This is a genomic window from Aeromonas sp. Marseille-Q7275 (genome assembly GCF_965119515.1).
In genome coordinates, this window is record NZ_CBCPLW010000002.1 from 56,068 (window position 1) to 109,913 (window position 53,846).

Sequence of the window (53,846 nt, forward strand, 5' to 3'; positions counted from 1 at the left end):
CGACAGTTTAACCGTCTCCCATCTGACACACCACCGGGGGGCGGTGTTTATTTGCACAAATCATTTGACAATATGTGGTTGGGAAGGCATATTTCCGGGCCTTTTCAATACACTCGCTAAGACAGTTTTAGGAGTTTTACCTTGGCTAACATCAAATCTGCTAAGAAGCGTGCTCTTCAGTCAGAGAAACGTCGTCAGCACAACGCCAGCCGTCGTTCCATGACCCGTACCTACCTGAAGAAAGTGATCGCTGCCATCGCCTCTGGCGACAAGGCTGCAGCCACTGCCGCTTTCGCTGTTGCTCAGCCGATCATGGATCGTATGGCGACCAAAGGCCTGATCCACAAGAACAAAGCTGCTCGTCACAAGAGCCGCCTGTCTTCCCAGATCAAAGCCATGGCTTAATCAGCTTCGGCTGAACAAAGCTAAAAAAACCGGCCTTAGTGCCGGTTTTTTATTTGGGTTCGCTGCAATACAACTTATGCAACAATCCAATCATCTCGCGTACCTCATGGCTGCGCAGCGAATAGTAGACCGTCTGGGCCTCTTTTCGCGTCGCCACCAGCTCATCGCGCCGCAACACCGCCAGATGCTGTGACAGGGCCGATTGACTCAGTCCAAGCACCCCGTTGAGTTCCCCTACCGATAGCTCTCTGTCCAATAACTGGCACAGAATGAACAAGCGCCGTTCATTGGCCAGCGCCTTGAGCAGGGTCACCGCACGTCCGGCATTCGCCTCCATCTCTTCCAACTGCATCGCATTCCCTCCCCTGCAAGACAGGAATCATACCCCCTGCCCCGTCGATTTAAAATGACAGGGTCGCCGGCTGAATGGTGGTGAAGTCCTCCTGACCGGCAAAGAGGAAGGAGAAATCACTCTCGCACACCCGCTTCACTGCCGGATGCTGGATCATCCGCTCGGCGAAGATGACGTAGTACTCCTCCATCAGATCCTGGGTCTCCCCGATCAGCATCACCTCCTCCCCCTCCAGGATCTCCTCCCGATAGATGGTCGGCGCCATGAAGATACCCTGATTGAAGAAGCCAAACGCCTTCATCAGGGCCGCATCGTCGAATTCCCCCAGGATGCTGGGAGAGATGCCCTGCTGCTCGAACCACTGGGTCAGCTGGCGCCCCATGGCGGTTCGACGGCCAGGGATGAGCAGCTTGCGCTCCTCCAGGCAGGCGGGAAACGGCTTTTCGGGCAGCGGCGCCTTGCAGAAGAAGCTGACGCCGCAGCCACCCAGCCGCTTGGAGAGCAGACCGGCATGCTGGCTGGAGTCCACCGGACAATCGGAGAGGATCATGTCTAGCTTGTGCTCGCTCAGCTGCTCCAGCAGCAGCTCGTGGGTCGATTCGAAACAGCGCAGGTGGATGGAGCCGTCGTTGGGGATGACGGAGAGCAGCACCCGGCTGGCGAGGCGCTTGGAGAGAGCATCGGCGATGCCGACGTCGAACAGGATCTGACTCTCCTTGCGGTAGTTGACGATATCCAGCATCTCGTAGGAGAGGCTGAACATCTTGTCGGCATAGCGAAACACCAGCTGGCCCAGCTCGGTGGCCTCGAGGGAGCGCCCCTTGCGGATCAACAGCTTGCCGCCGAGACGCTGCTCCAGCAACTTGATCTGACCGGTGACGGTCTGCGGGGTCAAGAAAAGGGCTTCCGCCGCCTGGGTGACGGAGCCCTTCTTCTGAGTCATCCAAAAATAGTAAAGGTGGTTGTAATTAAGGTGTGACATCCGATGGGGTTCCCGCGCTGCGCGGGCTCCGGTAGCAGCTGAGTTCAACCGCCAGAATGTCATACATGTCGCTGATCGAGTCAACCTTGTTCGCGCCGAACTGCTCTTGCAGGGTCAGCTTGAGGTGGGCCGGATCCGGCATCCGCTCCCCGCAGTAGCGCTTGTTCGACTGCTTGACTCGCTCGCCGGCCCGGCTGCTCAGGGCCCGCTCGGTGAAGGTTTCACCGAATCGGGCCTTGGCCTGCTTGTCTCCCAGCATGAGGGCGCTGTCCACCACCCCGTTGAGATAGGCCGAACAACTGGCAGACGCCGCATCCTGCTGGCACTCAGCCAGGCTATTCGCCCAGACTGCCGGGCTCGCCAGCAAGACTAACCATCCGAGTCTTCTCATAACCCCTCCGTGCTTTGATTCGCCTCCCGATTGGGCAGCGATATCCGCAGGGCGATAAAACCGATCACGGCCGCCAGGGTGGATCCCACCAGGATCCCGAGGCGTGAGTAGCTGCCGTAGTCCAGTCCGCCATGCTCGAATGCCAGCGATGCGATGAACATCGACATGGTAAAGCCGATGCCACACAGGATGCTGACGGCAAAGATCTGCCTGAAGTTGACGCCACTCGGCAGCTGGGCAATGCCGAGTTTCACCGACAGCCAGCTGATGGTGAAGATGCCGAGGGGCTTGCCGATGAAGAGCCCCAGAATGATACCCATGGGCACCGGGCTGAGCAGATCCGACAGCTGGATGCCGTCGAGGGAGACCCCGGCGTTGGCAAAGGCAAACAACGGCAGTATCAGGTACGCGCTCCAGGGATGCAGCACATGCTCCAGGTGCTTGAGCGGCGAGGCATAGCGCTTGCCGTTGAGCGGGATCATGAAACCAACGATGACGCCGGCCAGGGTCGCATGGACGCCCGACTTGAGCACGGCCACCCAGAGCACCAGACCCACCAGCATGTAGAGGCCGATCCTGTCCTCACCGCGGCGGTTCATCCAGAGCAGAGTGAGGGTCGCCACTATGCCGACCGCCAGTGCAGTCAGCGACAGCTGCTGGGTATAGAAGAGGGCGATGATGATGATGACCCCTAAGTCATCCATGATGGCCAGGGCCAGCAGGAATACCTTGAGGCTGGTCGGCACCCGCTTGCCGAGCAGCGCCATCACCCCGAGGGCGAAGGCGATGTCGGTTGCGGCCGGAATGGCCCAGCCGGCCCGAGTGATTTCATCCTCGTAGTTGAAGAAGGCATAGATGAGCGCAGGGGCCAGCATGCCGCCCACGGCGGCGATGGCCGGGAAGGTGGCCTGCACCCGTGATGAGAGCGCCCCCTCCAGCATCTCACGCTTTACTTCCAGCCCGACCAGCAGGAAGAAGATCGCCATGAAGCCATCGTTGATCCAGAGCAGCAGCGGCTTGTTGATGTCGAGGGCGGCAATGCGCACCTGCACCTGGGTATTGAGGAAGCTCTGATAGTGCTCCGCCAGGGCAGAGTTGGCCAGACCGATGGCCAACAGGGCGGCCAGGATCAGAATTATTCCGGAGGCTGACTCCAGTTTGAGAAATCGCTTGAACACATCGCTCATGGTCTAACTATCCATAAAATTGTACTTTTTCAGTCTAGGGGGCGAGTGAACTAATGAAAAATCGTTTCTAACTGCCAATAACAACGGAAAAACCGAAGGCAAAGCAAATCATGTCTGCTATAAGCACGTTTTCCCCCGCCTTCCCTCGCCTGTGGAACATTCATTTCTTTGCATATTCATTCTTGTCAGGCATGAAAAAGGCGCCCGCAGGCGCCTTTCGAACAGATGGAATAGCATAGCGGGAGATCCCGCCGAGCACCGCTCGCCATCACGGCGGATGCGGGATCAGATGGCGACAGGGGCCTTGATCCCCGGATGGGGATCATAGCCCTGGATCTCGAAGTCCTCGAACCGGTAGTCGAAGATGGAGTCCGGCTTGCGCTTGATCACCAGCTGCGGCAAGGAACGCGGCTCGCGGGAGAGCTGCAGCGCCGTCTGCTCCATGTGGTTGGAGTAGAGGTGCACGTCGCCACCGGTCCAGACGAAGTCGCCCACGGCCAGATCGCACTGCTGGGCCATCATGTGGGTCAGCAGGGCGTAGCTCGCGATGTTGAACGGCAGACCGAGGAAGACGTCGCAGCTGCGCTGATAGAGCTGGCAGGAGAGCTTGCCGTCCGCCACATAGAACTGGAAGAAGGCGTGACAAGGGGCGAGCGCCATCTTGTCCAGCTCACCCACGTTCCAGGCGGAGACTATGATGCGGCGGGAATCCGGGTTGTGCTTGATGTCATCCACCGCCTTCTGGATCTGGTCGATGACGGTGCCATCGGTCGCCGGCCATGAGCGCCATTGGGCACCATAGACAGGGCCCAGATCGCCGTGCTCGTCAGCCCACTCGTCCCAGATGCTGACGCCGTGCTCTTTCAGGTAGGCAGTGTTGGTGTCGCCATTGAGGAACCACAGCAGCTCGTGAATGATGGAGCGCAGGTGGCACTTCTTGGTGGTAACCAGCGGGAAGCCTTCCGCCAGATTGAAGCGCATCTGATGACCGAACAGGGAGATAGTCCCCGTGCCGGTGCGATCGGATTTGACGGTGCCTTCATCCAGGATCTTCTGCATAAGGTCGAGATAGGCCCTCATTGCTTTGCCTCCTTCGCCGCGTTGCCGAACAGCTTAGGACGCTTGTAGGCCACCCAGATCATCAGGGCGCCGATGATGATCATCGGGGTAGAGAGGATCTGGCCCATGCTGATCTCCTGGAAGTAGAGGCCCAGCTGGCTGTCAGGCTGGCGTACGAACTCCACCAGGAAGCGGAACAGGCCGTAGAACAGCAGGAACATGCCGGAAATGGCGCCCCGTGGCGGGTTCTTGCGCCAGAACAGGTTCAGGATGATGAAGAGCACCACCCCTTCCAGGGCGAACTGGTAGAGCTGGGAGGGGTGACGCGGCTCTGGGCCGGCCTCCGGGAAGATGATGGCCCAGGGCACGTCCGTGACCCGGCCCCACAGCTCGCCGTTCATGAAGTTGCCGATGCGGCCGACGCCGAGGCCGAACGGAATGAGCGGTGCCACAAAGTCTGCCACGGTGAAGAAGTGACGCTTGGTCTTGTGGGCAAACCAGATCATGGCGGTGATGACCCCGATCAGGCCGCCGTGGAACGACATGCCGCCGGTCCAGATCTTGAACAGGTAGGTGGGATCGGCCAGGAAGAGATCGAAGTTGTAGAACAGCACATAGCCGATGCGACCGCCCAGGATCACCCCGAGGAAGCCATAGAACAGCAGGTCAGAGACCTCGTTGCGGGTCCAGCCACTGTTGGGCGCGTCGGCGCGGCGGCCCGCAAGCCACATGGCAAAGGCGAAACCAAACAAATACATGAGACCATACCAGCGTACCGATAGTGGTCCCAAACTGAATGCTACGGGATCAATCTGCGAGAAAACCCAATATCCGTCGTGCTGCATGGCGCGGCCCCAGTCATAAGAAAAGCCGCATTCTCCGATCATTCGTCAGCAGGAACAAGACTGAATATCAATCGGGCAGCTTGGTCTTGTGGCCTGCGCGCAGCAAACCGCCCAGACCGTGCTCTTCCAGGTAGCGGGCAAACAGGCCACGGAGCACGTGGGGATTGTCGTGCTTGAGGCCATCCGCCATCAGCGCCTTCAACTCGCCGAGATCGGATTGACGCAGCACGTACTTGATGCGGGAAATGTTGTGGGTGTTCATGCTGAAACGGCGATAGCCCATGGCCAGCAGCAGCAGCACGCCGACCGGATCCCCGGCCAGTTCGCCACATACCGAGACCGGCTTCTGGTAGTGATGGGAGGCATCGACCAGCAGTTGCAGGGCGCGGATCACCGCGGGATGGAAGGCGTCATAGATGCTGGCGACCCGGGCGTTGTTGCGATCCACCGCCAGCAGATACTGGGTCAGGTCATTGCTGCCCACCGACCAGAAGTCGATGAGGGGGGCCATCTCCGGCAGGATGTAGAGGGCGGAGGGCACCTCTATCATCACCCCCAGGCTGGGGTAGCGGATCACCGCCTCGCGGCTCGCCGCCTCTTCCGACACTTCACGCCAGGCCTGATCCAGCAGCCGGCGGGAAGCCTTGATTTCACTGACGCTGCTGATCATCGGCAGCATGATGGCCAGATTGTCCAGCCCTTCGCTGGCGCGCAGCATGGCCTTGAGCTGCACCAGGAACAACTCGGGGTGATCCAGGGTGAGCCGGATCCCCCGCCAGCCAAGGAAGGGATTTTCCTCCACTATGGGGAAATAGGGCAATTGCTTGTCCCCCCCCACGTCCAGGGTGCGCATGCAGACCGGGCGATCCCGATAGGTCTCCAGGATCCCGCGATAGCGCGCCGTCTGCTCCCATTCGGAGGGGAAGCTGTCCTGCAGCATGAAGGGGATCTCGGTGCGATAGAGCCCGACCCCGTCCGCCAGATGGTTGAGGGAGATCTCGGTGTCGGCGCTGAGGCCGGCGTTGAGCAGCAAGGAGACAGAGGTGCCGTCCGCCGTCTCCGAGGGTTGGTTGTCGACGCTGCGCACCAGGGTATCGAGCGCCCGCTCCTCGTTGAGCAGTTGCCGGTACTCGGTCAGGATCACCTGATTGGGTTCGATGAAGAGATCGCCGCTGTAACCGTCGATGACCAGAGTGCGCCCGCCTATGTCACCCAGGGGCAGATCCACCCCCATGATGGCCGCGACCCCCATGGCGCGGGCCAGGATGGCGGCATGGGAGTTGGTCCCCCCCTTGAGGGAGACCACGCCGCTCAGAAACTCCCGCGGGATCTCGGCGAGTATGGTGGCGGTCACCTCGTCGGCGACCAGCACCACCGGCTCCCCTATGGTGAGCTGCTCGGGTTCGTCCTGCACCAGCCGGCTGATGAGCCGCTGGGCGATGTCTTTCACATCGGTGGAGCGCTCCCGCAGGTAGGGATCCTTCATCCCCTTGAACTGCTCGATCAGCCGATCGCTGATGATCTTGACCGCAGAGATGGCAGTCCAGTGCTCCTTGCTGACCTTGTTGCGGATGGGCTTGATGTAGCCGGGATCGTTCAGCAGGTGCAGATAGATGTCGAAGATGGCGACCGAATCCTGGCTGTAGCTCTCGCGAAAGCGCAGCGCCAGGCTCTCCAGATCGTGGCGCACCTCTTCCACCGCAAGCTCCAGCCGGGCCAGCTGCTTGCCGTGCTCCTCGTCCTTGCGCGGGGTGATGCTGTTGAGCGCCTTGCGCGGGCGCCACACCCAGGCCTTGGCGATGGCGATGCCGCTGGCACCGGCGATGCCGCGCAGCGGCTTGCTCCAGTCGGTCTTCTGCAACCAGCCCTTGGCCTGGGCCTGGGCGATGCGGGCCGCCAGCTGTGCCGCCAGGGTGACCATGAAGGACTCTTCTCCTTCATCGAACAGCCGGCTCTCTTTCTGCTGCACCACCAGAATGCCGACCACCTGGCGCTGGTGCATGATGGGGGCGCCGAGGAAGGAGCGAAACGCCTCTTCCGCGACATCGGGCAGGAACTTGAAACTGGGGTGAGAAGGCGCATCGGCCAGGTTGATCAGCTCTTCCCGCTGACCCACCAGACCGACTATGCCCTGCTCGAACGGCAAGGTGGCCTTGCCCACCGCCGACTCGGCCAGACCATCGGTCGCCGCCAGTCGATAGCGGCGCATGTCCGGTTCGGCGACATAAACGGAGCAGCAGTCCACCGTCATGGCGAGCCGGGTCTGGCTCACCAATGCTTGCAAGGCCTGTTCGAGGGTGTTGGCCTCGGCCATGCTCTCGACGATGCGTCTGAGTTCCGTCAGCAACTAATTGTGCTCCTTAGCGCGAGCGGTTGCGCCGCCCATCCTTTCGATTAACCTGCACCACCGGCACCGGCATGGCCAGCGGGGCAAACTCCTTCATCACCCGGCGGTAAACTTCCCGCTTGAAGGAGACGACCTGACGAACCGGGTACCAGAAGCTGACCCAACGCCAATCATCAAATTCCGGGTGACCATGACAACCGAACTGGATCCTGGACTCTTTGCCAGGATCGAGCTGCAGCAAAAACCATTTCTGCTTCTGGCCAATACAGACCGGTGAACTGTCCCAGCGAACGAGTCGTTTGGGTAAGCGATACTTCAGCCAGTTGCGACTGGTCGCCAGTATGGTCACATCGTCGGGCTTGAGGCCTATCTCCTCATACAGCTCACGATACATGGCCTGCTCCGGCGATTCACCATCATCAACTCCCCCCTGCGGAAACTGCCAGGAGTGCTGCCCATAGCGCTTAGCCCACAATACTTGCCCGTCACGGTTACAGATCACGATGCCGACATTGGGACGAAATCCGTCGCCATCTATCACGTGATCACCTTATAAAGGCTGAATCTATAAAGAGATTGTTCCACATTCACCCCGTGGCGGCAAACAGGGACTGTCATCTTCCACTCATGAATAACTTGGCATTTCAAGCAAAGTTATAAACAAACCTGAAGGACAAGCTCCGCAAGTTGCCCACCCAGACTGTGCATAAGCCTGTGATCAAGCGGGTATATACAGTAGTTTTATACTACGACTTCAAATCATGCCGTATCATACCCGATTCATATAAAAACAAAATATTCATTTAAATACATATAGTTAATATTTAAAGACTGGATCAAGATCCATGTCTTTTGCGCCCGAGGATCCTGGCTGTCAATTGTGAACAAGTTCGACTGTTCAAAGATCAACCAAGGCTAGTTTATCCACAAGGATGGCGCATTATCTGCACCGATATGGCGAGAAAAATCGGCGTGCTCTCACATTTATTTCTGATGCCGGGCCCTGTATCACCACTTTATGTCAGTTATCCAAGATTTCTGTGGATAACTATGTGCAACAGCCAGGCCAAACCCTTGGACAACTCGTTGCAACCGGGATCCTCCCGTTCTCCAGGCTGGAGAAAAAAGTCAAATTCCTTTAAAATCATTGCCATAGATGATAATTCACAATCTTGCCCCCCCTGTGTATAGCCGGGCAAGGATCGGTTACAAAAACAGCGATCCTCTGTCAGGATCACACTTGTCCACCCCCTTCTCGCCAACAGGAGCCCCTCATGCCCGCTAATCCACAGTCAGAGCAGGAATTGATGGCGCGCGCCTACGCCATGGCGGGCTTCACCCTGGCCCAGCTCGCCGCGACGGCCGGCATCCCGGTGCCACGGGATCTCAGGCGGGACAAGGGCTGGATCGGCCAGTTGATCGAGTGGCAGCTGGGCGCCAGCGCGGGCAGCCGGCCGGAGCAGGACTTCCCCGATCTCGGCATCGAGCTCAAGACGATCCCGATCGATCCTCAGGGCAAACCGCTGGAAACCACCTTCGTCTGCGTGGCTCCCCTCATCGGGATCAGTGGCCAGCGCTGGGAGGAGTCCAATGTGCGCAACAAGCTGTCGCGGGTACTCTGGATCCCAGTGGAGGGCAGTCGCACCATCCCCGTCGGCGAACGCCGGGTCGGCATGCCGTTGCTGTGGAGCCCGAGCGAAGAAGAAGACAGGTTGCTGCGTCAGGATTGGGAGGAGCTGATGGACATGATAGTGCTGGGGGAGGTGGAGCAGATCAGCGCCCGCCACGGTCAGGTCATGCAACTGCGCCCCAAGGCGGCCAACAGCAAGGCGCTGACTCGCGCCATCGGCCGCAATGGCCAGCCAATCCAGACACTGCCAAGGGGCTTCTACCTCAAGATTGAGTTCACTCACCAGCTGCTTCGGCGTCATTTCGCCCTGCCTGCCTGACGATTGCTATCAACTTCTTTGTCATAAGGTGATATAAAAATGAACAGATCTACTTTCTTCGCAGTCAGTGACAAGGAGTCGATATGCCGATCAACAAGCAATTTCTCAAGTCCCGCCCCGAGGTCAAGGTGACCTTCGCAGTGGAAAAAGAGGCCGCAGGCGAGGCCGAACAGGTCTTGCTGCTGGGGGAGTTCAGCCAGTGGCAACCCATTGAATTGAAAAGAATGAAGAGCGGGGAGTTCAAGGCGACCCTCAACCTTCCCACCGATGGCCCCAGTCATTTCGAGTATTGCTATCAACTGGTGCAGCCAGACGGGGAGACCCGTTATGACAACGACTGGGAAGCGGACGACTATGTGCCCGGCCCCTTTGGGCGCGACAACTCTGTGGTGCGGGTCAGCCAGCCTGGCTGAAGCCAGCCTGCGCGAAATCCGCATACAAAAAAGGCTCGCCATTGGCGAGCCTTTTCACTACCTGTCGAGCTATTCGTCGACATACCGACACCAATTCGAATCGAATTAGTTGAGCTTCTCTTTGATACGAGCAGCTTTGCCGGACAGGTTGCGCAGGTAGTACAGCTTGGCGCGGCGAACATCACCACGACGCTTCAGTTCTACACTGTGGATCAGCGGAGAGTGAGTCTGGAATACACGCTCAACACCTTCGCCGTTGGAGATCTTGCGAACGGTGAAAGCAGAGTGCAGACCGCGGTTACGCTTGGCAATGACGATGCCTTCGAAAGCCTGCAGACGCTCTTTACCACCTTCTTTAACACGAACTTGAACACGTACGGTGTCGCCCTGGGCAAAAGCCGGGATGTCGGTACGCAGTTGCTCTTGTTCAAGCTGCTGAATAATCTTGCTCATTGTCTTTCCTTACCTAGGATAAACTGAAAACTCTACTTAACGCTGTCACGCACTTCGCGGACATACTCGGCAAGAAGTGATTCTTGCTCGTCAGTCAGAGCTAGGTTGTTAATAAGTTCCGGCCTTCTCTGCCAGGTTCGTCCGAGCGACTGCTTGAGACGCCAGCGCCGAATCACTTCGTGATTGCCGCTTGTCAGCGCCTCGGGCACCGCCAATCCATCCAACAACTCCGGCCGAGTGTAGTGGGGATGATCCAGCAGGCCATCCGTGAAGGAGTCCTGCTCGGCACTGGCCTGATCACCCAAGACCCCGGGGACCAGACGCGAAACCGCATCGATCAGGGTCATGGCAGGCAACTCGCCACCACTTAACACGTAATCCCCGATAGACCACTCTTCGTCGACTTCGGTTTGTATCACGCGTTCATCGATACCTTCGTATCGACCGGCGACCAGAATCAGTGTCTGATTCGTCGCCAACTCGGTTACGCCCGCTTGAGTCAGCTTGCGCCCCTGAGGAGAGAGATAGATGACTTTCGCCCCGTCTCCCGCCGCTTGCTTGGCTGCATGAATCGCATCACGCAGCGGCTGAACCATCATCAGCATCCCAGGCCCACCACCATAAGGACGATCATCGACCGTACGGTGTTTGTCGTGGGTGAAATCCCGAGGGTTCCAGCACTCAATCTGCAGCAGGCCACTCTTGACGGCCCGACCCGTTACCCCGTGCTCGGTAATGGCTCGGAACATTTCCGGGAAGAGGCTAATCACCCCAATCCACATAAGAAACCTCCGGCACCCGTGTTAGCGCGGGAAACTAGAAACCAGGATCCCAATCAACTTCGATTGTTCGAGCAGTCAGATCAATGTTCTTGATCACCTGCTCTTCCAGGAACGGGATCAGCCGCTCCTTTGCACCAAAGGCATCTTTTACATTGGCCTCAACCACCAACACATCGTTGGAGCCGGTTTCCATCAATTCGGTCACCTTGCCCAAGTCGTATCCCTTGGTGGTCATCACGGAGCAACCAATCAGGTCACGCCAGTAGAACTCACCTTCAGGCAACGCAGGCAACAGATCGGCGGCTACGCCAATCTCGACATTGGTCAATGCCAGGGCATCCTCGCGCACATCGATACCATCGAGCTTGCAGATCAGACCCTTGTTGTGACGCTTCCAGGCCGAGACCTGAATCTCACGCCACACCCCGTTCTGATTGATCAGCCAGGGGTTGTAATCGAAAATCGCTTCGGCAACATCGGTGAAGGAGTTCACTTTAAGCCAGCCCTTGATGCCGTAGACGGTACCCAGGGTGCCCAGAACTATAGGTTTTTCCACCTTAACTCCTTACCGCTTGGCTGATTAAGCAGCTTTTTTAGCGTCTTTGATCAGCTTGGCAACACGGTCAGAAACAGTGGCACCAGTAGCAACCCAATGCTCGATACGAGCCAGGTCCAGGTTCAGCTTCTCAGCGTTACCAGCAGCAACCGGGTTGAAGAAACCAACGCGCTCGATGAAGCGACCGTCACGGGCGCAACGGCTGTCAGAAACTACTACCTGGTAGAACGGACGCTTTTTCGCGCCACCACGTTGTAAACGAATGGTTACCATATCGTCCTCATGAACATCTAATGAACAAGGCCTGCAAATACGCAGACCCTAGCTTAAAATAAGCCGCGTAATTCTACTTGGATTCGTAATAATTGCAACCAAGCCTGCTATTTTTTGCGCAGGAGTTGGCATGAAAAAGGCTCACCGCGGTGAGCCTTTTTGCCTGACAAGCAGGAAAATCAGAACGGACCGCGTCCGCCACCACCGAATCCGGGGGGCAGCATGTTCTTCATCTGGCCCATCATCTTGCGCATGCCACCCTTGCCGGACATCTTCTTCATCATGCGCTGCATCTCGGTGAACTGCTTGAGCAGCTTGTTCACGTCCTGCACCTGCATGCCGGAACCCGCGGCGATGCGACGCTTGCGGGAGCCCTTGATGAGATCGGGATGAGCACGCTCCTTGGGCGTCATGGAGCTGATGATGGCCTCCATCCGCACGGTGATCTTGTCATCCATCTGATCTTTCACGTTATCCGGCAGACCGGACATGCCGGGCAGCTTGTCGAGCATGCCCATCATGCCGCCCATGTTGCGCATCTGGGCCAGCTGCTCGCGAAAATCTTCCAGATCGAAGCCCTTGCCGCTCTTGACCTTGCTGGCCAGCTTGGCGGCTTTCTCCTTGTCGACCGTGCGTTCCACTTCCTCGATGAGCGACAGCACGTCCCCCATGCCGAGGATGCGGGATGCAAGACGGTCCGGGTGGAAGGGCTCGAGGGCATCGGTCTTCTCGCCCATACCGATGAACTTGACCGGCTTGCCGGTGATGTGGCGCACCGACAGGGCGGCACCGCCGCGGGCGTCGCCGTCCGCCTTGGTGAGGATGACGCCGGTGAGCGGCAGCGCTTCGTTGAACGCCTTGGCGGTATTGGCAGCATCCTGACCTGTCATGGCATCCACCACGAACAGGGTCTCGACCGGCTTGATAGTGGCGTGAAGATCCTGGATCTCCGCCATCATCTCGGTGTCCACGTGCAGACGACCGGCGGTATCGACGATCACCACGTCATAGAATTTCTTGCGCGCCTGATCGATGGCGGCGGTGGCGATCGCCACCGGCTTCTGGGTCACATCGCTCGGGAAGAAATCGACCGAGATGTCATTGGCCAGGGTCTCGAGCTGCTTGATCGCCGCCGGGCGGTAGACGTCGGCACTGACCACCAGCACCTTCTTCTTGTGGCGCTCCTTGAGCAGCTTGGCGAGCTTGCCCACAGTCGTGGTCTTACCGGCACCCTGCAGGCCCGCCATCAGGATGATGGCCGGCGGCTGGGCGGCCAGATTGAGCTGCTCGTTCGCCTCTCCCATGACAGAGACCAGCTCGCCATGCACTATCTTGATGAAGGCCTGGCCTGGGCTCAGGGACTTGGCCACTTCCTGGCCGACGGCACGCTCTTTCACGCGGGCAACGAAGTCACGCACCACCGGCAGGGCCACGTCCGCCTCGAGCAGCGCCATGCGCACTTCACGCAAGGTATCCTTGATGTTCTCTTCGGTCAGCCGGCCACGGCCACTGACATTGCGCAGGGTGCGCGAGAGTCGTTCAGTCAAATTCTCAAACATGACGCATTCCGATTCTTGGCGTAACTAGTGGGGCATTATACCCCAGTCAGCACTGTGAGGACGATTACTCACCGCTTGCGGCGGTGACCCGCCATCGAATGAGCGGGTGTAACAAATGGAGGGCATTATACCCCAGTCAACGCCGGAGGACGATTATTCGCCGCACGGGGCTGTCAGCTGCTACTTATATATGGGCAGTTAGCCCCTGGCACAACTGGCGAGCATATCTTGTGCAAGGTATACTGCCCCTCTTATCCATAAAAGCTTGTTCGACAACGACCTGGTTATGATCGTGATCTCTGTTCTGGCCCTGGCGTTTTACCTGCTGGCCATCATCGCCTCTCTGCACCTGCTGCTCAGCGCCAAGCCCGTCGGGCAGGTGTCGCTGTTTGCCTGTGTCGGCCTGGCCCTGACCGCCCATGGCGTGGCGGTGGGCAGCGAGGTGCTGGCCACCCATTCCGGCCAGAATCTCAGCATGTTGAACGTCGCCTCCCTGGTCAGCCTCATCATCAGCTGCTTCATGACCTGCGTTACCCGCCGTTTCAACGGCTGGATCCTGCTGCCCGTGGTCTACAGTTTCTCGGCCTTGTTGCTCGCCGCCAGCGCCCTCATACCGGGTCGCTACATCACCCATCTGGAAGCGCATCCCCAACTGCTGCTGCACATCGGGCTCGCCTTGATGGCCTATTCGGTACTGATGATCGCCTGCCTGTTTGCGCTCCAGCTTGCCTGTCTGGATCGGCAGCTGAAGTCCAGAAAGATAAGCCATCTGCCGGCCATGCCGCCCCTGATGACGGTGGAGAAGCGCCTGTTCCAGCTCATCTCAGCGGGCCTCTTGCTGCTGACGCTCTCCATCGCCTCGGGTCTGTTCTTCCTCGAAGACATGTTCGCCCAGGGCAAGTCCCACAAGGCCATCCTCTCGATCCTGGCCTGGTGCGTCTACGCCTTGCTGCTGTGGGGTCACCACACCCGTGGCTGGCGTGGTCGCAAGGTCATCATGCTGAGCCTCATCGGCAGCGTCATCCTGACCCTGGCCTACTTTGGCAGCCGCTTCGTCAAGGAAGTCTTGCTGAGCTGACGGTTCAGCCACCCAAACACCACCCCAACAGGAGCCCTTCTTGGACAGTATCTCAACGAGCACATTACTGATTGTTCTCGTTATCTTGATTGTGTTGTCAGCCTTCTTCTCCAGTTCCGAAACCGGTCTGATGTCCCTCAACCGCTACAAGTTGCGGCATCTGGCCCAAACCAAGCACAAGGCAGCCCGTCGGGTCGAAAAGCTGCTGGCCCGACCGGATCGCCTGCTTGGCCTCATCCTCATCGGCAACAACTTGGTCAACATCCTGGCCTCCGCCATCGCCACCATAGTCTGCATCCGGCTGTTCGGGGATCTCGGCGTCGCCATCGCCACCTTCGGCCTCACCCTGGTGGTGCTGGTGTTCGGGGAAGTCACCCCCAAGACACTGGCGGCCATGTTTCCCGAGCGCATCGCCTACCCCGCCTCCTGGGTTCTCAAGGGGCTGATGGTGCCCTTCGCCCCCCTGGTCTGGCTCATCAACAGCATCACCAACCTCTTGCTCAAGCTGCTGCGACTGGAACATCGCAAGGATGACTCCCTCAACACCGAAGAGCTGCGCACCATAGTCAACGAGGCGGGCAGCCTCATTCCCCAGCGCCATCAGGAGATGCTGATCAGCATTCTGGATCTGGACAAGATGACGGTGGAAAACATCATGGTGCCGCGCAGCGAGATCTCTGCCATCGACATCAACGACGACTGGAAGAGCATATTGCGCCAGCTGGCTCACTGTGCTCACACCAAGATCCTGCTCTATCGCGACAATATTGACGACGTTGTCGGATTTTTACACTCTCGTGATGCCCTCAGACTGGTCGCCAAGGACCAGTTCAGCAAGTCCAGCCTGCTGCGGGAAGTCGATCCCATCTACTTCATTCCACAGGGCACCCCCCTCAACGTGCAGCTGGCCAAGTTCCAGCGCAATAAGGAGAGGATCGGGCTGATTGTCGATGAGTATGGGGATATTCAGGGGCTGATCACCCTGGATGACATCCTGGAAGAGATAGTGGGCGACTTCACCACCTCCATGGCCCCGGCGCCGAGCGACGAGATCCACCCCCAGCCGGATGGCTCCTTCCTGGTGGAAGGCTCCGCCAGCATCCGCGAGCTGAACAAGGAGATGCACTGGCACCTGCCCATCGACGGCCCGCGCACCCTCAACGGGGTGATCCTGGAGTACCTGGAAGAGATCCCCCAGCCCAACATCAGCGTCAGGCTGGCGGGTTATCCCATCGAGATCCTCGAAGTGGAGAACAACATGGTGAAGATGGCGAGGATCATGCCACACCTCTACCGTAACGAGTCAGGTTACGAGGATTGAAAAAAGGCTGCCGATGGCAGCCTTTTTCGTCTCACTCGCTCTCGTCATCCGGCTCCAGCACCAGGGTCGGGATCAACTCGCCGAACACCTGCTGCAGCTCGTCGCGGTTGGCCAGCAGATCTTGCAGCGTATAGCCGTCCATCACCGCAAGGAAGGCGTTCATCGCCTCCTTCAGGGCACTCTTGAGCAGACAGACGGAAACGATGTGGCACACCGGCGAGCTGCAGTCGATGCCGTCCAGATTGCCCTCCAGCGCCCGGATCACCTGGCCTATGTTCACGCTCTCAGGGGAACAGGCCATGCGGATCCCGCCATTCTTGCCACGCTGGGATTGCAGATAACCCAGCTTCACCAGCTGATTCACCACCTTCACCATGTGATTGCGAGAGACGTCATACAAGGCAGACACCTTGGCCACGCTCGACAATTCCCCCTCCGGCAACGTGGCCAGATAGAGCAGGGCTCTCAATCCAAAATCGGTATAGCTTGTTAGTCTCATAGTGCCTGTGGCGCATAGCGCAAAGAATTGATGATTGATCCAGATCAATTAAACATTTAGGATGCAACTTATTAAGTGACATTCCAGATGTTCAATTAGAAAGGACCTCCTATGTTAGACCAAGCCACCATCGCCGTCATCAAGAGCACCATTCCTTTGCTCGAATCGGCGGGGCCTGCCCTCACCCAGCACTTCTACCAGCGCATGTTCAACCACAACCCCGAGTTGAAGGATGTGTTCAACCTGGCCCATCAGCGCAGTGGCGGTCAGCCCCTGGCCCTGTTCAGTGCCGTGGCGGCCTACGCCAGGAACATCGACAACCTGGGGGCCCTGGCCGGAGCCGTGGAACGCATCGCCCACAAGCACACGGGTTTCCTGATCCAGCCGGAACAATATCACATTGTGGGTAGTCATCTCTTGGCCACGCTCAAAGAAATGGGTGGCAACGCGGTGACGGACGAGGTAGTGGAAGCCTGGGGCAAGGCCTATGGCGTGCTGGCCGACATCTTCATCGGTCGGGAGGGCGAGCTCTACCGGGAGAAGGCGAGCGAGCTCGGTGGCTGGCAGGGGGCCCGCCCCTTCCTCATCAAGGAGAAGCGCCAGGAGAGCGAGCTTATCACCTCCTTCGTGCTGGCCCCCGTCGACGGCAAACCCGTGCTGCGCTTCAAGCCGGGGCAATATATCAGCATCAGGCTCAATCACCCGTCGCTGGAGCATCAGGAGATCCGTCAATACTCCCTCTCCGATGCCCCCAATGGCCGCGACTACCGCATCAGCGTCAAGCGCGAGCCCCATGGCCAGGCCTCCAACATGCTGCATGACCAGCTTCACGTCGGTGACGAGGTGGCGTTGATGCCACCGGCAGGGGACTTCTTCCTGAAGACCGAGACGACCACACCAGTGGTGCTGCTCTCCGCCGGAGTGGGCCTGACCCCCATGCTGAGCATGCTCAACCAGTTGCTGGCCGAGCAACCAGAAACTGAAATCCGCTGGCTCCATGCCTGCGAGCATGGCGCCCACCATGCCTTCAAGGAAGAGATCCAGGCCAAGAGCCGCCAGCATGCCAGCTTGCAGAGCCGGGTCTGGTACAGGGTGCCTGCCGAGCAGGACGTGCAGGGGATGGACTACGACTTCAGCGGCACCCTGGTGCTGGAACAGGTCACGGGCCTCATCCCGGCCAACGCCCACTACTACTTCTGCGGCCCCCTGGGCTTCATGAAGGCGGTGAAAGATCAGCTGAGCAGTTTGGGCGTGCCTGCCGACCGGATGCACTACGAGGTATTCGGCCCCCATCAGGATCTCTGATCCCTCCCTCTGACCGGAGAAATGCACAAGGCCCACGAACTCAGGTTCGCGGGCCTTGTTGTATCGAGTGGCCTGGCTTGCCGGGCTTAATGCATCGCCTTGGCGCGGGCGATGGCATTGGCGGGCATGCGATTGCCGAGCCGGCTCAGCAGGCTAGCCGCCTTCTGGTGGGTCGCCTTGTCGCCGATGACGGCGCCGTGCAGCCAGTGGTAGGCCTCCTCGTAGTCCAGCGGACTGCCCATGCCCTGCAGCAGCATCTCGACCCACTCTATCTGGGCCCGCTGGAAACCCAGGCTGGCGGCCTCCCGCATCAGGGTCTCGGCCCGCACCAGATCCTTCTGGACCAAAATGCCTTTCCAGTAATAGCGCCCGAGCTGCTCCAGTGCGGGAGCCAGACCCTGATTGGCCGCCTCCCACATGTATTGCACCCCGATCTGGGCGTCCGGCTTGATGCAGACGCCCCAGGCCAGCATGTCCCCCCACAGAAACTGATAGGCCGGGATCTTCATCACGGAGGCGCGCGCCTCTATGTCCTGGGTCAGCTGGCACCTGTCCTGCTTCACCCGGGCCAGATGACGTCCCTGCTCTATCCAGTTGAGCAGCTCGTCCTGCCGATAGAGCGGCACCGCCTGCAGCTCTCCGGTGGCCAGGGAGCCAGGGTTCACCGCCCTGGGCAGCGGCGCTGCCGCCGGGGCTGATGCCACTGGGGCGGGTGCATCAACACTCGACAGCACAGGGGCCGGATCAGCGACAGCCGTAGGCAACGCAGCCGACGCCACCGGCGCTGGGGCAACGGCAGCCGCCGGCACTGCGGCTGACGGTACAGGTGCGGTGGCCGGCTGGGTCGCTGATGCAGCCTGTGCTGGTGCCGGGGCGATCGATGGCAAGGCCGCCGAGGGCGTCGGGACTGTGGCGGCCGCCACCGACTGGGTTTGCGCGGCCGCCGAGATCGGCTCGGCCCCCTGCAAGGGGAGGCTGCACAGACCGACGAGGCCGATGAGGGTACTGGGTTTCATCATAGGGATCTCCTGCTGCCCTCTTTATCGGCAGACAGGTCCATCTCCTTAGCTCGCCATGGCAAACCCCGGAAATGACAAAGGGGAGCCTGGGCTCCCCTCATGATCGACGCTGCGGCTTACTTGACGAAGTCGACACCCAGCTGGATATCGGCCTTCAGGGTAGCCAGCATGCTGTCCATGGACTCTTGCTCGAAGGCGCTCAGCTTGCCGTAGTCCAGCACGCTCTCGACGCCATTCTTGCCCAGCAGCACCGGCTGCGCGAAGAAGGTGGCGTGCTCGCCGTTGCCTTCCACATAGGCGCACTCGATGACATTGGCTTCGCCCTGCAGACCCTTGATGAGGGACAGACCGAAACGGCAGGCTGCCTGACCCATGGAGAGGGTGGCAGAACCGCCACCGGCCTTGGCTTCCACCACTTCGGTACCGGCATTCTGGATGCGCTTGGTCATGGCAGCCGCTTCTTCCGCGGTGAAGCTGGCCCCTTCGATCTGGGAGAGCAGCGGCAGTATGGTCACGCCACTGTGGCCACCGATCACGTTGACGCGGATCTTGTCGATGTTCAGGCCCTTGGCCTCGGCCACGAAGGTCTCGCCACGGATGACGTCCAGGGTGGTCACGCCGAACAGGCGACGCTTGTCATAGACACCGGCCTTCTTCAGCACTTCGGCGGCGATGGCGACCGTGGTGTTGACCGGGTTGGTGATGATGCCGATCAGTGCCTTCGGGCAGGAGGCGGCACACTTCTCCACCAGGTTCTTGACGATACCGGCGTTGATGTTGAACAGATCGGAACGATCCATGCCGGGCTTGCGCGCCACGCCGGCAGAGATCAGCACGACATCGGCGCCGACCAGAGCCGGGCTCGGATCTTCACCGCAGAAACCTTTTACTTTCACGTCAGTCGGGATATGGCTCAGGTCCGCCGCCACGCCCGGGGTGACCGGGGCAATGTCATACAGGCTCAACTCGGAACCGGCAGGCAGGCGATTTTTCAACAGCAGAGCAAGGGCTTGGCCGATGCCACCGGCGGCACCCAGAACGGCAACTTTCATGATCAACTCCATGTCTAAGCGTAGGTTTAAGGTTGTTTCTAGTTGGGTTAACGCTGTTTCTTATTGTGCGCCTCACCTTAAAGGATCCCCTGCTAAAAAACAATCTGATAACAGTTGTAATCACGGGTTCTGTGAGCCAGGGAGCAAGCGGCGACGAAAGCGGAGAGGAATATGCGATAAATGAGAGGAAAGACACAGATTTCCTGTGTCTCCCTCACCATTAAGAGGTAAATACGACTGCTTCAGGACTGGAATGCCAGTGCCCGCTTCTCGCACCAGCGGAAACCAATTGTTAACAATCCATTCATGGTCAGGTAGAGGCCCCCGGCCACGGTAAACACCGCCAGGGTGTCATAGGTCTGGGCGTTGAGACGCTGGGCCAGCCCCATGATGTCCATGATGGTGATGGTGCTGGCGAGGGAGCTGCCCTTGAGCACCAGGATCACTTCGTTGGAGTAGGCGGGTACCAACCGACGGGCCGCGTGGCGGGTCTTCATCCACAGAGTCTGGCCGGCGGAGAAGCCGAGCGCCCGGCAGGCTTCCACCTCGCCTGCGGGGATTGCGTCGAGCGCCCCCTTGAACAGCCGGGTGGAGTAGGCCGCGGTGTTGAACCCGAGCGCCAGCACGGCGCAGAACCAGGGTTGCTTGAGCAACGGCCAGAGCGGCCCCGCCTTGAGCCATTCAAACTGGCCAGGCCCGTAGTAGATGAGGAAGATCTGGATGAGCAGAGGCGTGCCGGTGAAGACCAGCACCCACAGCTGCACCAGCTGGGTCACCACCGGAATGCGGCGCTCCAGCACCCAGGTCATACCCGCCGCCATCAGCACGCCAAGCAGCAGGCTGAACGCGGTGAGCTGCAGGGTAATCGCCAGCCCCCCCAGCAGGGTCATCAGGTAATCCTGCATGGTCAGCCTCCGTAACGGCGGGTGTAGCGGGCAGCCTGCTTCAAGCCAAACTCACTCACCAGGCTGATGGCCAGGTAGATGAGGGCGGCCGCGGCGTACCAGGTGAAGGGTTCATAGGTGCTGGCCGAGGCCATCTGGGCCTGGCGCATCATCTCGTTCACCCCGATAAGCGACACCAGGGCCGTGTCTTTGAGCAGCACCAGCCACTGGTTGCCCAGCCCCGGCAAGGCGTGACGCCAGGCCTGGGGCAGCACGATGCGAAAGAAGATGTGGCCCTTGCCCAGGCCCAGTGCCAGCGCCGCCAGCCGCTGCCCGGCGGGTACCGCATTGAGCGCCGCCCGCAGGGTCTGGGTGGCGTAGCTCGCGAACAGCAGGGAGAGCGCCAGCACGCCGCAGGCGAAGGGGCTGAACTCCACGTACTCGCCGGTGATGAGGAACAACACCTGGGTCGAGCCGAAGTAGATGAACAGCACCACCAACAGCTCGGGCAAACCACGAATGAGCGTGGTCAGCGTGGCCACAGGCCACACCAGCCAACTGCGCTTGCTGAGCTCGGCGGCGCTGAACGCCAGCGCCAGCGCCATGCCCCCGACCAGTGATGCCAAGGCCAGCCCCAGGGTCATCCAGGCTGCATCCAACAACAGGCTCAGCATGGCTTACTGCGCGAAGTACTTGTCGAAGATCTTCTGATAGGTGCCATTGGCCTTGATCTCGGCCAGCCCCTTGTTCAGCTGGGTCAGCAGCTCCTGGTTGCCCTTGGCCACCGCGATGCCAAAGCCGGTACCGAAGTACTTGGCGTCGGTCACCGGCGTGCCGATGACGCCGTACTCCTTGTGCTGCTTGAGCCAGTCGGCGGCAACGGCGGTGTCGGCGAAGACGCCGTCGGTGCGACCGTTCATCATGTCGAGGAAGGCGCTCTGGTAGCTGGCGTAGGGCACGGTCAGCAGACCCTTGCTCACCCAGTTGTCCACCAGGTAGGACTGGTGGGAGGTGCCGTTCTGCACGCCGACCGTCTTGTCCACCAGCTCTTCAGGCCCCTTGAAGGCGCCCTTCTTGGCCACGAAGACCGCCGAGTTCTCGTAATAGATGTCGGAGAAGTCGACCTGGGCGGCCCGCTCCGGGGTCACGTCCATGGCGGCGATGACGGCGTCATAGCGACGGAACTTGAGACTGGGGATCAGGCTGTCGAAGGCCTGGTTGTGGAAGCTGCACTCCAGCTTGGCCTGCTCGCAGACGGCGCGGGCCAGATCGATGTCAAAGCCCTGGAACTCGTTCTTGTCATCCAGGTATTCGAACGGCGCATAGGTGGCCTCGGTGGCGAACTTGATCTCCTTGGCCAGCACCGAGGTGCTCAGCAGGCCCATGGCAGCAACCAGCAACAGACTCTTTTTCATGACAGCTTCCTTATCGATTCAGTATCAATGCATCAAGAATTCGGCAAACCGGCTGGTTTGCGGGGATTGGAAGATGGCGGCGGTGCCGGATTCGATGATCCGCCCCTTCTCCAGATAAATCACCTGACTGGCCACCTTGCGGGCGAACTCCACCTCGTGGGTCACCACCACCTGGGTGATGCCGGTCTGGCTCAGGGTGCGGATGATCTCCGCCACCTCTTTGGTTATTTCAGGATCGAGCGCCGCGGTGGGCTCGTCAAACAGCAGCACCTGGGGATCCATCATCAGGGTCCTGGCGATGGCCACCCGCTGCTGCTGGCCGCCGGAGAGGCGCGCCGGCCAGGCATCCCGCTTGTCGGCCAGCTGCAACTGGGCCAGCAGGTAGGCGCCCTTCTCGATGGCAGCCTCGCGGCTCATGCCCAGCACCTTGATGGGGGCTTCGATGAGATTCTCCATCACGGTGAGATGGGGCCACAGATTGTACTGCTGGAACACCATGCCCACCTTGCGGCGCAAGGCCTGGGCCTGGCGGTTGAATTCCGCGGGAGAGAGGCTGGACGGGAAAGAAAATTCACTGTCGGCGATGCGCAGCACCCCCGCATCCGGGGTGTCCAGCAGGTTCATCATCCGCAGCAGCGAGCTCTTGCCCGCACCGCTCGGGCCCAGCAATACCAAGGTCTCGCCGGGTGCAGTCCGGAAGCTGACCTGTTGCAGTACCGGCACCTTGTGCCAGGATTTTTCGATGCCGATTAATTCGATACCCATACAGCCCAATTGAATAAGTTTTCAAAATTTCGTCCTGATTCTAGCGCCAGCATAAGTTGATGCAAGCTATATTTGAATCAATATGCAGAACAAGCGCCGCTTCCTTGCCAAAACAGGCATATGAATGCAAAATAGCAGCGCTGTTCGTATCTGCCGCCTGAGCGTGACAGGCGGTCACCTCCCTCATTCGTGAGTCCAAGATGAAACATAACGACAAGCAAGAAAAACTGGCCAAGGCCTTTAAAGCCTTGCTGAAAGAGGAGCGTTTCGGCTCCCAGGCAGAGATAGTGACTGCCCTGCAAGAGATGGGCTTTGAGAACATCAACCAGTCCAAGGTTTCGCGCATGCTGAGCCGCTTCGGCGCCGTCCGCACCCGCAATGCCAAGATGGAGATGGTCTACTGCCTGCCGGTGGAGCTGGGTGTGCCCACCACCTCCAGCCCGCTCAAGAACCTGGTACTGGATGTCGACCACAACGGCGCCTTGGTGGTGATCCACACCAGCCCGGGTGCGGCCCAGCTCATCGCCCGCCTGCTCGACTCCCTCGGCAAGGCCGAAGGTATCCTCGGCACCATAGCCGGTGATGACACCATCTTCATCACCCCGACCAGCGACACCGACATCGAAGAGCTCTACCTCTCCGCCCTCGAGCTGTTCGAACAGACCCCCTGATCCGGTCGCGCTCGCGCCACCTGAACGAAAAATCCCGGCCAAGGCCGGGATTTTTCGTTTCCGCGCACTCGGCAAGCGGTTACTTGCCTTGAGCGACCAGAAAATCGATGGAGGGGGCGAAGAAGGCGGCCCCTGTCACCGCCCTGGTGAAGCGCAGCAGGTGATCGAAGTGGCTCCCCTCCCCCTTGTACATGCTGGCCAGCATGGCATTGAAGTGCTGCGGGGTGCGGCAGCAGGAGATGAAGTAGAGCCCCTGCTCGCGCATGGTGCCCCAGGGCATGCTCTGGCGCAGTATCTCCATGGACTCTCCCTTCGGGGTCTTGAGGTTGACCCGCTTGATGTGGGAGGTCAGCGGCTTGTCGGCCGACTCGTACTCGATGTTGTCCACCTTGGTACGGCCAATGATGTCCTCCTGCTCCTTCAGCGCCAGCTTCTCCCAGTCGCTTATGGCATGCACCCAGCGCTGGACATGGACATAGGAGCCACCGGCGAACTCGCCCCCGTCGATCAGCGCCACGTCGGCCCTGTGCTCACCCTGGGGGTTCTCGGTGCCGTCGACGAAACCGGTCAGATCCCGGCAATCCTGGTTGCGAAAACCGCGGACTTCCTCGGTCAGCTCCACCAGGCCGGCCAGCAGGGCCATGACACGATGGCCGGCATGATGGAGCACGTCCACCCGATCGGCGCGCAGCTGCACGAAGAGATCGAACGGGGTATTCGGGGCCTCCTGGCCGTTGGCAGACTGCGCCATGAAGCCACGGAACTGGGGCGGACGGGCGGCCGGGTAGATGGCATCCCAGCCCTCGGCGCCGACGGCGACCAGACCGCTGAAACCAGCGTCGGGGAAATCGGCGCTCACCGCATCCCACAGAACCGGCAGCCTGGCCAGACGGGTGGCCAGCTCGACACCGTCACCGGTGCGATTGAACATCAGATAGAGGGCATGCAGATTCGGCTCTGCGCAGATCCCGGCTTGGGCTTTCATTTCTCTCTCCAAAGACATTGGCTATGGGCGTGGCGCGATTATAAACCGGAACGGGGTCAATTCCTTGATTTCACATCACTATCAAGGCATCTGTTCGAACAGCACCAGGGCATGGGGGGCCACGGTCACCCGCGCCCTCTCCCCTTCGAGAGGCTCCCCTATGCTGGCCTCCAGTACCTGGCCGGCGCACTCCACCAACACCCGGCAGTGATGGCCGAGGAACTGCTGCTCCCGCACCAGCAAGTCGCCGTCGGCGGCGGCCGCCAATGCCAGCTGCTGGGGCCTGAGCATCAGCTGCAGCCGCTCTCCCGGGGCGCGACCGTGCGGCTCATGGCCACAGATGACCCCGAGCGCTGTCTGCACGCAGTGGCTGTCCACCACCTCGGCCGCCAGATAGTTGACCCCGCCGAGAAACTCCGCCACGAAGCGGTTCTCGGGGCGGCGATAGAGTTGCTCCGGCTGGCCCACCTGCTCGATGCGACCGGCCCGGAACAACGCCAGCCGATCGGCGAAGGCAAACGCCTCCTCCTTGCTGTGACTGACGAAGATGGCGCCTATCCCCTGACGCTTGAGCAGGGTGCGGATCTCCAGGATCAGCTTCATCCTCACCTGGGTATCGATGTTGGAGAAGGGCTCGTCCAGCAGCATCAATCTGGGCTTGCAGACCAGGGCGCGGGCAATGGCGACCCGCTGCTGCTGACCACCGGAGAGCTGATGGGGATAGCGATCCCCCAGCCCCTGCAGATTGACCAGGGTCAACGCCTCGTCGATCTGCTGCTGGCGGGTGTCGCGAGGCGCCCGGGTCAGCCCGAAGCCGATGTTCTCGGCCACCGTCAGGTGGGGAAAGAGGGCGTAATCCTGAAAGATCATGCCGATATGGCGACGCTCAGGCGACACCGTCACGCCGGGCCCGTCCAGCAGGGTCTCACCGAGATGAATCCGGCCTTCCGCCAGCGGCAGCAGGCCGGCGACCGCCTTGAGCAGCGTGGTCTTGCCACAGCCACTCGCCCCCAGCAGGCAGACGATCTCGTTGTCGGCCACCGTCAGGGAGAGCTGCTCCAGCACGTTCTGGCCGTTGTAACGGCAGCTAACCTTCTCTACTTGCAAGCAAGACACGACTGACTTCCTCTCGTTTCTGGCGGTGCCCTGCCTTTCGGTCAAGCACACCGTATGCAATTTCATTGGCCGGCGTGGCGACTCAGTGCCCCGGGCTGTCCAGGCTGCGGTTGACCCAGATAAGCGGCACCAGCCCCACCAGCACGATGACGATGGCGCCGAGCGCGCCGCGCTCCAGCATCTCGTCCGAGACGAACTGATAGACATGGGTCGCCAGGGTCTCGAAGTTGAACGGCCGCAGCAGCAGGGCCGCAGGCAACTCCTTCATGGATTCGATGAACACCAGCATGGCACCGGCAAAGAGGCCCCGTCGCACCAGGGGCAGATGCACCCGGCGCAGCATGCCCCCCGTCCCCTGCCCCAGGGAGCGGGCCGCCATGTCGAGGCTGGGGGAGATCTTGCCCATGCTGCTCTCCACCGAGCCGATGGCGATGGCCACGAAGCGCACCAGGTAGCCAAACACGATGGCGGTGAGGGTGCCGGTCAGCAGCAGACCTGGCCCCTGCATCCCGAGCCACTCGGCCAGATCGTTGAGACCAAAATCCAGCGCCGTCAGCGGCACCAGCACCCCGATGGCGAGCACAGTGCCCGGCATGGCATAGCCGGTGGCGGCGATACGCAGGGGCAGCAGGCTGCGGGTGCCGCCATCGAGGCGGCGGAAGAAGCCGAGCAGCAGGGCGATGGCCATGGCGAGCAGGGCGGTCAGGGCCGAGATGAGCAGACTGTTGCCGGCGAAGCGCACGAACTCCGGCGTCCACGAGAGTTCGAAATAGCGCACCCCGTAATCCAGCAGGATGACGAACGGCAGGCCAAAACCGGCCAGCACCAGTCCCCAGCACCAGAGCCCGGCCAGCAGACGGCTCGCCCCCTTGAGGGGGTAGCGCAGGGGCTGCTCATGGCCCATGGATTTCTGGAATACCTGCTGGCGCTGGCGGGAGCGGCGCTCCAGGGCGATGAGCAGCACCACCGCCAGCAGCATCAGGCAGGAGAGCCGGGCGGCGGTGGCCAGGCTGCCGTAACCGAGCCAGGTGTCGTAAATGGCCGTCGTCAGGGTGTTGATGGCAAAGAAATGGACGGTGGCGAAGTCCGCCAGTGTCTCCATCGCCACCAGCGACGCCCCCACCATGATGGCGGGGCGGGCCAGGGGCAGGCTGAGGCGACGAAAGCTCTGCCAGGGGGTGCAGCCGAGCAACCGGCTGGAGTGGATCAGGCTGACCGACTGCTCCAGGAAGGAGGCGCGCGCCAGCAGATAGACGTAGGGGAAGAGCACCAGCGCCAGCACCCAGGCGGCACCGCCGAGGGAGCGGATGGCCGGGAACCAGTAATCGGCCGGGCCTTGCCAGTCAAACAGGGATCTCAGCCCCGCCTGCAGCGGGCCCGAGTAGTCGAGCAGGTCGGTATAGACGTAAGCCACTATGTAGGAGGGCATGGCCATGGGCAGCATCAGTGCCCACTGCAGGGCGCGGCGCCCCGGCACCTGGCACATGGCGACCAGCCAGGCGGTGGGCACCCCGAACAGCAGGCTGAGCAGCACTACCCCCAGCACCAGCCCTGAGGTGTTGCCAAGGTAGTCGAGCAGCACCGTATCTGCGAGGTGGCGAAACAGCTCCCCGTCTGCCGAGAAGGCAGAGAAGATGAGGGCAAGCACCGGCAAACCCAGCAGCAGGGCGGTGGCCCAGCTGCCGGCAATCCATCCAAAATTTTTCATGAGTCCACAGCGATTGATGGGGCCTTAGGCCCCATCTGATTACAAGTCGAATTTCACTTCATCCAGCAGCTGCAAGGCGTCCTTGCGGTGCTTGGCATAGTCGCTGACCGGCATGGGGTCAGACTTGAAACTGCCCCAGGACTTGACCATGGCGGAAGGCTCGACTCCGGCCTTGACCGGATACTCGGCATTCACGTCCGCGTACATGTGCTGGGCGGTGTCGCCAGAGAGGAACTCCATCAGCTTCTGGGCGGCTTCCTTGTTCTTGGCATACTTGGTCATGGCCACGCCGCTCACGTTGACGTGGGCACCGCGATCAGCCTGGTTCGGGAAGTTGATCTCGACCGCGTCGGCCCAGGACTTCTGCGCCGGGTCTTTCAACATGGCGCCCAGGTAGTAGCTGTTGCCGAGGGAGACGTCACAGATACCGTCCTTGATCGCCTTGACCTGATCCCGGTCGTTGCCTTGCGGCTTGCGCGCCAGGTTGGCCTTGACCCCTTCCAGCCAGGTCTTGGTGTCCGCCATGCCGTGATGGGCAATCATGGACGAAACCAGCGCCACATTGTACTCGTGCTTGCCGCTGCGGGTACAAATTTTTCCTTTGAATTCAGGCTTGACCAGATCTTCGTAGCGGATGGTGTCGAGCTTGCCGAGGCGATCCTTGCTGGAGTAGATGGCGCGCACCCGGGTAGTCAGGGCGAACCAGCGGTTGTCCGGATCACGATAGATGGAGGGGATGTTCTCCTGCAATGTCTTGCTGTCCACCGGCTGCACCAGATCCTTGTCCACCAGGTCGGTCAGACGGCTGATGTCGACGGTCAGCATCAGATCCGCGGGGGAGAGCTTGCCTTCGCGCTCCAGGCGCTCGTTCAGCCCCTCTTTGGCAAACACCACGTTAACCTTGATCCCGGTCTCTTTCTCGAACTGCTGGATGATGGGCTTGATCAGCTCATCCTGCCGATTGGAGTAGACATTCACTTCTGCGGCGGCAAAAGCCGACTGGGCGATCAGCGAGGAGAACACCAGCGCCAGCATCTTCATTTTCATCATCCATTCCTTGTCTGTGCATATAGTGATAACTATTTTCGTTTGCATTCTGCATGAATCAGGATGAGAGGATCAAGGCGGTTTGCAGAGGTAAGGCCAGATATTTAATCGTCGCTAAAACAAAAAGACCGGATGGAATCCCACCCAGTCTCTTCATGACCATGCATTCTCTTTTTCTATCGACCCGGCAGGGCCTGAGCGCTCAACCCGACCGGCTCAGTAGCCGGGGTCCTGGCGCGGCATCACAGCGCCTCGTCGTCGCTCTCGCCGGTACGGATGCGCACTGCCTGCAGCAGGTCATAGACGAAGATCTTGCCGTCCCCTATCTTGCCGGTATAAGCCGCCTTGCAGATGGCCTCGATCACCCCTTCCACGTTCTCGTCGGCGGTGGCGATCTCCAGCTTTACCTTCGGCAGGAAGTCGACCTGGTACTCTGCCCCCCGGTATAATTCGGTGTGCCCCTTCTGGCGACCGAAGCCCTTGACCTCGGACACGGTCAGACCCTCGACCCCCAGGTTGGCGATGGCCTCGCGCACGTCGTCCAACTTGAAAGGTTTGATAATCGCAGTAATCAGCTTCATCTGGTTGCTCCCAATCCATGGTATGTCATGAAGAGGTCATCAATTCTTGTGCCAAGTATTTTTATTGTTTATTTTCATAAAGATAGCCATTAACCCTTGAGCCATTTCGGCTCAGGATCACCAAGGAAGCGCATCTCGCCCCATAATGAGGCACCAAGCTGCACCAGACTCCCTTGATGCACCAAATGAGAGCATCACCCCATGTTAGTCATCTCCAACAGCGTGATCATTCCCTGGCATGAGCTGCAGTTTCAGACCATGCGCGCCCAGGGGGCCGGGGGTCAGCACGTCAACAAGACGGACTCCGCCGTCTGGCTGCGCTTCGATTACCGCGACTCCCCCAGCCTGCCGGATCTCTACAAGGAGGGGCTGGAGAAGCTCAGCGACAGCCGGGTTCACGATGGCTTCATCCAGATCAGGGTCGAGACCCACCGCAGCCAGGACATGAACCGCAAGGAGGCCATGAGCCGCCTGACCGAGTTGCTGAAAAAGGCGGCGTGGCGCCCCAAGGCCCGCCACGCCACCAAGCCGACCCGCAGCTCCCAGCGCAAGCGGGTTGACGCCAAGAAGCGCAAGGGCGAGATCAAGTCGGCCCGTGGCAAGCCCGGGATGGAGTGAGCCGTTCAGGCCGAGGAAGAGAGATCCATGAAATACAGTTTTTGTGACAGCGCCCAGGGCCCCCTGCTGGTCGCCATCGATCAGGATGGCCTGCGCTTCGTGGAGTTCCTGCGGGGGGAGCAGCCGGTCACCCCGACAGCGGAATGGCAGCGGGACGATGTGGCCCTGGCCCCCTACCTCGAGCAGTTCGAGGCCTATTTTGCCGGTCGGCTGCGGCACTTCACGCTGCCGCTCGCCGCCCGGGGAACCCCTTTTCAGCAGTCGGTGTGGCGCGCCCTGTGCGACATCCCCTACGGCGAGACCGTCAGCTACCTCGAGATAGCCCAGGCCATCGGCAACCCCAAGGCGGTGCGGGCCGTCGGGGCGGCCAACGGCCGCAACCCCCTGAGCATCATAGTGCCCTGCCACCGGGTGATAGGCAGCAGCGGCGCACTGACGGGGTACGCCGGCGGCATTCCCATCAAACGCTGGTTGCTGGCACTGGAACAGCAGACTGTCGACAACTTTGCGCTGACTCCCTGAGCCCCTGATTAGCCAGCGGCATCCCCTTCATACGCTGGTTGCCGGCACAGGAGCTGCAGGCTGCCGACAACTTCGCGCTGACTCCCTGAGCCCCTGACTAGCCAGCGGCATCCCCTTCATACGCTGGTTGCCGGCACTGGAGCAGCAGACTGTCGACACCTTCGCGCTGACTCCCTGACCCCTGGTTAGCCGGCGGCATCCCGTTCACAACGCTGGCTGCCGGCACTGGAGCAACAGGCTGTCGACACCTTCACGCTGACTCCCTGACCCCTGGTTAGCCGGCGGCATCCCGTTCACAACGCTGGTTGCTGGCATTGGAGCTGAGGAAAAGAGGCTTCGAACCGACGCTACCGGGCGTTTAGCAAAATGAACATAGTATGAAGAATCGCCTCAGAAGGGCTTCAGACTGGGAAAGGCATGATGCACTCACACTTGGATGGCACGGCTCATCCCTCATTCAAGTGGCACCCATGTGACGCTTCCAATCTGTCTTTTTCCCCGCGCCTCCTCTGAGGCGCTTTTTTTTTTTCCCGACAACGGCCACAACAAAGCCCGCCGAAGCGGGCTTTGATTTGAAGGCACGAGCTCCGAGGCCACTCAGAGGGCGAGGAACAGGCCCGCGAGCGAGGCGCTCATCAGGTTTGCCAGCACCCCCGCCAGGATGGCCCGCAGGCCGTAGCCGGCGATGAAGGACTTGCGCTCCGGCACCATAGCCCCCAGGCCGCCGATCAGGATCGCCATGGAGGAGATGTTGGCGAAACCGCACAGGGCGAAGGTGACTATGGCCTTGCTCGACTCGTTCAGGGTCTGATCCTGCACCAGGGCGATGAAGGCGACGAACTCGTTGATGACGATCTTGGTACCGATCAGGGCGCCGGCCGCCTGGGCCTGATCCCAGGGCACGCCGATGAGCCAGGAGACGGGGGCGAACAGCCAGCCCAGGATGATCTGGAAGCTCAGATCCAGCCCCACCAGATCGCCGGCCCAGCCCAGCAGGCCGTTGAGCATGGCAATCACACCGACGAAGGCCAGCAGGGTCGCGCCCACCGCCACAGCGATATTGAGACCGGACATGGCGCCATCGGCCGCCGCTTCAATGACGTTGGTGGCGCGAGGGATCTCCACATCTTCATGATGATCTTCCTCATCGGCACCGGGCGGCACCAGGATCTTGGCCATGGCCAGACCGGCAGGCGCCGACATGAAGGCGGCGGCGATCAGGTATTTCAGCTCGACCCCGATGCTGGCATAGCCCACCAGGGTGCCACCGGCCACCGAGGCCAACCCGCAGCTCATCACCGCGAAGAACTGGGAGTCAGACATCCTGGAGAGATAGGGCTTGACCACCAGGGGAGCCTCCACCATGCCGACGAAGATGTTGGCGGTGGCGGAGAGGCTCTCGGCACGGCCGGTGCCCAGCAGCTTCTGCAGGCCGCCGCCCAGCAGGGCGATGACTTTCGGCATCAGGCCGATGTGGTAGAGGATGGCGATCACCGCGGAGAAAAAGATGATGACCGGCAGCACGTTGAACGCGAAGATGAAGCCCAGCTTGAACTTGGCCAGATCACCGAACAGGAAGGCGATCCCCTCCTGGCCGTAGCCGATCACGCTGCTGACGCTCTCGCTGACGCCGTTGAGCACCTGCTGACCCGCTGGCAGCCAGAGCACCAGGGCGGCGAAGAGGACTTGCAAACAGAGGGCGAAGCCCACTGTTCTCAACGGGATACGACGACGATTATCAGAGCAGAGTGCGGCTAGCGCCAGGATACTCAAGATGCCGAGCAGGGCGATCATAGGGATTCCATCTATTGGGGCTGAAGATGGGCGCGGATTCTGCTCCCCTGCCCCCATCACTGCAAGTCCACCTGGTTACAACCCTGTTAGCAAAAACGTTTGCACGATATCGGTTGCGTCAACTTGCTGATTTGGCTCGTTTTTGGTATCAGGCGAAAGTCAGTGTTCCTGTATGGAAACGATTATTCCTCCACGCCGGACAATCTGCCCCCCAGCCAGGGGGCCAGCCGCTGCGCCCAGTAGGGTTCGGGGCCGAAGCTCTCCTTGAGGAAGTCGATGAATAGGCGGATCTTGGGATCCAGGTGCTCCCGCCTGGCGTAGACGGCGTGCACCGCCATCTTCTGGTTCGGGCGCCACTGGGGCAGCAGGGGGATAAGCTGGCCGGATTGCAGCTCCTTGTCCAGCAGATAGTTGGCAACATAGGCGATGCCGAGCCCGGCCAGGGCGGCATCCCGCACCGCCTCAGCCAGATCCACCCGGTAGTTGCCGGCCACCTGCACCGTCTGGCGCTCCTTGCCCTGGCGAAACGACCACTCGTGGTAGCGCCGCTCCCGGCTCTGATAGGTGATGCAGTTGTGCCTGGCCAGATCCCTGGGGTGCAGCGGGGTGCCGTGGCTCAGCAGATAGTCCGGCGAGGCCACCAGCACGAAGCCGATGTCCGCCAGCCGCTGCCCCACCAGGGCCTCGGGCTTGTCCTCGTAGGTGGTGATCCAGAGATCCAGCCCCTCATCCACCAGATTGGTGCGGTGATCGAACAGGGATACTTCCAGCTCCAGATCCGGGTAGCGCGCCTGGAATGCCTTGAGCCGCGGGATCACGTGCAAGCGGCCGAAGGACTGGCCCACCCCCAGGTGCAGCACGCCGCTCACCTTGCCGCGCCGCTCCGCCACCATGGAGTCCGCCTCCAGCGCCACCGCCACCAGGGCGCGGCAGTGGCGGGCATACTCCTGGCCGAGTTCGGTGAGGGAGAAACGGCGGGTGGTGCGCTGCACCAGCTGGGCGCCGAGCTCGGTCTCAAGCTGGGCCAGCTGCTTGCTGATGTGGGACTTGGAGACCCCGAGCCGCCGCGCGGCCGCCGAGATGCCCTGCTCGCGAACCAGGGCATCGAAGATCACCATTTGGGGAAGACGTTGCAGCACGGGATAACCAGAGTGAGTGGCGGGCCCCCATTATTCCAGAGCCGCCCGCCAGGGGGTAGGGTCAGCGTCCCAGCGCCTGGATCAGCTGTTCCTTGAGGGGATCATCGGCCGGATTCTGATTGGCACCATAGCTCGCAATCAGCTTGCCATCGCGGCCCACCAGGTATTTGTGGAAGTTCCAGTTCGGTGCATCCCCGTCGGCGGCGGCCGCCAGCCCCTTGAACAATGGCACCGCATCGGCGCCACGCACCGAGACCCGGTTGAACATGGGGAAGGTCACACCGTAATCCCGGCGGCACACCTCGGCAGTCTTGTTCTCGTTGCCCGCCTCCTGCCAGAAGTCGTTGGAGGGGAACCCCAGCACCATCAGCCCCTTCTCCTTGTAGCTCTGGTAGAGCGCCTCCAGATCCCGGAACTGGCCGCTGTAACCACAATAAGAGGCGGTGTTGACCACCAGCACCACCTTGCCCTCGGTCAGCTGGCAGAGGTTGTGGCGTTGGGTGTTGTTGAGCTCCCGCATCTCCACATTGAAGTAGTCGGGACAGGCGGCAGATGCCGCGCCAGATCCGAGCAACAGCAGCAGGGTGAACCATTTCATCGACGTGACTCCTCGGGTTTTCTCCATCATACGCGAGATCCCCGAACAAGGTTCAGGGATCAGTGCAGCGGGATCCCGGTCAACCAGCCGTGCCCCCAGAAGATGAGCAGGGCCGTGAGTACCAGACCGGCGCCCACGCTGATCCCCGTCCCCTGCCAGTTGGCCGCCGGCCTCGGCTTGGTGCGCCAGTCCCGCACCGATATCCAGACGATGCTGACCAGCGCCCAGAGCCCCAGGCCACCAAACAGCACCAGGGAGCGCGCCTCGCTGTTGACCGCCAGATGGGCGCAGGCCCAGAGCAGGGTACCGAGCAGCTGGGGGTGTACCAGCCAACGCCTCAGGTGGTTGGGCCCCAGGCCTGCGCAGAGCAGGATCAGCGCGACCGGCATGGCCGCCATCACCAGCATGGGCCCCCAGGCGGGCAGGAAGTAGAGCGGCATGGGGCTAGCGCTGCGCCAGCCGGCGAGGATGCAGCCGATGGCGACGAACACCAGCAGCGAGAAGAGTCCCTTGTAACGGTTCTCCCCCAGCCGATCCCGCAGGCGGGCACGGTGCGCTGCGGCGTAGCAGGGATAGAGATGGATCAGGGTAAACAGCAGTACCCCCAGGGTCAGCAAGATCATGGGTTGCTCCTTGTACTATGGGGGATCACTATGCCGCAAAGGCCCCTGGCAGAATACAAAAACCATAGAGAAGACAGCAGGATAATAAAAAAGCCGATCCTGGGATCGGCAAGGTGCGTCAGAGGGTCCGCCCTCAGGGGAGCAACCACATCCGCTACACGGGGCGGGGTGCGGCCGGTGACGGGCACCGGCCAGAAGAGGATTAACGACGCAGCAGATAGAGGGCGGCGACGTTGCGGGCCGTGAGCTGCAGGTTGGTGGTGGCGGTTGCGATCGCCTCCGGCAGGGACATGGCCCGGTTGACCACGGCAAACACGGCGTCGATGCCATGGTCATGGACCACGCCGCAATCGTCGGTCAGGCAGCCGGCGATGCCGATCACCGGCTTGCCGAACTGCTTGGCGCAGCGTGCGACACCGATTGGCGTCTTGCCGTGGATGGTCTGGCTGTCGATGCGCCCTTCCCCGGTGATGACCAGATCCGCATCGGCCACTTCATCGGCCAGCTTCAAGGCTTCGATGACGATCTGGATGCCGGGCTTGAGCTCGGCGCCGAGCAGGCCGACCAGAGCGGCGCCCATGCCACCGGCGGCGCCCGCCCCCGGAATATCCTTCACTCGGCAGCCGAGGGCCTGCTCGATGCAGTCGGCGTAGCGGGCCAGATTGGCATCGAGCTGCGCCACCATCTCCGGGGTCGCCCCCTTCTGCGGGCCGAACACGGCGGAGGCGCCTTTCGGGCCGCAGAGCGGGTTGTTCACATCGCAGGCCACCTCGATGACCAGCTCGCTCAGGCGGGGATCCAGCTCGCTCAGGTCGATGGACGCGAGTTCGGCCAGACCCGCGCCACCCAGCTCGATGGTAGAGCCATCCGCTTTGAGCAGCTTGCCGCCGAGCGCCTGGATCATGCCGGCACCGCCGTCGTTGGTGGCACTGCCGCCGATGCCTAGGATGAGGTGAGTGACCCCCATCTCCAGCGCCGCCAGGATCAGCTCGCCGGTGCCGACGCTGGAGGTGAGCAGCGGATTGCGCTGCTCCGGTGCCACCAGATGGATACCTGAGGCCGCCGCCATCTCGATGACGGCACGCTGGCCATCCCCCAGCAGGCCGACGAAGCCCTGCACCTTGTTGCCGAGCGGTGCCGTCACCTCGACCGGCAGGATGCGGCCACCGGTGGCATCCACCAGGGACTGCACCGTGCCCTCGCCGCCATCGGCCATGGGCAACTTGACGTAGGTGGCATCCGGCAGCACCTGCTTGAAACCGGCCTCGATGGCATCGGCCACCGCCATGGCGCTCAGGCTCTCCTTGAATGAATCGGGGGCAATAACAATCTTCATATCAATTCCTTAGGCGAGGCCAAACACGCCAAACATCAGGGTGGAGACAGTTGCAATGGTCAGACCCACCGCGGTTTCGTACGGGATGAGCTTGAGGCGCTCACCCACCCCCATGTGGACGCTGCCACCGGTGGCGTGGAAGAAGGAGCCGTGGGGCATGTGGTCAAACACGGTGGCACCGGCGTGGATCATGGCGGCCCCCGCCAGACTGCTGATCCCCAGCTCGATCAAGGTGGAGCTGAACACGTTGGAGGCCACCACTGTCCCGGCCGTGGTCGAGGCGGTCGCCAGCGACATCAGGGCGCCGGAGATGGGGGCCAGCAGGTAGGAGGGCAGACCGGAGGCAGTCAGGCCGCTGATCAGCACGTCCTTCAGGCCGGAGTTCGCGATGATGCCAGCCAGGGTACCCGTCCCCAGCAGCATGATGGCCACCGGCGCCATGCGGGCGAGACCGGAGACCGCAAACTGGTTCACCTTGCTGAACTTGCCCATCATCAGGGCGCCGACCAGGCCGCCGAGGGGCAGGGCGATGAGCGGATCCACGACTATGCCGGCCACCGGGCGCAGGGCCAGCAGCAGTATGGCGACCAGAGGGGCGCTGATGGCGGCGAAGAAGCCGGGCAGCTTGCCACCATCAAAGTTCACCACTTCGTCGGCCGCGACCTTGCTGCCCCGCTTGTTGAGGCGCTTGGCCAGCCAGTAGGCCATCACCAGACCGAACAGACCCGGGATGATGCCAGCCGCCATCACAGAGGTGAGGGGCAGGTGGAAGGCGTCGGACGCGGCGATGGCGTTCGGGTTGGGGGACATGACGTTGCCCGCCTTGCCGCCCCCTATCATGGCCAGCAGGATGGCGGCCTTGGAGAGGTCTGCACGGCGGGCGATGGCGAGCGCTATGGGGGCGACGGTGATGACGGCCACGTCCACGAAGACGCCGACTGCGGTCAGGATCAGGGTCGCCAGGGCCAGGGCCAGCAGGGCACGGGTCTCGCCGAGCTTGCGGACTATGGTCTCGGCTATGGTGGTGGCGGCACCGGATTCGATCAAGACACCCGCCAGCACGCCGGCGGCCAGGATCCGCATCACGGCCGTGGTGATCCCCTGGGCGCCGCCGATCATCAGGGCGACGGTCTGGGTCAGGTCGGCGCCGCCGATCAGGCCACCGGCCAGGGCACCGACTATCATGCCGTAGGCAGGCGGCACCTTCTTCAGAATGAGGAAGATGGCGATGGAGAGCGCAGCGAGAGCACCGAGCGCGGATACAGGGATCATGACGGGCACCTTGAGTGGAAGTAAGTGGTGGCCATTATGGTGATCCCGGCCCGGAATGCTTTGGCTTTAAAACCAAAAATCACGCCTCAGGAACCTTCATTCTTGTTCAAATTAACAAATCAACCGTCGAGATTGAGCCCGAGATAGAGCAGGAACTTGTCATCTAACTTGTTGAAACTTAATCCAGTTATCTGCTCTATCCGGGTCAGCCGGTAACGCAGGGTATTGGGGTGGATGAAGAGCGTTTCGGCACAGGGATGCAGATCACAATCCTGCAAGAAATATTGGCGCAGCGTCTTTTGCAGCGTTCCCTTTGCATCCTCCTTTGCCAGCTTTTGCAGCGGGGCGCGCAGCTGATCCGCCTGCCAGGAGTCCGCCAGGCTGCCGAGCAGTACCGGCAGACGGTAATCCTCGAAGAAGTAGACCTGCTTGCGCGGCGCCTGGCTCATGCCACGGCGCAGGGTGTCACGGGCGGTCTGGTAGGAGCGCGCCAATCCGCCCGTCCCGGCGAAGTAATCACCCACCCCTATGCGTACCTTGAAATGAGGAATGCGGGCCAGCAGCTGCTTGATGCGGCTGCGCTCCTGCGCCGATTGCCAGACGCCGTCACAGAGCTGGGCCGGCTTGAGCACCACTATCTCGTCCAGACCGTTGATGGCCACCAGGTTGTCCCGCTCCGGGTTTTCCAGCAGGTGCACCAGTTCCCGCAGGCGGGCGGGCTCCGCTTCCTCCAGTGCCAGCACGGCGACGACGCGAGGCTGCGCCAGATCCAGATCGAGGAAGCGGGCCGCCTGCTGCAGCTGATCCGCACGCCCCTCGCCGCGGATGAGCTGCAGCACCAGTTCCTCCTTGTGGCGTTTGTCCCACTGCAACTGCTCGGTGAGCGCCGCCTGCTCCAGGATCAGCTCGGCGGTCATCCGCACCAGCTCGGCGTAAGCACGCACTTCTTCCGGATCCCCCGAGATGCCGATGACCCCGAGCAACTCCCCCTGATAGGCGATGGGCAGGTTGATGCCGGGCCTCACCCCCTTGAGCTGCTGGGCGGTCGCTTCACTTATCTCCACCACCCGGTTTTCGGTCAGCGCCAGCACGGCCCCCTCGTGACGCTGATGGAGCCGCTCCGGGTTGCCGGAGGCGATGATGAGGCCCCGCTCGTCCATCACGTTGACCGAAAAAGAGAGGATCTTCATCGCCCGACTCACTATCTGACGGGCAAGGGTGTCATTGAGCTGCATAACATCTCCGGATAGATAGCAGAGGGTTGCCGGAGGCGATGATAAGGCTGCTTTCGTTCATTACCTTGACCGGGAACGACAGTATCTTCATCGCCCGGCTCGCTATCTGACGAGCAAGGGTGTCATTGAATCTCCGGATAGATAGCAGAGGGTTGCCGGAGGCGATGATAAGGCAGCTTTCGTCCATTACCTTGACCGGGAACGACAGTATCTTCATCGCCCGGCTCACAATCTGACGGGCAAGGGTGTCATTGAGCTGCATTGCCTCTCCATTCCATTCGTTGACAGGCCCCCGGGCGGCCTGGATCAGGGGGACAGACCCGTTAAAGATCCCACATCATCAAGACAAGGGCGGGGGGGATCGCTAGAATAGGCCACTTTACGCTATCTGTGCCCCACCCGGGATCATGGAACCGGCGTCACGCCGTTCCGTGTTGTGGTGGCTCCACCCTTCCGATAGGGACTCCGCTATGGACTATGAATTTCGCCGCGACCCGTTCGGTGGCTATCGCGCCCGGTTCTCCATGGGCCATGAGGCCATAGGTCAGTGGCTGATCGATGAAGTTGGCAAGGATGAGGATACGCTCGACGAGCTCTTCTCCATCATCGACCAGCTCTCCAATCGAACCCGCACGGAGTACAGGCGTCACGGCGGTGACTATTCGCTGCTGCTCACCCCTGAGGAGGCCGAGGTGAAAGCCAACGTCCTCAATATCGAGCTGGATGAGGATCTCGACGATCTCGCCTACTACGATGATGAGCAGCTGGCCATGTGCGGACTGGAAGACTTTGCCCAGGTGCTCGGCTCCTGGCGCGCCTTTATCCGCAACGAGGATATGGGCTGAATACCCACATTTCGGGCGAGCATGCCCCTTGCAACCCAACAGGATTGACTATGTCCATTTACGATTTTGATGACGAACTGCCGGAAGACGAAGACCAGGAATCCAGCCAGAAAGCCGCCGTGCCTGCCAAGAAGAAAGGCAAGCAGGTGATGAATACCCAGGTCAACCTGAGCCCGCGCGATGCCAGCCGCCTGAACGGTCTGCACGTCGAAGCCATCACCACCCTGGACGACGTCAGCCTGCCGAAGAACGTCATCTTCAAGGCCGGCCTCATCGCCCTGGGCGAGCTGGAAGCGAGCAAGCGCGCCGACATCATAGCCCGCGTCATCGCCGAATCCGGCCGTTAATCTGGTCTGGGCCCCGTCACCCGGGCCACCACCTGTCCCCAAAGCCGGAGCCTAGCTCCGGCTTTTTATTGCCCAGGCCGGTCAGCGCTGTCGGCAAGAAGGAGCCTGCCTGGGCTCCGACCAGTCCATTGCGCCTTGTGCCAGAGGCGAAGGCTCGTTAAGGTGCGCCCCTTGCAACCCACAAGGAGACTCAATGTTACCACTCCCTGACACCCTCATCTGGCTCGCCCTGGGACTGGCCGTGCTGCTCTGCCTGGCGCGCCAGCAGCGGAGCGGCCTGATCCTGCTGGGGGTCGCCCTGCTGACCGCGCTCTGGCTGGAGCGACTCGGCCCCGTCGCCGCGCTGGTCAGCCTCGCCGGTCTCTTGCTGGCCTGGCGCACGCCCGGCCTGCCCCAGCCCTGGCGTGGCGTCGCACTGACGCTGGTGCTGCTGTGGGCCCTGGCCCTGACGCTGCACCTGGTGCCGGGCTTTGACAACCTCAAGGTGCTGGATCGGGTGCAAGCCGGTCCCGCCAGCGTCCCCTTCACCCTCTACCTCAATCTGGACAAGCCGCTCATCTTCTTCGGCCTGCTGCTGGCCTGGCCCGCCCTGCTCGGCCCGGGCGGCGCGATACGCTGGCGACCGCTGGCTCTGCTCATACTGCCGCTGGCGGCCCTGTTGATCATCGCCTGGCAACTGGGGGCCCTCAAGCCCGAAGTGGGGCTGCCCCACTGGTGGTGGCTGTTCGCTCTCAACAACCTGCTGTTCACCTGCGTGGCGGAAGAGGCGCTGTTTCGCGGCCTCATCCAGCAAGGGGTGGCGAGCCGAAGCAAGCCCTGGCTCGGCCTCCTGGTCGCCAGCCTGCTGTTCGGGGCCGCCCACCTGGCCGGTGGTCCGCTGCTGGTGCTGTTTGCCGCCCTGACGGGGGCCTGTTACGGCCTGGCCTTCCTGCTGAGCGGGCGCCTTGGCGTCGCCATCACGATCCACTTCCTGTTCAACTTCGCCCACCTGGCCCTGTTCACCTACCCGCTGGCCAGCCGCTAACTGCGGAGGCAGGTTCTCGCCGGATAAAAAAATGCCCCGAACCTGTGGGTTCGGGGCATTTTCATCGCATCCGGACAGCTAGTCGACGTAGAAGGTCTGCTGGAAGGTCAGCGTCTGCTGCTGCCCCTCCCCCATGATCTTCAGGGTGAACTGGTAGGTGTCCTCGTTCCGGTAGGGCAGCACCGCCAGGTAGTAAATGGAGTCCCCCTCCTTCACCTCCTGGAAGCTCAGGGTACGTATGGTGCCGGTGAGGTTCTTGGCCTCGCCGCTGATGCCCACCGCCTGAGCCACCCCTTGCTTGTTCTGCACCGCAATGTTGACGACGCCGTTGTAGCGGCTGCGCTCCAGGCCATAGGCCTTGGCCACCTCAGGGGTGAGGAAGCTGGAGTTGAAGGCGCTGTAGTGAACCTGCCAGGGGCCCAGCTCCTTCATCTGCTCGGCCCGCACCGGCAGCGTCATCAAGAGCGCCAGCAGGCAGCTCATCCAGACTGTTTTCATGATGTCATCCTTTTCCTGTTCCACTCTCCAGCAGGGCGGCGATCTCGGCGGGGATCTGTCTTGGTGCCTCGATGGCGACCGTCTTGTGCCGACCGAGCTCCCCCCGCACTATCCTGACCTGCCCCTTGGCCACCTTGCACTGCTTGGCCAGATACTTGATCAGATGGCTGTTCGCCTGGCCATCCACCGGCGGCGCCGTGATGGCCACTTTCAGTTCGTCCCCGTGCAAGCCGACGATCTGATCCCGGCTCGCCTTGGGCTGGATCATCAGGTGCAGTATCAGCGCGTCCCCTTCCAGCAGGACGGCTGGCATCAGATCATCCACCACAGCTGACCGAACAGATCCCCCAACAGATAGTTTATGGCCTGCAGCGCGATGAAGGCGACCAGTACGGAGAGATCCAGGCCACCCAGCGCCGGCAGTATGCGGCGGATAGGGGCCAGGAAGGGTTCGGTCAGCTGATGCATCACGTACTCGATGGGATTGCGGCCCTGGCTGACCCAGCTCAGGATGGCGCGGATCAGCAGCACCCAGAAGATCATGGAGCCCGTCTTCTTCAGCACAGTGAGCAGGGCAAACAGGCTGAGGGTCAGCCAGTCGGTCAGCAGCACGTTCATGCTCTTGAGCAGCGCCAGCTTGGCGAAGGCGATGATGAGCGCCAGCAGCACCGAGGCCATGTCCAGCCCACCGAAGCCGGGGATGATGCGGCGCAGCGGGATCACCAGGGGGTTGGTCACCTTGACCACCATCTGGCTCATGGGGTTGTAGAAATCGGCGCGGGCCCACTGCAACCAGACGCGCAGCAGCACCACCATGAGGTAGAGATCAAAAATCGTGTTAATCAAAAAGTAAGCCGTGTTCATCCGGGCTCCTTGCTAAAAAGGTTCAGAAAAGGGTTTCCATCTCGGCGGCCCGGGTGACGGCCGCCTGCATGGCACGAGCGGTCAGTGGCTTCAGCCCCTGCTCCTGGAATGTCCTGACGGCCTCGGCCGTGGTGCCGCCCTTGCTGGTGACCTGCTCGCGCAGGGTCTGCAGGGAGAGCTCGGGGTTCTGCTCCACCATGGCGGCGGCGCCAAGGGCAGTCTGCTGCACCAGCAGACGGGCCTGCTCGGGAGTGAAGCCCATGGCCTCCGCCTCCTCGGCAATCCCCTGCATGAACAGGAAGAAGTAGGCCGGGGCGCTGCCCGCCGCCGCGATGACGCCGTTGATGCCGCTCTCCTGCGCGACCCAGAGGGTCTTGCCGACGGCCTGCATCATCTGTTCGGCAAAGTCGCGATCCGCCTGTTCTATGCCGCTCGGGGCATAGAGGCCCGTCATCCCCAATCCCAGCAGGGAGGGGGTATTGGGCATGGTGCGGATGATGCGGCCGTGGCCCCCCGCCATCTCCTGCAACCGCTCGACCTTGATGCCGGCGGCGATGGAGACGAGCAGCTTGCCCTCGAGGGAGCCCAGCTCGGCCACCAGCGCCTCCAGCATGGCCGCCATCAGCTGGGGCTTGACCGCCAGCACTATGACCTCGGCCTCACGAGCCGCCTCGGCGTTGCTCTGGGTGATGCGAATGCCGAACTGGTCGGCCAGCGCGTCCAGCTTGGGGCGGCTGGGGTTGGCGGCAGTGATCCGCCCGGCCGGATAACCGGCCTGGATCAGACCGGCAATGATGCTGCGGCTCATGTTGCCCGCCCCGATGAAGGCGATGGTTCTCTTATGCTGCATCTTGCACTCCTGCTGATGAAATGACCGCGGAGCCCTGCGTGCCCGCCCCGATAAAGGCGAGGGTTCTATGTTGCATCACACACTCCTGTTATTGGCTTCCAATACGGCGGTGTGCCCACGCCGGCGAAGGCGAGGAGAGGCGGCACCGCGTGCTTCTGTTTATGAATAATCACGGGCACCGAAGATGGCAGTGCCGACCCGGACCATGGTGCTGCCATGGGCGACGGCGGCCTCGAGATCCTCGGTCATGCCCATCGAAAGGGTGTCGACGCTCGGGTATTGTTGCGCAAGCTCGGTGAACAGAGCCTGCATGCGTAGCATCTGCGCGGCCAGCACCGCCTCGTCGCTGGTGTGCTCCGGGATGGCCATCAGGCCACGCAGCACCAGTCGCTCGCTCTGGGCAACCAGGGCAGCCAGCCGGAAAATCTCTTGCTCCGACGTACCGGATTTGCTGCTCTCTCCGCTAATATTGATTTGCAGACAGACATTTAGCGGTGCCAACCCGGCTGGACGCTGGTTGTTGAGGCGCTCGATGAGTTTGTCACGATCGACGCTTTGCACCCAATCGAATCGCTCCGCCACCAGCCTGGATTTGTTCGATTGCAGCGGGCCGATAAAGTGCCACTCTATGTCTTGGCAGGCGGCCTGCTCACGCAGGGCATTAATCTTGAGCGCGGCCTCCTGGGCATAGGATTCGCCAAAGCGGCGCTGACCGGCGGCATAGGCGTCCTGGATGTCTTCAAGCGGCTTGGTCTTGCTGACCGCAAGCAGCTGGATATGATCGGCGCCACGGCCAACTCGCCGTGCAGCCTCTACAATACGTTCCTTTACCTGAAGCAGGTGCTGGGCAATCTGGCTCATATTTCGTTCGTGATCTTGTGATGGGAGAATAACAAATCTATGGATATCACAGAGTTATTGGCTTTCAGTGTAAAGCATAAGGCCTCGGATCTACACCTCTCGGCCGGGGTTCCCCCGATGATCAGGGTTGATGGGGAGGTTCGCAAGATCAATTTGCCCGCCCTGGATCACCGTGAAGTACACGCCCTCATCTACGACATCATGAACGACCACCAGCGCAAGGAGCTGGAGGAGAATTTCGAGGTGGACTTCTCCTTCGAGGTGCCCGGCATGGCGCGCTTCCGGGTCAACGCCTTCCAGCAGGCACGGGGCTCTGGCGCCGTGTTCCGTACCATACCGAGCACAGTCCTGACCCTGGAAGATCTGGAGGCGCCGGAGATGTTTCGCAAGATAGCGGAATTTCCCCGCGGCCTGGTGCTGGTCACGGGCCCGACCGGTTCGGGCAAGTCCACCACCCTGGCGGCCATGGTCGATTACATCAACGACAACTTCCACCACCACATCCTCACCATCGAGGATCCCATCGAGTTCGTGCACGAGAACAAGCGCTGCCTGGTGAACCAGCGCGAGGTGCATCGCGATACCAAGAGTTTCGCCAACGCCCTGCGCTCGGCCCTGCGTGAAGACCCGGACATCATACTGGTGGGGGAAATGCGCGATCTGGAGACCATACGCCTGGCCATGACGGCAGCGGAGACGGGCCATCTGGTGTTCGGCACCCTGCACACCTCGTCGGCGGCCAAGACCATAGACCGTATCATCGACGTCTTCCCCGGCTCGGAGAAGGACATGGTGCGATCCATGCTCTCCGAGTCCCTGCGGGCCGTCATCTCCCAGACCCTGCTCAAGCGGATCGGCGGCGGCCGGGTGGCGGCCCACGAGATCATGCTGGGGATCCCCGCGGTGCGAAACCTGATCCGGGAAGACAAGGTCGCCCAGCTCTACTCCGTCATCCAGACCGGTATGACCCACGGCATGCAGACCATGGATCAGAGCCTCAAGCAGCTCGTCAACCGGGGCGTGGTTGCCGCCCTGGACGCCAGGGCCAAGGCGGCCGATCCCAACAGCATTTAAGATGCTTTCACACCCAAGGAGACACTATGAACATGGATGTTCTGCTCGCTGCACTGGTTGAACAAAAGGGCTCGGATCTCTTCATCACGGTCGATGCCCCTCCCACCCTCAAGGTCAACGGACGCCTGGTGCCGCTCGAGGGGGGGCCGCTGGACAAGCAGGCGGCGCTGGCCCTGGTCAGGGAGAGCCTGGACGAGGCGCACTTCGAGCGCTACCTGCATAGCCGGGAGGCAAACTATGCCATCCACCGCGAAGGGCTGGGGCGATTTCGGGTCAGCGCCTTCTGGCAGCAGGATATGCCGGGCATGGTGCTGCGCCGTATCGAGACCCGCATTCCCACCTTCGAGGAGCTGGTGTTGCCCCCCATACTGCAAGAGGTCGCCATGGCCAAGCGCGGCCTGGTGCTGTTCGTCGGCGCCACGGGCGCCGGCAAGTCCACCACCCAGGCGGCCATGATCGGCTACCGCAACCAGCACGGCGATGGCCACATACTGACGGTGGAGGATCCGGTGGAGTTCGTCCACCAGCATGGTCGCTGCCTGGTGACCCAGCGGGAGGTAGGCATCGATACCGAATCCTTCGACGTGGCCCTCAAGAACTCCATGCGCCAGGCGCCGGACGTCATCCTCATCGGCGAGATCCGCAACCAGGAGACCATGGAGCTGGCCATCCAGTTTGCCGAGACGGGCCACCTCTGCCTCGCCACCCTGCACGCCAACAATGCCAACCAGGCGCTGGATCGCATCCTCCACCTGGTGCCAGAGGCGAAACACCGCCAGTTCCTGTTCGATCTCTCCTTCAACCTGCGCGCCATAGTGGCGCAGCAGCTAATGCCTTGCACCGATGGCAGCCACCGGGTCGCCGCCTTCGAGATACTGCTCAACACCCCGCTCATCACCGACATAGTCCGCAAGGGCGAGATGCACAGGCTCAAGGAGGTGATGACCAAATCGGGCGAGCTCGGCATGCAGACCTTCGATCAGGCGCTGTTCACCCTGTTCTGCGCCGGCCAAATTGGCTACAGTGAGGCCCTTGCCCATGCCGACTCCGCCAACGACCTGCGACTGCTGATCAAGCTGTCGGGTCGCGAGCAGCTGGGTGCAGGCACACTCGACAACGTGACCCTGGATGAATGAGGGACGTGCGTCACCGCTAGTAAAGGACAGTTATGCTGATTGTGGTTTCCCCGGCCAAGACGCTGGATTACGAGTCGCCGCTGGTGACCTCCCGTTTCACCCTGCCCGAGCTGCTGGATCACTCCGCCCGGCTGATCCACAGGGCCAGGCAGCTGACCCCGGATCAGATCGCCAGCCTGATGAAAATCAGCGACAAGCTGGCGGGACTCAACGCCGCCCGCTTTGCCCAGTGGCAGCCGGACTTCACCCCGAGCAATGCCCGCCAGGCGCTGCTGGCCTTCAAGGGGGACGTCTACACCGGCCTGGCCGTGGAGGATTTCAGCGAGGCAGACCTCGATTTTGCCCAGGCGCACCTGCGCATGCTTTCCGGTCTCTACGGGGTGTTGCGACCGCTGGATCTGATGATGCCCTATCGGCTGGAGATGGGGATCCGCCTCGACAACGAGCGCGGCAAGGATCTCTACCAGTTCTGGGGTGACATCATCACCGAGCACCTGAACAAGGTGCTGGCTGCACAGGGCAGCGAGGTGCTGATCAATCTGGCCTCCGACGAATACTTCAAGTCGGTTCGCCCGAAGGCCCTGAAGGGTCGCATAGTGACGCCGGTGTTCAAGGACGAGAAGAACGGTCAGTTCAAGATCATCAGCTTCTACGCCAAGAAGGCCCGCGGCATGATGGCTCGCCACATCATCAAGCACAGGCTGACCGAGGTGACTCAGCTGACCGGGTTCAATGAGGCTGGCTACTCTTTCGTGCCACAAGAGTCCGACGATCGCACCCTGATGTTCAAGCGCGCTGAAAATTAATTACAAATGGAGGGAACCAAGTTCGGGATCCCCGAGTCTGAACCTATGAATCCTCTGTTGTAAGCACTTTTTGTTGGCCGACGTTCATGCGTCGGCTTTTTTCTGCGCGTCTATCCCCGCAGGCCCGGGTGACAGGTAGCAAAACGGCCATCCGAGGATGGCCGTTGCAGCGTCGATGGGCATTACTTCTTTTTCTTCTTGGCGCTCTTCTTCTTGCCATCCTTCGGCTTTTTCTTCTTCACCGGCACCCGTGCCTCCTTGTGTCTCGGACGCAGCTCCTCGATCACCCGGCGCTTGAGACGCTCCTCGGTGTAGCGCTCTATCTTGGCCACCATGGCCATGTCGTGGGCTTCCACCAGGCTGATGGCGCAGCCACGGTTGCCGGCACGGCCGGTCCGGCCGATACGGTGCACGTAGACGTCGGTGCCGTAGGGCATGTCGTAGTTGATGACGTGGCTGACGTTGGGCAGGTCGATGCCACGGGCGGCAACGTCGGTGGCGATGAGGAAGGGTACCTCCCCTTCATGGAACTTGCGGATCGACTCGACGCGCTTGCTCTGCTCCATCTCGCCACGGATCCAAGCACAGGGGACGCCGGCGGCCTGCAACTGGCCGGAGAGCTCCGCCAGCCGCTCGCGGGTCTTGACGAAGACGATGGCCTTCTGGGTCTGGGGATCCTTCAGAATGTGGATCAGCAGCGCCAGCTTGTGGGCGGCATCATCGGCCAGGTGCACCCACTGGGTGATGGGGCGGCGCTCGCTGCGGGGCGGCTCGGCATGCAGCTCCACCGGATCGTTGAGGATCTCGCTCGCGAACTTCTCGAGACCGGCCCCTTCCAGGGTGGCGGAGAAGAGCATGGTGTGCTTGCGGTAGCGGGCCTCTGCCACTATGCGGTTCACATCCTTGATGAAGCCCATGTCCAGCATGCGGTCCGCTTCATCCAGCACCAGCACCTCGATGTCGTGGCTCTCGAACTCTTCCTTCTCTATGTACTCCAGCAGGCGACCCGGGGTGGCCACGACGATGTCGGTGGTCTTGGTCAGGGCCGGCAACTGCTCCTCATGGCTGACGCCGCCGATGATGGTCTCGATGCTGAGATGGGTATGCACCGCCAGCGCCCTGGCATGGGCACTGACCTGCAGCGCCAGCTCGCGGGTCGGGGTCAGGATCAGCATGCGGCACGGACCCGGCTTGCGACGCGGGAAGTCCAGCAGGTGCTGCATGGCGGGCAGCAGGAAGGCGGCTGTCTTGCCGGTACCGGTCGGAGCGGATGCCAGAATATCGCGGCCGTCCAGGGCTGGCTCCAGCACCATCTGCTGAATGGTGGTGGGGCGGGTGAAACCCATCTCGGCCAAGGCCCGGTTGAGGGCTGGATTCAGGTCGAAATCATCAAAGGACTGGCTCATGGCAATACTCGGTCATTAAGGAAACGGCAGATTATAGGCGATTATGCCGCCGGCTCCTATGGCGACTGTGGCTTAGCCGCTATAATCGCCGACCATTTTCGCCATGGCAGACGAGCAACGAGGGTCAGATGGGGCGTAGCAGCGGTTTTACCTTCAAACAATTTCACATCGACCATGACCGTTGTGCCATGAAGGTGGGCACAGACGGCATACTGCTGGGGGCCTGGACGCCGGTCGACAACGCCCGCCGGATCCTCGACATCGGCACCGGCACCGGCCTCATCGCCCTGATGCTGGCCCAGCGCAGCACGAACGACTGCCTGATCGACGGGGTGGAACTGGATAAGGATGCAGCCGAGCAGGCCAGGGACAACGTGGCGGCCTCCCCCTGGGCCGCCCGGGTCAGCATCATAGAGATCGCCATTCAGGATTATCGGGCGGCGCCTTACGATCTCATCGTCTCCAACCCGCCCTATTTCGTGGCAGGTCAGGTATTTAGCGATCCGGCCAGGGCGCTCGCCCGCCACACTGGCGCGCTCGATCCCCATGCATTGTTGGCGGCAAGCCGTCGTCTGCTGAGTCAGGATGGGCGGCTGGCGCTGGTGCTGCCCACCGCCATGGCTGATGAAATTTTATGCATCTCGGCAGATTATGATCTGTACAGCCTTTGTTATATAGCTGTTATCACCAGGGAGGGGAAAGAGGCAAATCGCGTTTTATTGCTACTTGGCAGAGGATTAAGCAGGTGTGAGCAGGGTGAAATTGTGATCCATTCTACTGCCGGAGGCTATTCCGACAGATATATCCAACTAACCCACCCCTTCTATTTGAAGATGTAAATTTCGCCTTGAACTATTTTTTCACATCATTATGCTGACTAGCAAACGAGCACCCGCTCAAGACCAGCTCAAACCACTGGTGGCGATGAAAAAAGCAGCGGGGCTCTTTTTTTTACCCCTGAACAACGCCGGTCACTGACCAATAAAAAACTATAACAAGCAATAGTTTACAAGACAGACGAGGTTGAACTTGACGAAATCACTCACATTGTCCGATGTACTCGGATTGGGCTTCATGACCTTCGCCTTCTATCTGGGCGCAGGCAACATCATCTTCCCGCCCCTGGCCGGTTACATGGCGGGTGAGCACCTCTCCCTGGCCATGCTGGGCTTCCTGGTGACCGCAGTGGGCCTGCCCCTCATCACCATTCTCGCCGTCGCCAAGGCCGGCAACGGCTGGGCCGGCATGACCAAGTTGCTGCCCACCGGCGTCGCCACCGCGCTGGCCGTCGCCATCTACATCATCATAGGCCCGGCCTTCGCCGCCCCCCGTACCGGCCTGGTGGCCTACGAGATGGGCCTCAAGCCCTTCCTCGGTGACATGGGTCAATCCGGCCTGGCCGCCTACACAGTAGTCTTCTTTGGCGTGGCCATTCTGGTCTCCCTCAACCAGGGCAAGCTGATGGATGCCATCGGCAAATTCCTGACCCCGGTGCTGATGCTGCTGCTGCTGACCCTGGCCGTCGGCGTCTTCGTCGCACCGCAGGGCACCATGCCCGCCGCGTCCGGCGACTATCAGAACAGCCCCCTGGTGAAAGGGATCCTGGAAGGCTACAACACCATGGATACCCTGGCGTCCCTGATGTTTGGCGCCCTGATCGTCGATCTGCTGCGCAAGAAAGGCATCCACGATTACCAGAGCCAGTTCAAGTACCTGGCCATCGCCGGCATCATCTCCGCCATCGGCCTGTCCGTGGTCTATGTCTCCCTGTTCCAGCTGGGCAACACCGCGGCCGGGGTCGCCACCGACGTCAGCAATGGCGGCGCCATCGTCAACGCCTATGTGCTGAGCCTGTTCGGCCAGCCGGGTCAGTTCATCCTGGCAGCCATCATCACCCTGGCCTGCTTCACCACCGCCGTGGGCCTGATCTCCGCCTGCTCCGACTTCTTCCACAACCTCACCGGCGTGAGCTACCAGAAGCTGGTGGTGCTGCTGGGGGTCGTCTGCGCCGTGGTGGCCAACGTCGGCCTGAGCCAGCTCATCAGCCTCTCCATCCCGGTGCTGGTCGCCATCTATCCGGTGGCCGTGGCCCTGGTGCTGGTCACCTTCCTGAAGGGTTATTTCGGGCGCCCCCGCCTGGTGTTCCGCTCCGTGCTGCTGGTTGCCTTCCTGTTCGGCTGCCTGGATGGTCTGGGTGCTGCCGGCATGAAGATGGATGCGTTCGCCTTCCTGCCGCTGTTCGACAAGGGTCTGGCCTGGTTGCTGCCCACCCTGCTGGCCTGCGGCCTGGGCACCCTGGTGCGCGGCGGCGACAAGCTGGCCGCCGAAGCCGCCTGATCCTCATCCCGACGACATGAAAAAGAGGCCAGCTTTCGCTGGCCTCTTTCATTTGTGTTTGTGCAACGGGTGCATGGCAAATCGGGTTAGTGCTCAGAGCACGGATGCCGGCCTGGGTTTGCCGGCCAGCCCGTACCAGTGACTCTCGACCTGGCCGGCATGCCAGCGCAGGGTGCCCCAGGGCTGCTCACTCTGCCAGCGCGGGAAGTTGATCTGCACGCTGTTGTCTTCGTACTTGTAGAGGGAGGTACTGATCTGGATATCCGACAGGATAAGCAGCACGACTCCCCCGATGACAGTCCATTTCAGCATCGTCCACATGGCGGTTACTCGAAGCAGATCTCTATGGTGGCACGGCCGTACTCGGAATCGAACGGCATCATGATCTTGGCACCGTCAGCCCTGTGGGTGATGGTGTGGTTGGGACCGGAGACTATGATGGGGGTCGCCATGTCGAACTCATAGCCCTTCTCCCCCAGCATGCGCTTGGCGCCGCCGGTCACCATGTTGGTGATCTCGCCCACCATGTCGGTCACCTCTTCGTTGATGGTGGCCGGTGCCTCTCCCAGCATGCGGCGCATGATCTCCAGCGCCAGCCCCTTCTCGAAGCTGATGGAGAGCGACCCTCGGGTCTGCGGACCCACCATGCCGATGAGACCGGAGACATCCCCCCGCGCCAGCTCGTCCGTCTTGCGCTTGGGTGCGCCGGGTTTGAGCTCCAGCTGTGCCATGGTGGAGAGCACATTGAGCAGGGAGAGCAGGAACGGGTTTACAAAATCAGCCTTCATCTTCACTTCCTACTGTGTCAGAGCAACGAGCACATTGACCATGAGCCTCTATGGTCTTGTTGGTAATAGTAAAACCATGCTGGCGAGCCTGCTCGGAAAAGGCGCTGTCGATGGCGGGATCGTGCAGCTCCACCACCTCCTTGCAGCGATCGCAGATCAGCAGCTGCATGGGATGGGCATGGTCGAAGTGGCAGCAGAAGATGAAGGCGTTGAGCGACTCCACCTTGTGGGCGAACCCCTGCTCGAGCAGAAAATCGAGTGCCCGGTAGACGGTGGGGGGTTTGGCATGTGCCTCGGTCTGCTGCAACTGGGCCAGCAGATCGTAGGCGCTGATGGCATTGCCATGGGCGGCAAGCAGCCGGAACACCTGGCGCCGGGTCGGGGTGAAACGGATCCCCCGCTGGTCGCAGAGACGTTCCGCTCGTTGTAGAAGTAGGTCTTGATTCATGTTCACGCAGATACCCTGTCAATTAGCCGGATACTATCACAGGGCCCCCTGTGCGCGGCGACAAAATTCATTTTCTGAGGCTGTCTCACTTTGTGGTAGAATCCGGCCCCTTATTTTGCCAACCCGGATGATTTTTATGCAGGCGCAGCGCTTCTCCATCGCCCCCATGCTGGACTGGACCGATCGGCATTGCCGTTATTTCCACCGTCTGATGACCCGCAAGACCCTGCTCTATACCGAGATGGTGACCACGGGCGCCATCATCCACGGCAAAGGGGATTATCTGGGTTACAGCGAGCAGGAACATCCCCTCGCCCTGCAGCTCGGTGGCAGCAACCCGGCGGACCTGGCCCGTTGTGCCAGGCTGGCCGAGGAGCGCGGCTATGACGAGATCAACCTCAACGTCGGTTGCCCGTCGGATCGCGTCCAGAACGGCCGTTTCGGCGCCTGCCTGATGGGAGAGCCCGCCCTGGTGGCCGACTGCATCAAGGCGATGCGCGATGTGGTGGGTATTCCGGTGACGGTGAAGACCCGCATCGGCATCGATGATCAGGACTCCTACGAGTTCTTGCAGGCCTTCATCGAGCAGGTGCGTGATGCCGGTTGCGAGACCTTCATCGTCCACGCCCGCAAGGCCTGGCTGAGCGGCCTGAGCCCCCGGGAGAACCGCGAGATCCCGCCGCTCGACTACCCGCGCGTCTACCGGGTCAAGCAGGACTATCCCGAGCTGACCATCGCCATCAACGGCGGGGTCAACTCCCTCGAGCAGACTCTGGAGCACCTGCAGCAGGTGGACGGGGTCATGATGGGGCGCGAGGCGTACCAGAACCCCTATATCCTGGCCGAGGTCGATAACCGGGTATTCGGTCTGGGGGGCGAGGTGCCGAGCCGCCACGAGGTGGTGCGCATGATGCTGCCCTACATGGAGCAGGAGCTGGCCAAGGGCAACTACCTCTCCCACATGACCCGCCACATGCTGGGCCTGTTCCAGAACATGCAGGGGGCCCGCGCCTGGCGCCGTCACCTGAGCGAGAACGCCTGCAAACCCGGGGCCGGCATCCAGGTGGTGCTGGACGCCATGGCCAAGGTGCCGGAATTCGCCAGCGCCGAGTCGGTGGAGTAAGCATGTATCGCTTCACCGGTTCCTGGCTGCACAAGGCGCTGGTTCGCCTCTGTGCCGGCATGCTGGCCATCCTCGGCATCAAGCTCAGCGCCTTCTATCTGCTCGGGCTCCTGATAGTGCTCGGTCTGCACAGGGAGCAGTTGCTCGGCTGAGCCCGCCAGCCACTCAGGCAAGAAAAAGCCGGAACAGCGATGTTCCGGCTTTTTTATCTGGATGATGGCGCCCGTTCACTCCTCCGGCGCCACAAACTGCAATTCCGGAGGGGAGGAGGTCAGCACGTCGGCGCAGTAATCCCAGGTCGAGATGCGATAGTGCTGCAAGTCCTCGTCCAGGTGCAGGCCATCGGACTCCTGATGGAACCAGCTGGCGAAACGGGACGGGGTGATCAGCTGGATCTGCTCCTCGATGACGTGGCTGTCCCGCCCTTCCGCCAGATCGCAATCCTCCATCACCCTCACGGCGAAGATATGGCGGAAACTGACCCGGTAAAGCGGCTGAGGCGGCAGATCTATGCTGCGGGCGCGCCCCAACACGACCGTCAGATTGTCACTCCAGATATCCTGATGCAGTTCGGCCACAACCAGGCCGGGGGGAAGTTGGCGGGAGGGTGCCCAGGGCACGGCCACCTGCCGGATGGCATTCTTCTGTTCCATATCCACCTCGCTACAGCGCATGCCATATCCTGAGTGTATCTGAAACAAATTTTAACGAAGATGGCAAGAAAAAACCCGGCAGGCGCCGGGTTTCATTTGATTACTTTACGCGATTACTTGACGGCGTCTTTCAGCGCCTTGCCTGCCACAAAGGACGGCACATTGGCGGCTGCAATCTGGATCTCTTTACCAGTTTGCGGGTTGCGACCGGTGCGGCCCGCGCGATGGTTGACCTTGAAGGTACCAAAACCCACCAACTGAACGGCATCGCCCTCTTTCAGGCTCTGGGTAATACCATTGATGATCTCTTCCAGAGCAACTTTGGCCTGAGCTTTGCTCAGGTCTGCTTTGGCGGCAATTGCATCGACAAGTTGAGCTTTGTTCATAACATTTCCTTTATGATCGGGCATTTAGCACCGGGCCACTCTATTCAAAAAAAAACACTCAGGCAAAGGCTTTATCAGCCGGATTGGCTTGAATGCTGGGGTTTTCATCAAGATCTGCGGAAATAGTCACATATCTCGCCCCTGCGTCCTCCTGACAGGCGACGCGGGACCAGAAACCGACGGAGACTTGTATGCAAACCCCCGCCTGATGTAACAATATCCCCACACTCCTATTGACGGTCAACAGGATTTTCCCTAGTTATA

At 61.1% G+C, this 53,846-nt stretch carries 63 protein-coding genes and 1 pseudogene; 19 read left to right on the forward strand and 45 right to left on the reverse strand.

Going from position 1 to position 53,846, the window contains the following annotated elements:
* The first annotated feature begins 141 nt into the window (after positions 1-141).
* A complete protein-coding gene (gene rpsT, locus ACWPWQ_RS02410) occupies positions 142-405 on the forward strand; it encodes a 30S ribosomal protein S20 (RefSeq protein ID WP_139436823.1) in 264 nt (87 codons plus the stop codon).
* 49 nt (positions 406-454) lie between these two features.
* Here the strand turns inward: rpsT and ACWPWQ_RS02415 are convergent, their stop codons facing one another.
* The 8 genes from ACWPWQ_RS02415 to rppH form a co-directional block, all read right to left on the reverse strand.
* Entirely contained in the window at positions 455-757 is a 303-nt protein-coding gene (locus ACWPWQ_RS02415; RefSeq protein WP_342059335.1) for an ArsR/SmtB family transcription factor, read from the reverse strand.
* A gap of 49 nt (positions 758-806) precedes the next feature.
* Positions 807-1,739, reverse strand: coding sequence for a transcriptional activator NhaR (gene nhaR, locus ACWPWQ_RS02420; RefSeq protein WP_005332358.1), 933 nt, complete (start codon positions 1,737-1,739; stop codon positions 807-809).
* The gene (locus tag ACWPWQ_RS02425) at positions 1,726-2,130 is read right to left on the reverse strand and encodes a hypothetical protein (protein ID WP_454008926.1); all 405 of its coding nucleotides are present in this window, start codon (positions 2,128-2,130) and stop codon (positions 1,726-1,728) included. Before ACWPWQ_RS02425 ends, nhaR begins: the two co-directional genes overlap by 14 nt.
* Positions 2,127-3,317 (reverse strand): Na+/H+ antiporter NhaA, encoded by a 1,191-nt coding sequence (gene nhaA, locus ACWPWQ_RS02430; protein ID WP_247627255.1) that lies wholly within the window; start codon positions 3,315-3,317, stop codon positions 2,127-2,129. Before nhaA ends, ACWPWQ_RS02425 begins: the two co-directional genes overlap by 4 nt.
* Positions 3,318-3,602: 285 nt before the next feature.
* Positions 3,603-4,397 carry a thymidylate synthase gene (gene thyA, locus ACWPWQ_RS02435; RefSeq protein WP_202047414.1) on the reverse strand — a complete coding sequence of 265 codons (795 nt, stop codon included), beginning with the start codon at positions 4,395-4,397 and terminating at the stop codon, positions 3,603-3,605.
* Positions 4,394-5,221 carry a prolipoprotein diacylglyceryl transferase gene (gene lgt, locus ACWPWQ_RS02440; protein WP_404837711.1) on the reverse strand — a complete coding sequence of 276 codons (828 nt, stop codon included), beginning with the start codon at positions 5,219-5,221 and terminating at the stop codon, positions 4,394-4,396. Before lgt ends, thyA begins: the two co-directional genes overlap by 4 nt.
* Positions 5,222-5,288: 67 nt before the next feature.
* Entirely contained in the window at positions 5,289-7,568 is a 2,280-nt protein-coding gene (gene ptsP / locus ACWPWQ_RS02445; protein WP_454008927.1) for a phosphoenolpyruvate--protein phosphotransferase, read from the reverse strand.
* Between the two features lie 13 nt (positions 7,569-7,581).
* Positions 7,582-8,109 carry an RNA pyrophosphohydrolase gene (gene rppH / locus ACWPWQ_RS02450; RefSeq protein ID WP_139436835.1) on the reverse strand — a complete coding sequence of 176 codons (528 nt, stop codon included), beginning with the start codon at positions 8,107-8,109 and terminating at the stop codon, positions 7,582-7,584.
* Between the two features lie 733 nt (positions 8,110-8,842).
* Here rppH and mutH point away from each other — a divergent pair.
* Both mutH and ACWPWQ_RS02460 read left to right on the forward strand, forming a co-directional pair.
* Positions 8,843-9,517, forward strand: a complete 675-nt coding sequence (gene mutH, locus ACWPWQ_RS02455; RefSeq protein ID WP_043131454.1) for a DNA mismatch repair endonuclease MutH — start codon at positions 8,843-8,845, stop codon at positions 9,515-9,517.
* Between the two features lie 83 nt (positions 9,518-9,600).
* Positions 9,601-9,930, forward strand: coding sequence for an isoamylase early set domain-containing protein (locus ACWPWQ_RS02460; RefSeq protein ID WP_025325698.1), 330 nt, complete (start codon positions 9,601-9,603; stop codon positions 9,928-9,930).
* 105 nt (positions 9,931-10,035) lie between these two features.
* Here ACWPWQ_RS02460 and rplS read toward each other — a convergent pair whose 3' ends face one another.
* From rplS to ffh, 5 genes are all read right to left on the reverse strand, one after another.
* Entirely contained in the window at positions 10,036-10,383 is a 348-nt protein-coding gene (gene rplS / locus ACWPWQ_RS02465; RefSeq protein ID WP_005313505.1) for a 50S ribosomal protein L19, read from the reverse strand.
* Between the two features lie 32 nt (positions 10,384-10,415).
* A complete protein-coding gene (gene trmD / locus ACWPWQ_RS02470; RefSeq protein ID WP_041206410.1) occupies positions 10,416-11,165 on the reverse strand; it encodes a tRNA (guanosine(37)-N1)-methyltransferase TrmD in 750 nt (249 codons plus the stop codon).
* A 34-nt stretch (positions 11,166-11,199) separates the two neighbouring features.
* Entirely contained in the window at positions 11,200-11,721 is a 522-nt protein-coding gene (rimM, locus tag ACWPWQ_RS02475; protein WP_005332346.1) for a ribosome maturation factor RimM, read from the reverse strand.
* 24 nt (positions 11,722-11,745) lie between these two features.
* A complete protein-coding gene (gene rpsP, locus ACWPWQ_RS02480; RefSeq protein ID WP_042649810.1) occupies positions 11,746-11,994 on the reverse strand; it encodes a 30S ribosomal protein S16 in 249 nt (82 codons plus the stop codon).
* A gap of 179 nt (positions 11,995-12,173) precedes the next feature.
* Entirely contained in the window at positions 12,174-13,553 is a 1,380-nt protein-coding gene (gene ffh, locus ACWPWQ_RS02485; protein WP_139436841.1) for a signal recognition particle protein, read from the reverse strand.
* Between the two features lie 286 nt (positions 13,554-13,839).
* On the opposite strand from ffh, the gene ACWPWQ_RS02490 reads away from it, so the two are divergent.
* Positions 13,840-14,631, forward strand: a complete 792-nt coding sequence (locus ACWPWQ_RS02490) for a cytochrome C assembly family protein (RefSeq protein ID WP_041204421.1) — start codon at positions 13,840-13,842, stop codon at positions 14,629-14,631.
* A 40-nt stretch (positions 14,632-14,671) separates the two neighbouring features.
* Entirely contained in the window at positions 14,672-15,952 is a 1,281-nt protein-coding gene (locus ACWPWQ_RS02495) for an HlyC/CorC family transporter (protein WP_139436845.1), read from the forward strand.
* A 31-nt stretch (positions 15,953-15,983) separates the two neighbouring features.
* Here ACWPWQ_RS02495 and ACWPWQ_RS02500 read toward each other — a convergent pair whose 3' ends face one another.
* The gene (locus ACWPWQ_RS02500; protein ID WP_454008928.1) at positions 15,984-16,451 is read right to left on the reverse strand and encodes an Rrf2 family transcriptional regulator; all 468 of its coding nucleotides are present in this window, start codon (positions 16,449-16,451) and stop codon (positions 15,984-15,986) included.
* A gap of 111 nt (positions 16,452-16,562) precedes the next feature.
* On the opposite strand from ACWPWQ_RS02500, the gene hmpA reads away from it, so the two are divergent.
* Entirely contained in the window at positions 16,563-17,756 is a 1,194-nt protein-coding gene (hmpA, locus tag ACWPWQ_RS02505) for an NO-inducible flavohemoprotein (RefSeq protein WP_454008929.1), read from the forward strand.
* 86 nt (positions 17,757-17,842) lie between these two features.
* On the opposite strand, the gene ACWPWQ_RS02510 is transcribed toward hmpA, so the two are convergent.
* The 6 genes from ACWPWQ_RS02510 to ACWPWQ_RS02535 form a co-directional block, all read right to left on the reverse strand.
* Positions 17,843-18,433, reverse strand: coding sequence for a tetratricopeptide repeat protein (locus ACWPWQ_RS02510; RefSeq protein ID WP_043131536.1), 591 nt, complete (start codon positions 18,431-18,433; stop codon positions 17,843-17,845).
* A gap of 458 nt (positions 18,434-18,891) precedes the next feature.
* A complete protein-coding gene (mdh, locus tag ACWPWQ_RS02515) occupies positions 18,892-19,827 on the reverse strand; it encodes a malate dehydrogenase (RefSeq protein ID WP_139436852.1) in 936 nt (311 codons plus the stop codon).
* A 242-nt stretch (positions 19,828-20,069) separates the two neighbouring features.
* Positions 20,070-20,732, reverse strand: a complete 663-nt coding sequence (gene artM, locus ACWPWQ_RS02520; RefSeq protein WP_042649806.1) for an arginine ABC transporter permease ArtM — start codon at positions 20,730-20,732, stop codon at positions 20,070-20,072.
* Positions 20,733-20,734: 2 nt separating this feature from the next.
* Entirely contained in the window at positions 20,735-21,385 is a 651-nt protein-coding gene (gene artQ / locus ACWPWQ_RS02525; protein ID WP_454008930.1) for an arginine ABC transporter permease ArtQ, read from the reverse strand.
* Positions 21,386-21,388: 3 nt separating this feature from the next.
* Positions 21,389-22,126, reverse strand: a complete 738-nt coding sequence (locus ACWPWQ_RS02530; RefSeq protein ID WP_005332335.1) for a transporter substrate-binding domain-containing protein — start codon at positions 22,124-22,126, stop codon at positions 21,389-21,391.
* Between the two features lie 24 nt (positions 22,127-22,150).
* Complete coding sequence (locus ACWPWQ_RS02535) at positions 22,151-22,891, reverse strand: ATP-binding cassette domain-containing protein (protein WP_139436858.1); 741 nt, start codon at positions 22,889-22,891, stop codon at positions 22,151-22,153.
* Between the two features lie 200 nt (positions 22,892-23,091).
* Between ACWPWQ_RS02535 and argR the strand changes: the two genes are divergently transcribed.
* The gene (gene argR, locus ACWPWQ_RS02540; protein WP_005308670.1) at positions 23,092-23,562 is read left to right on the forward strand and encodes a transcriptional regulator ArgR; all 471 of its coding nucleotides are present in this window, start codon (positions 23,092-23,094) and stop codon (positions 23,560-23,562) included.
* Between the two features lie 79 nt (positions 23,563-23,641).
* Here argR and ACWPWQ_RS02545 read toward each other — a convergent pair whose 3' ends face one another.
* The 5 genes from ACWPWQ_RS02545 to glnK form a co-directional block, all read right to left on the reverse strand.
* Positions 23,642-24,547 (reverse strand): Dyp-type peroxidase, encoded by a 906-nt coding sequence (locus ACWPWQ_RS02545; RefSeq protein ID WP_454008931.1) that lies wholly within the window; start codon positions 24,545-24,547, stop codon positions 23,642-23,644.
* An 81-nt stretch (positions 24,548-24,628) separates the two neighbouring features.
* The gene (locus tag ACWPWQ_RS02550) at positions 24,629-25,663 is read right to left on the reverse strand and encodes an ABC transporter ATP-binding protein (protein WP_139436862.1); all 1,035 of its coding nucleotides are present in this window, start codon (positions 25,661-25,663) and stop codon (positions 24,629-24,631) included.
* Positions 25,664-25,745: 82 nt separating this feature from the next.
* A complete protein-coding gene (locus tag ACWPWQ_RS02555; RefSeq protein WP_408848168.1) occupies positions 25,746-27,371 on the reverse strand; it encodes an ABC transporter permease in 1,626 nt (541 codons plus the stop codon).
* A gap of 39 nt (positions 27,372-27,410) precedes the next feature.
* The gene (locus ACWPWQ_RS02560) at positions 27,411-28,418 is read right to left on the reverse strand and encodes a Fe(3+) ABC transporter substrate-binding protein (RefSeq protein ID WP_139436866.1); all 1,008 of its coding nucleotides are present in this window, start codon (positions 28,416-28,418) and stop codon (positions 27,411-27,413) included.
* A 242-nt stretch (positions 28,419-28,660) separates the two neighbouring features.
* A complete protein-coding gene (gene glnK, locus ACWPWQ_RS02565; protein WP_005332325.1) occupies positions 28,661-28,999 on the reverse strand; it encodes a P-II family nitrogen regulator in 339 nt (112 codons plus the stop codon).
* Positions 29,000-29,200: 201 nt separating this feature from the next.
* On the opposite strand from glnK, the gene arfB reads away from it, so the two are divergent.
* The gene (gene arfB, locus ACWPWQ_RS02570) at positions 29,201-29,617 is read left to right on the forward strand and encodes an alternative ribosome rescue aminoacyl-tRNA hydrolase ArfB (protein WP_005332323.1); all 417 of its coding nucleotides are present in this window, start codon (positions 29,201-29,203) and stop codon (positions 29,615-29,617) included.
* Between the two features lie 27 nt (positions 29,618-29,644).
* Positions 29,645-30,139, forward strand: coding sequence for a methylated-DNA--[protein]-cysteine S-methyltransferase (locus ACWPWQ_RS02575; protein ID WP_404837705.1), 495 nt, complete (start codon positions 29,645-29,647; stop codon positions 30,137-30,139).
* Between the two features lie 597 nt (positions 30,140-30,736).
* Here the strand turns inward: ACWPWQ_RS02575 and ACWPWQ_RS02580 are convergent.
* From ACWPWQ_RS02580 to ACWPWQ_RS02620, 9 genes and pseudogenes are all read right to left on the reverse strand, one after another.
* Positions 30,737-31,933 carry a NupC/NupG family nucleoside CNT transporter gene (locus ACWPWQ_RS02580; RefSeq protein ID WP_454008932.1) on the reverse strand — a complete coding sequence of 399 codons (1,197 nt, stop codon included), beginning with the start codon at positions 31,931-31,933 and terminating at the stop codon, positions 30,737-30,739.
* A 182-nt stretch (positions 31,934-32,115) separates the two neighbouring features.
* Positions 32,116-33,051 carry a LysR family transcriptional regulator gene (locus tag ACWPWQ_RS02585; protein ID WP_042649797.1) on the reverse strand — a complete coding sequence of 312 codons (936 nt, stop codon included), beginning with the start codon at positions 33,049-33,051 and terminating at the stop codon, positions 32,116-32,118.
* Positions 33,052-33,133: 82 nt separating this feature from the next.
* A complete protein-coding gene (locus ACWPWQ_RS02590; RefSeq protein ID WP_371160495.1) occupies positions 33,134-33,670 on the reverse strand; it encodes a glutathione peroxidase in 537 nt (178 codons plus the stop codon).
* 59 nt (positions 33,671-33,729) lie between these two features.
* Positions 33,730-34,293: an NnrU family protein gene (locus ACWPWQ_RS02595; protein WP_454008933.1), complete on the reverse strand. Its 564-nt coding sequence runs from the start codon at positions 34,291-34,293 to the stop codon at positions 33,730-33,732.
* A 202-nt stretch (positions 34,294-34,495) separates the two neighbouring features.
* Positions 34,496-35,629, reverse strand: coding sequence for a glycerate kinase (locus ACWPWQ_RS02600; RefSeq protein ID WP_454008934.1), 1,134 nt, complete (start codon positions 35,627-35,629; stop codon positions 34,496-34,498).
* A gap of 9 nt (positions 35,630-35,638) precedes the next feature.
* On the reverse strand, positions 35,639-36,901 hold the full coding sequence (locus tag ACWPWQ_RS02605; protein WP_025325674.1) for a GntP family permease: 1,263 nt from the start codon (positions 36,899-36,901) through the stop codon (positions 35,639-35,641).
* Between the two features lie 119 nt (positions 36,902-37,020).
* Positions 37,021-38,136, reverse strand: coding sequence for a sugar diacid recognition domain-containing protein (locus tag ACWPWQ_RS02610; RefSeq protein WP_454008935.1), 1,116 nt, complete (start codon positions 38,134-38,136; stop codon positions 37,021-37,023).
* Positions 38,123-38,305, reverse strand: a complete 183-nt coding sequence (locus ACWPWQ_RS02615) for a sugar diacid recognition domain-containing protein (protein ID WP_454009046.1) — start codon at positions 38,303-38,305, stop codon at positions 38,123-38,125. The genes ACWPWQ_RS02610 and ACWPWQ_RS02615 overlap by 14 nt, the downstream gene beginning before the upstream one ends.
* A pseudogene (locus ACWPWQ_RS02620) lies at positions 38,281-38,398 on the reverse strand (sugar diacid recognition domain-containing protein); the annotation flags it as partial. The gene ACWPWQ_RS02615 and the pseudogene ACWPWQ_RS02620, both read right to left, overlap by 25 nt.
* Before the next feature lie 208 nt (positions 38,399-38,606).
* On the opposite strand from ACWPWQ_RS02620, the gene ACWPWQ_RS02625 reads away from it, so the two are divergent.
* The 3 genes from ACWPWQ_RS02625 to ACWPWQ_RS02635 all read left to right on the forward strand — a co-directional run bounded on the left by ACWPWQ_RS02625 (position 38,607) and on the right by ACWPWQ_RS02635 (position 40,352).
* The gene (locus ACWPWQ_RS02625) at positions 38,607-38,981 is read left to right on the forward strand and encodes a YacL family protein (RefSeq protein ID WP_139436877.1); all 375 of its coding nucleotides are present in this window, start codon (positions 38,607-38,609) and stop codon (positions 38,979-38,981) included.
* 50 nt (positions 38,982-39,031) lie between these two features.
* Positions 39,032-39,328, forward strand: a complete 297-nt coding sequence (locus tag ACWPWQ_RS02630) for a hypothetical protein (RefSeq protein WP_454008936.1) — start codon at positions 39,032-39,034, stop codon at positions 39,326-39,328.
* 193 nt (positions 39,329-39,521) lie between these two features.
* Positions 39,522-40,352 (forward strand): CPBP family intramembrane glutamic endopeptidase, encoded by an 831-nt coding sequence (locus ACWPWQ_RS02635; protein ID WP_454008937.1) that lies wholly within the window; start codon positions 39,522-39,524, stop codon positions 40,350-40,352.
* A gap of 78 nt (positions 40,353-40,430) precedes the next feature.
* Here ACWPWQ_RS02635 and ACWPWQ_RS02640 read toward each other — a convergent pair whose 3' ends face one another.
* From ACWPWQ_RS02640 to ACWPWQ_RS02660, 5 genes are all read right to left on the reverse strand, one after another.
* Entirely contained in the window at positions 40,431-40,850 is a 420-nt protein-coding gene (locus tag ACWPWQ_RS02640) for a DUF4426 domain-containing protein (RefSeq protein WP_202047427.1), read from the reverse strand.
* Between the two features lie 4 nt (positions 40,851-40,854).
* Complete coding sequence (gene yggU / locus ACWPWQ_RS02645; protein ID WP_247627273.1) at positions 40,855-41,163, reverse strand: DUF167 family protein YggU; 309 nt, start codon at positions 41,161-41,163, stop codon at positions 40,855-40,857.
* Complete coding sequence (locus ACWPWQ_RS02650; protein ID WP_202047429.1) at positions 41,163-41,714, reverse strand: YggT family protein; 552 nt, start codon at positions 41,712-41,714, stop codon at positions 41,163-41,165. The genes yggU and ACWPWQ_RS02650 overlap by 1 nt, the downstream gene beginning before the upstream one ends.
* Before the next feature lie 22 nt (positions 41,715-41,736).
* The gene (gene proC, locus ACWPWQ_RS02655; protein WP_454008938.1) at positions 41,737-42,564 is read right to left on the reverse strand and encodes a pyrroline-5-carboxylate reductase; all 828 of its coding nucleotides are present in this window, start codon (positions 42,562-42,564) and stop codon (positions 41,737-41,739) included.
* 159 nt (positions 42,565-42,723) lie between these two features.
* Complete coding sequence (locus ACWPWQ_RS02660; RefSeq protein ID WP_454008939.1) at positions 42,724-43,425, reverse strand: YggS family pyridoxal phosphate-dependent enzyme; 702 nt, start codon at positions 43,423-43,425, stop codon at positions 42,724-42,726.
* A 39-nt stretch (positions 43,426-43,464) separates the two neighbouring features.
* Here ACWPWQ_RS02660 and tapT point away from each other — a divergent pair, with 39 nt between their 5' ends.
* From tapT to yaaA, 3 genes are read left to right on the forward strand one after another with little or no spacing between them, the layout of a single operon-like run.
* Positions 43,465-44,499: a type IVa pilus ATPase TapT gene (tapT, locus tag ACWPWQ_RS02665; protein WP_202047432.1), complete on the forward strand. Its 1,035-nt coding sequence runs from the start codon at positions 43,465-43,467 to the stop codon at positions 44,497-44,499.
* A 26-nt stretch (positions 44,500-44,525) separates the two neighbouring features.
* Positions 44,526-45,635, forward strand: coding sequence for a PilT/PilU family type 4a pilus ATPase (locus ACWPWQ_RS02670; protein WP_202047433.1), 1,110 nt, complete (start codon positions 44,526-44,528; stop codon positions 45,633-45,635).
* Positions 45,636-45,667: 32 nt separating this feature from the next.
* Positions 45,668-46,441, forward strand: a complete 774-nt coding sequence (gene yaaA / locus ACWPWQ_RS02675; RefSeq protein ID WP_454008940.1) for a peroxide stress protein YaaA — start codon at positions 45,668-45,670, stop codon at positions 46,439-46,441.
* Positions 46,442-46,623: 182 nt separating this feature from the next.
* Here the strand turns inward: yaaA and srmB are convergent, their stop codons facing one another.
* Complete coding sequence (srmB, locus tag ACWPWQ_RS02680; protein ID WP_202047435.1) at positions 46,624-47,847, reverse strand: ATP-dependent RNA helicase SrmB; 1,224 nt, start codon at positions 47,845-47,847, stop codon at positions 46,624-46,626.
* Between the two features lie 128 nt (positions 47,848-47,975).
* On the opposite strand from srmB, the gene ACWPWQ_RS02685 reads away from it, so the two are divergent.
* Positions 47,976-48,686 carry a tRNA1(Val) (adenine(37)-N6)-methyltransferase gene (locus ACWPWQ_RS02685; RefSeq protein ID WP_454008941.1) on the forward strand — a complete coding sequence of 237 codons (711 nt, stop codon included), beginning with the start codon at positions 47,976-47,978 and terminating at the stop codon, positions 48,684-48,686.
* A gap of 235 nt (positions 48,687-48,921) precedes the next feature.
* Positions 48,922-50,184, forward strand: coding sequence for a branched-chain amino acid transport system II carrier protein (brnQ, locus tag ACWPWQ_RS02690; protein ID WP_241672785.1), 1,263 nt, complete (start codon positions 48,922-48,924; stop codon positions 50,182-50,184).
* A 93-nt stretch (positions 50,185-50,277) separates the two neighbouring features.
* On the opposite strand, the gene ACWPWQ_RS02695 is transcribed toward brnQ, so the two are convergent.
* Genes ACWPWQ_RS02695 through zur form a run of 3 tightly spaced genes read right to left on the reverse strand, consistent with a single transcriptional unit; the run spans position 50,278 to position 51,420 of the window.
* The gene (locus tag ACWPWQ_RS02695) at positions 50,278-50,505 is read right to left on the reverse strand and encodes a hypothetical protein (protein ID WP_454008942.1); all 228 of its coding nucleotides are present in this window, start codon (positions 50,503-50,505) and stop codon (positions 50,278-50,280) included.
* Between the two features lie 5 nt (positions 50,506-50,510).
* Positions 50,511-50,972 (reverse strand): chemotaxis protein CheX, encoded by a 462-nt coding sequence (locus ACWPWQ_RS02700; RefSeq protein WP_025325657.1) that lies wholly within the window; start codon positions 50,970-50,972, stop codon positions 50,511-50,513.
* Entirely contained in the window at positions 50,962-51,420 is a 459-nt protein-coding gene (gene zur, locus ACWPWQ_RS02705) for a zinc uptake transcriptional repressor Zur (RefSeq protein WP_139436890.1), read from the reverse strand. Before zur ends, ACWPWQ_RS02700 begins: the two co-directional genes overlap by 11 nt.
* Positions 51,421-51,556: 136 nt before the next feature.
* Here zur and dusA point away from each other — a divergent pair, with 136 nt between their 5' ends.
* Positions 51,557-52,543, forward strand: a complete 987-nt coding sequence (dusA, locus tag ACWPWQ_RS02710; protein ID WP_454008943.1) for a tRNA dihydrouridine(20/20a) synthase DusA — start codon at positions 51,557-51,559, stop codon at positions 52,541-52,543.
* A 2-nt stretch (positions 52,544-52,545) separates the two neighbouring features.
* Positions 52,546-52,695, forward strand: coding sequence for a hypothetical protein (locus ACWPWQ_RS02715; protein ID WP_106885023.1), 150 nt, complete (start codon positions 52,546-52,548; stop codon positions 52,693-52,695).
* A gap of 75 nt (positions 52,696-52,770) precedes the next feature.
* Here the strand turns inward: ACWPWQ_RS02715 and ACWPWQ_RS02720 are convergent, their stop codons facing one another.
* A complete protein-coding gene (locus ACWPWQ_RS02720) occupies positions 52,771-53,196 on the reverse strand; it encodes a hypothetical protein (protein WP_202047441.1) in 426 nt (141 codons plus the stop codon).
* 113 nt (positions 53,197-53,309) lie between these two features.
* Positions 53,310-53,582 carry a nucleoid-associated protein HU-alpha gene (hupA, locus tag ACWPWQ_RS02725; RefSeq protein WP_005305063.1) on the reverse strand — a complete coding sequence of 91 codons (273 nt, stop codon included), beginning with the start codon at positions 53,580-53,582 and terminating at the stop codon, positions 53,310-53,312.
* Between the last annotated feature and the right edge of the window lie 264 nt (positions 53,583-53,846).

What these genes read in the sequence shown, in the direction of transcription:
- ACWPWQ_RS02415 (WP_342059335.1), bottom strand. Translation starts at nt 757, where the DNA reads ATGCAGTTGGAAGAGATGGAGGCGAATGCCGGACGTGCGGTGACCCTG.
- nhaR (WP_005332358.1), bottom strand. Translation starts at nt 1,739, where the DNA reads ATGTCACACCTTAATTACAACCACCTTTACTATTTTTGGATGACTCAG.
- ACWPWQ_RS02425 (WP_454008926.1), bottom strand. Translation starts at nt 2,130, where the DNA reads ATGAGAAGACTCGGATGGTTAGTCTTGCTGGCGAGCCCGGCAGTCTGG.
- nhaA (WP_247627255.1), bottom strand. Translation starts at nt 3,317, where the DNA reads ATGAGCGATGTGTTCAAGCGATTTCTCAAACTGGAGTCAGCCTCCGGA.
- thyA (WP_202047414.1), bottom strand. Translation starts at nt 4,397, where the DNA reads ATGAGGGCCTATCTCGACCTTATGCAGAAGATCCTGGATGAAGGCACC.
- lgt (WP_404837711.1), bottom strand. Translation starts at nt 5,221, where the DNA reads ATGCAGCACGACGGATATTGGGTTTTCTCGCAGATTGATCCCGTAGCA.
- mutH (WP_043131454.1), top strand. Translation starts at nt 8,843, where the DNA reads ATGCCCGCTAATCCACAGTCAGAGCAGGAATTGATGGCGCGCGCCTAC.
- ACWPWQ_RS02460 (WP_025325698.1), top strand. Translation starts at nt 9,601, where the DNA reads ATGCCGATCAACAAGCAATTTCTCAAGTCCCGCCCCGAGGTCAAGGTG.
- rplS (WP_005313505.1), bottom strand. Translation starts at nt 10,383, where the DNA reads ATGAGCAAGATTATTCAGCAGCTTGAACAAGAGCAACTGCGTACCGAC.
- trmD (WP_041206410.1), bottom strand. Translation starts at nt 11,165, where the DNA reads ATGTGGATTGGGGTGATTAGCCTCTTCCCGGAAATGTTCCGAGCCATT.
- rpsP (WP_042649810.1), bottom strand. Translation starts at nt 11,994, where the DNA reads ATGGTAACCATTCGTTTACAACGTGGTGGCGCGAAAAAGCGTCCGTTC.
- ffh (WP_139436841.1), bottom strand. Translation starts at nt 13,553, where the DNA reads ATGTTTGAGAATTTGACTGAACGACTCTCGCGCACCCTGCGCAATGTC.
- ACWPWQ_RS02490 (WP_041204421.1), top strand. Translation starts at nt 13,840, where the DNA reads ATGATCGTGATCTCTGTTCTGGCCCTGGCGTTTTACCTGCTGGCCATC.
- ACWPWQ_RS02500 (WP_454008928.1), bottom strand. Translation starts at nt 16,451, where the DNA reads ATGAGACTAACAAGCTATACCGATTTTGGATTGAGAGCCCTGCTCTAT.
- hmpA (WP_454008929.1), top strand. Translation starts at nt 16,563, where the DNA reads ATGTTAGACCAAGCCACCATCGCCGTCATCAAGAGCACCATTCCTTTG.
- mdh (WP_139436852.1), bottom strand. Translation starts at nt 19,827, where the DNA reads ATGAAAGTTGCCGTTCTGGGTGCCGCCGGTGGCATCGGCCAAGCCCTT.
- artM (WP_042649806.1), bottom strand. Translation starts at nt 20,732, where the DNA reads ATGCAGGATTACCTGATGACCCTGCTGGGGGGGCTGGCGATTACCCTG.
- artQ (WP_454008930.1), bottom strand. Translation starts at nt 21,385, where the DNA reads ATGCTGAGCCTGTTGTTGGATGCAGCCTGGATGACCCTGGGGCTGGCC.
- ACWPWQ_RS02530 (WP_005332335.1), bottom strand. Translation starts at nt 22,126, where the DNA reads ATGAAAAAGAGTCTGTTGCTGGTTGCTGCCATGGGCCTGCTGAGCACC.
- ACWPWQ_RS02535 (WP_139436858.1), bottom strand. Translation starts at nt 22,891, where the DNA reads ATGGGTATCGAATTAATCGGCATCGAAAAATCCTGGCACAAGGTGCCG.
- argR (WP_005308670.1), top strand. Translation starts at nt 23,092, where the DNA reads ATGAAACATAACGACAAGCAAGAAAAACTGGCCAAGGCCTTTAAAGCC.
- ACWPWQ_RS02545 (WP_454008931.1), bottom strand. Translation starts at nt 24,547, where the DNA reads ATGAAAGCCCAAGCCGGGATCTGCGCAGAGCCGAATCTGCATGCCCTC.
- ACWPWQ_RS02555 (WP_408848168.1), bottom strand. Translation starts at nt 27,371, where the DNA reads ATGAAAAATTTTGGATGGATTGCCGGCAGCTGGGCCACCGCCCTGCTG.
- ACWPWQ_RS02560 (WP_139436866.1), bottom strand. Translation starts at nt 28,418, where the DNA reads ATGAAAATGAAGATGCTGGCGCTGGTGTTCTCCTCGCTGATCGCCCAG.
- glnK (WP_005332325.1), bottom strand. Translation starts at nt 28,999, where the DNA reads ATGAAGCTGATTACTGCGATTATCAAACCTTTCAAGTTGGACGACGTG.
- arfB (WP_005332323.1), top strand. Translation starts at nt 29,201, where the DNA reads ATGTTAGTCATCTCCAACAGCGTGATCATTCCCTGGCATGAGCTGCAG.
- ACWPWQ_RS02575 (WP_404837705.1), top strand. Translation starts at nt 29,645, where the DNA reads ATGAAATACAGTTTTTGTGACAGCGCCCAGGGCCCCCTGCTGGTCGCC.
- ACWPWQ_RS02580 (WP_454008932.1), bottom strand. Translation starts at nt 31,933, where the DNA reads ATGATCGCCCTGCTCGGCATCTTGAGTATCCTGGCGCTAGCCGCACTC.
- ACWPWQ_RS02585 (WP_042649797.1), bottom strand. Translation starts at nt 33,051, where the DNA reads ATGGTGATCTTCGATGCCCTGGTTCGCGAGCAGGGCATCTCGGCGGCC.
- ACWPWQ_RS02590 (WP_371160495.1), bottom strand. Translation starts at nt 33,670, where the DNA reads ATGAAATGGTTCACCCTGCTGCTGTTGCTCGGATCTGGCGCGGCATCT.
- ACWPWQ_RS02595 (WP_454008933.1), bottom strand. Translation starts at nt 34,293, where the DNA reads ATGATCTTGCTGACCCTGGGGGTACTGCTGTTTACCCTGATCCATCTC.
- ACWPWQ_RS02600 (WP_454008934.1), bottom strand. Translation starts at nt 35,629, where the DNA reads ATGAAGATTGTTATTGCCCCCGATTCATTCAAGGAGAGCCTGAGCGCC.
- ACWPWQ_RS02605 (WP_025325674.1), bottom strand. Translation starts at nt 36,901, where the DNA reads ATGATCCCTGTATCCGCGCTCGGTGCTCTCGCTGCGCTCTCCATCGCC.
- ACWPWQ_RS02610 (WP_454008935.1), bottom strand. Translation starts at nt 38,136, where the DNA reads ATGCAGCTCAATGACACCCTTGCCCGTCAGATAGTGAGTCGGGCGATG.
- ACWPWQ_RS02625 (WP_139436877.1), top strand. Translation starts at nt 38,607, where the DNA reads ATGGACTATGAATTTCGCCGCGACCCGTTCGGTGGCTATCGCGCCCGG.
- ACWPWQ_RS02630 (WP_454008936.1), top strand. Translation starts at nt 39,032, where the DNA reads ATGTCCATTTACGATTTTGATGACGAACTGCCGGAAGACGAAGACCAG.
- ACWPWQ_RS02635 (WP_454008937.1), top strand. Translation starts at nt 39,522, where the DNA reads ATGTTACCACTCCCTGACACCCTCATCTGGCTCGCCCTGGGACTGGCC.
- ACWPWQ_RS02640 (WP_202047427.1), bottom strand. Translation starts at nt 40,850, where the DNA reads ATGAAAACAGTCTGGATGAGCTGCCTGCTGGCGCTCTTGATGACGCTG.
- yggU (WP_247627273.1), bottom strand. Translation starts at nt 41,163, where the DNA reads ATGCCAGCCGTCCTGCTGGAAGGGGACGCGCTGATACTGCACCTGATG.
- ACWPWQ_RS02650 (WP_202047429.1), bottom strand. Translation starts at nt 41,714, where the DNA reads ATGAACACGGCTTACTTTTTGATTAACACGATTTTTGATCTCTACCTC.
- proC (WP_454008938.1), bottom strand. Translation starts at nt 42,564, where the DNA reads ATGCAGCATAAGAGAACCATCGCCTTCATCGGGGCGGGCAACATGAGC.
- ACWPWQ_RS02660 (WP_454008939.1), bottom strand. Translation starts at nt 43,425, where the DNA reads ATGAGCCAGATTGCCCAGCACCTGCTTCAGGTAAAGGAACGTATTGTA.
- tapT (WP_202047432.1), top strand. Translation starts at nt 43,465, where the DNA reads ATGGATATCACAGAGTTATTGGCTTTCAGTGTAAAGCATAAGGCCTCG.
- ACWPWQ_RS02670 (WP_202047433.1), top strand. Translation starts at nt 44,526, where the DNA reads ATGAACATGGATGTTCTGCTCGCTGCACTGGTTGAACAAAAGGGCTCG.
- yaaA (WP_454008940.1), top strand. Translation starts at nt 45,668, where the DNA reads ATGCTGATTGTGGTTTCCCCGGCCAAGACGCTGGATTACGAGTCGCCG.
- srmB (WP_202047435.1), bottom strand. Translation starts at nt 47,847, where the DNA reads ATGAGCCAGTCCTTTGATGATTTCGACCTGAATCCAGCCCTCAACCGG.
- ACWPWQ_RS02685 (WP_454008941.1), top strand. Translation starts at nt 47,976, where the DNA reads ATGGGGCGTAGCAGCGGTTTTACCTTCAAACAATTTCACATCGACCAT.
- brnQ (WP_241672785.1), top strand. Translation starts at nt 48,922, where the DNA reads ATGACCTTCGCCTTCTATCTGGGCGCAGGCAACATCATCTTCCCGCCC.
- ACWPWQ_RS02695 (WP_454008942.1), bottom strand. Translation starts at nt 50,505, where the DNA reads ATGTGGACGATGCTGAAATGGACTGTCATCGGGGGAGTCGTGCTGCTT.
- ACWPWQ_RS02700 (WP_025325657.1), bottom strand. Translation starts at nt 50,972, where the DNA reads ATGAAGGCTGATTTTGTAAACCCGTTCCTGCTCTCCCTGCTCAATGTG.
- zur (WP_139436890.1), bottom strand. Translation starts at nt 51,420, where the DNA reads ATGAATCAAGACCTACTTCTACAACGAGCGGAACGTCTCTGCGACCAG.
- dusA (WP_454008943.1), top strand. Translation starts at nt 51,557, where the DNA reads ATGCAGGCGCAGCGCTTCTCCATCGCCCCCATGCTGGACTGGACCGAT.
- ACWPWQ_RS02715 (WP_106885023.1), top strand. Translation starts at nt 52,546, where the DNA reads ATGTATCGCTTCACCGGTTCCTGGCTGCACAAGGCGCTGGTTCGCCTC.
- ACWPWQ_RS02720 (WP_202047441.1), bottom strand. Translation starts at nt 53,196, where the DNA reads ATGGAACAGAAGAATGCCATCCGGCAGGTGGCCGTGCCCTGGGCACCC.
- hupA (WP_005305063.1), bottom strand. Translation starts at nt 53,582, where the DNA reads ATGAACAAAGCTCAACTTGTCGATGCAATTGCCGCCAAAGCAGACCTG.